Raw genomic sequence first — 43,771 nt, 5'->3', positions numbered from 1 at the left:
GCTACGACCCCGAGATCCACCGAGCCAGCAACAAGATCAAACAGGACCCGGACACGCCTCTGGCGGCATAGAGGTTGACTCAGGGAACTCACAGCTTCTCCTCCGACGCCTGGACGTACACCGCACCGCTGCCGCTCAGCTCCAGCTGGAACGCCTCGCCCGAGCCGCGGCCCACCATGTCCCGCCAGCCCAGCGCGGTCGACAGCTTGTTGCGGACGTCGCCGTGGTGGGCGACGTAGGCCTGCGGGTCGACGTGCACCGGGCGCTGCGGGCTGATCGGGAGCTCGATGACGCCGCCGTGCGCCATGACCGCGACGGCGCCGTGCCCCTTCAGGGTGGTCGTGAACAGCCCCTGGCCGCTCACCTGTCCGCGCACCATGCCCATGACGCCGCCCTGCGAGCCCAGGAACATCGTGCCCTGCTGCAGCGTGCCCTCGAAGGCCAGGAGGCGGTCCGCCTCGACGCAGAGCGTGTCGCCCGCGAGGCGGATCACCTGGACGTGGTGCCCGCCGTGCCCGAACAGGACCGTGCCGCTGCCCTCGACCGTCATCAGCGGCGTGTCCTCGTTCGCCACCCGGCGGCCGATCATCGACATGAGACCGCCCTGGCCCCCGGCCATGCTGGGCGTGAAGGACACCTCGCCCTTGTACGCGAGCATCGCGCCGCGCTGACTGAACAGCCGCTGCCCAGGCGCGACCGTCGCCTCGACCATCTTCGCGTTGATCTCACGGAAGGCCATGTCACACGTCTCCCGCGATCGTGTTGCGCTCGCTCGGCTGCACGTACACCAGCCCGTCCCCCTCGAACCGCATCTGGAAGGCCTCGCCGCCGCCCTCCCCGAGCAGCGTGCGGAACGTCACACCGGACTGGAAGGACTGCCGCAGTCTCCCCTGGTGCGCCACGTACGCCCCCGGGTCGACGGTCAGCGGGTACTGCGGGCTGACCCGCAGCACCACCGCGGGTCCGTCCGACATGATCGCCGCCTGGCCGTGGCCCTCGACGGTCGTCGTGAACAACCCGTTGCCCTGCGAGGCGCCGCGCAGGCCGGTGAACTCCGTGCCCGTGCGCAGCCCGCCGTCGGTCGCGAGCAGGTTGCTCGACTCCACGTAGAGCGTGTCGCCCTGCACGCCGACCAGGTTGATCTCGGACGCCCGGTCGGCGAACCAGCAGGTCCCCCGCCCCTTCACCTCCATCAACGTCATCTGCTCACCGGTCAGCCGGCGGGTCACCATGCCACGTATGCCCTCGCCGCCGCCGCTGAGCTTCTTGAAGGCCATCTCGCCGTCGTACGCGACCATCGAGCCGTTCTTCGCCTTGACGGCGTCTCCGGTCAGGTCGACGGCGAGCACCTTGCTGCTCTGAAGTCGGAACATCGCCACGTAGGGGAAGGTAGCCGCAGGCAGGGCATCACGGACAGGTCCTGTGGGTGGAGACCGACCCTGACGGGACCCCCAGGGCGGGGAGGCGACCCCGGTCGGGAGCCCCCGCGGCGGTTTGCCACAATGGGCGGGACGCTTGTGCGCGCGTTCACAAGCCGTCGGTCCAAAGCGACCGTTCTCGATCCGCAGACCGCCGCGTCTCTCCCACCGAAGGTGACCCGTGGACCTCAAGACCGCCACCGCCCTCCGCCGCCTCCGCCTGGTCTCGGCGCCCGAGGCGATCTCCTTCCTCCTCCTGCTCGTCTGCTCGGTGCTGAAGCGGACCACGGACTTCAACGCCGTGCCGGTGATGGGCGCGGTGCACGGCGCCCTGTTCGTCCTGTACGTGATCTTCTGGGCCGACGCCTGGAACCGGGCGAAGTGGCCGCTGCAGACCGCCGCGCTGTACTTCGTGCTGTCCGTGCTGCCCGCGGGCGGCTTCTTCGCCGAGCGCAGGCTGCGCCGTGAGGCCGAGGACGCGGTCATCGCGACCCGGGCACGCGGCGAAGGCGTGGTGAAGGCGTGATCGTCGCGTTCTCCGTGACGCCGCTCGGAGTCGGCGAGGACGTGGGGGAGTACGTCGCCGACGCCGTGCGGGTGGTGCGGGAGTCCGGACTGCCGCACCGCACGGACGCGATGTTCACCTCCGTGGAAGGCGAGTGGGACGAGGTCATGGACGTCGTCCGGCGGGCGGTCGCCGCCGTCGAGCGGCGCGCGCCGCGGGTGTCCCTCGTCCTCAAGGCGGACATCCGCCCCGGCGTGACGGACGGGCTCACCTCGAAGGTGGAGACCGTCGAGCGGCACCTGGCCGGGTAACACCGCGGCCGTGCACCAGAACCCCGGTCCACAGGGCCGGGGTTCCCGTCGTTCCCCACTCGCCTGGACCCTCCCAGTTCGACACCGTCCCAAAGATCCACTTTCGTGGTGCTATCGGTGCTTCGATCAGGCCTCAATCCATGGAGGGCGTTGTGCGGCCGGAGGGTTACGACTACGACTCCCACAGCCGCCTCGCCGGACCGCTCACCGAGCCGTCCGGTGAGGTGTACCGGGTGCAGTACGCCTCGCTCCTGTCCCGCGAGCCCCGCCGAATACGAGCCGTCCTGCTGATGGGCCTCGCCCCGGTGCTCACCGGCGCCCTGCTCGTCTACCTCGTCTGGCCCACCCACTGGGTCGAACGCGAGGGCGGCGACCGGTGGCTCATCGGCCTCGACGTCACCATGCTGATCGCGATCGGGCTGATCGAGCTGTTCATGCTCGTCAACGTCGCCTCGGTCGCCCACGCCACGATGGTCGCCCGCGACCCCGTGCCCGTCGTCCCCGAACCCGGCACGCGCGTGGCCTTCCTCACCACCTACGTCCCCGGCAAGGAACCCCTCTCCATGGTCCGTGCGACCCTGGAGGGCGCCCTGCGCCTCCGCCACACCGGCCACCTCGACGTCTGGCTCCTCGACGAGGGCGACGACGACCGGGCCAAGGCCCTGTGCGCGGAACTCGGCATCCGGCACTTCACCCGGCTCGGCGTCCCGGAGTGGAACCGCTCCACGGGCGTGCACAAGGCCCGCACCAAGCACGGCAACTACAACGCGTGGATCGCGATGCACGGCGACGCGTACGACTTCTTCGCGTCCGTCGACACCGACCACGTGCCGCTGCCCGGGTTCCTGGAGCGGATGCTGGGCTACTTCCGCGACCCGGACGTGGCCTTCGTCGTCGGCCCGCAGGTGTACGGCAACTACCACAACCCCGTCACCAAGGCCGCCGAGTCCCAGCAGTTCCTCTTCCACGCCCTGATCCAGCGCGCCGGCAACCGCTACCGCGCCCCGATGTTCGTCGGCACCAACAACGTCGTGCGGATCTCCACGATCAAACAGATCGGCGGCCTGTACGACTCCATCACCGAGGACATGGCGACCGGCTTCGAGATCCACCGCCACCGCAACCCGGCCACCGGGAACCACTGGCGCTCCGTCTACACCCCGGACGTGCTCGCCGTCGGCGAGGGCCCCGCCTCCTGGACCGACTTCTTCACCCAGCAGATGCGCTGGTCCCGGGGCACCTACGAGACGCTCCTGAAGCAGTACTGGAAGGCGCCCTTCACGATGCCCCCGGGCCGCCTGCTGTCCTACACGCTGATGCTCGTCTACTACCCCATGACGGCCGTCAACTGGCTGCTCGGCATCCTCAGTTGCGTGCTGTTCCTCTGGTTCGGCGCCTCCGGCACCCAGGTCTCGGCGTCGGTGTGGATGATGCTGTACAGCGACGCCGCCGCCCTCCAGATCGGCCTTTACCTGTGGAACCGCCGGCACAACGTCAGCCCCCACGAGCCGGAGGGCTCGGGAGGACTCGCCGGCATGGCGATGTCGGCCCTCTCCGCGCCGATCTACCTCAAGTCCCTCGGCGAGGCCCTGCTGCGCCGTCCCAGCCGGTTCGTCGTCACCCCCAAGGGCGGCGGAGCCAGCCCCGACCGTCCCGCCACCTTCCGGATCCACCTCTCCTGGGCGGCGCTGCTCGCCACGTCCCTGGCCGCCTCGGCCGCCCTGGACCACACGCACGCCGCGATGCGCACCTGGGCCGCCCTCGCCCTGGCCATCTCCCTGGCGCCGGTCGCGGTGTGGGCCGTCACGCGGCTGAAGGAGCAGCGCCCGAAGCCCGCACCGGCCCCCACACCCGCCGTCACGCCCGCACCCGCACCCGCACCCGTGCGCGTGCCCGAGAAGCCGCACACCAAGGAGCCGGCGCCCGCCCTCGCCACCGTGTCCCCGGCGGCGGCGCCGGCCTCCGGCACCACGACAGGAGGCACCTAGGCCATGGCCTACCAGCCCTCGCAGAAGACCAAGAAGACCGTCCTGGGCATCGGGGGCGTCGCGGTCCTGGCGAGCCTCAACGCCCCCGCCGCGCTGGACTTCGTCTCCGAGCAGTACCACGAGTACAAGATCGCCCAGCCCGGGTACAAGGCGAAGTACGGCTCCTGGGACCAGGTCGACATCCCCGAGGAGTACCGCACCAACGCCATCCACGCCGCCCTGCTGCACACCGGCAAGGTGCTGATCGTCGCCGGATCGGGCAACGAGCAGCGCAAGTTCGACAAGGGCGAGTTCGACACCGTCCTGTGGGACCCGGAGAAGAACACCTTCAAGAAGATCCCCACCCCCGAGGACTTCTTCTGCGCCGGGCACGCCCAGCTCCCCGACGGCCGCCTGCTGGTGGCCGGCGGCACCGCCCGCTACGAACTGCTCGACGGCGAGGTGACCCGGGCCGGCGGCGGCATGCGGGTGAAGAACGAGAGCCCCGACCGGGCGGTGTTCCTGAAGAAGGGCACCCGCTTCCGCTCCCCGGCGGGCGTCGAGTACGTCACGAAGTTCGACGTCACGGTCCCCAAGGCCAAGCGCAGCTTCAAGGTCACCTACAACAGCCGCGGAGTGATGCAGCCCTGGAGGACCAAGGTCACCGCCAGCGAGGCCCGGGTCTTCGTGGAGGCCGTGGACAAGGGCCCGCTGTCGGTCACCGAGAAGCAGGCGCAGTACGAGATCGTCGGCCTGAAGGGCAAGGCGGCCGACAACACCTACGGCCTCTCGGAGAAGATCACCCTGGAGAAGCAGGACTTCCAGGGCATCCGCGCCGCCTACGAGTTCGACCCCAAGGCAGAGAAGTACGTCCCGGTCGACCCGATGCGCAAGGCCCGCTGGTACCCCACGCTGGTCGGCCTCGACGACGGCCGGGTCCTGGCGGTGTCCGGCCTCGACGACGTCGGCATGATCGACCCGGGCGACAACGAGATCTACGACCCGGAGACCAAGAAGTGGTCACCGGGCCCGAAGCGGTACTTCCCGACCTACCCCGCCCTGTTCCTCACCAAGGGCGGCAAGCTGTTCTACTCCGCCTCCAACGCCGGTTACGGGCCCGCCGACCAGGGGCGCGTACCGGGGCTGTGGGACCTGGAGACGAACACCTTCCGCAAGGTGCCGGGCCTGAAGGACATGGACCAGACCGAGACCTCGGCCTCCGTGCTGCTGCCCCCGGCGCAGGACCAGAAGGTGATGATCCTCGGCGGAGGCGGCGTCGGCGAGTCGAAGAAGTCCACCCCGCGCACGGCCGTCGTCGACCTGAAGAAGGACAACCCGGCCTTCGAGACCGGCCCCGACCTGCCCCAGGGCACCCGCTACCTGAACAGCGTGATCATGCCGGACGACACCGTCTTCACGTCCAACGGCTCCAGGGACTACCGCGGGCGCAGCGCCAGCAACATCCTGCGGGCGCAGTTCTACGACCCGAAGGCCAACGCCTTCCGCGAGGCCGCCGCCCCGAAGGTGGGCCGCAACTACCACTCCGAGGCGCTGCTGCTGCCCGACGGCAGGATCGCCACCTTCGGCTCCGACCCGCTCTTCGACGACCAGCAGAACACCAAGCTGGGCCACTTCGAGCAGCGCATGGAGGTCTTCACCCCGCCGGTGCTGCACAAGAACGCCCGCAGCCGCCCCGCACTGAAGGACGGACCGCGGACGCTCGACGACGACCACAGCATCACGTTCCGCACCGACCATCCCGAGCGGGTGGCCAAGGCGCGGCTGATGCGGCCCAGCGCGGTCACGCACACCACGGACGTCGAGCAGCGCTCCGTCGAACTGGACATCACCAGGAAGGGTGACGCGGTGACGTTCGACGTGCCGCGCGACCCCGCGCTCGTGCCGCCCGGCTGGTACATGCTGTTCGTCACGGACGCCGAGGGCACCCCGTCGAAGGCGAAGTGGATCCACGTCCGGTGAGCCGTGGCCCGGTCAGCGCTTCGCGTTGCGCGCCAGCTCCAGGGCGTAGCGCGGCCACCAGCGCCCGGCGGCCGGGCCGCCCTCGCAGGTGCCGTCCGACTCGCCGGGCCGCTTGATCCACAGGTAGGCGTCGACGCCCGGTGCGCCGGTGGCGGTGGTGGGCGGGGTGCCGAGCGCCCGGCCGGGCGGGTTGCACCACACGCCCGGCAGGGGGCCCTTGCCGTTGCGGCTGGTGTCGACGACGTAGCGCTTGCCGCCCAGGGCCGCGGCGAGCCGGCCGCCGTAGCGCCGGGTCACCTCGTTCGTCTGGAAGTTGGAGACGTTGAGCGCGAAGCCGTCGGCCTGCTCGATCCCGGCCCGCTTCAGCGGCTCGACCAGCTTGTCCGGCTCCCGGATCCAGTCGGCGTTGCCCGCGTCCAGGTACACCTTGGTGTTCGGCTGCCGCTTCAGCCGGGCGATGGCCTCACCGAGCAGCTGCTCGCGTTCGGCGTGGTACTCGGCGGGCGTGCAGCCGTCCACCACGTGCGCGACCGCGTCGGGTTCCAGCACCACCAGGGCCTCGGCCTCGCCGAGGGCGTCGGCGAACTTGCCGATCCACTCCCGGTAGGCGTCGCCGTCGGCCGCCCCGCCCGCCGAGTGCTGACCGCAGTCGCGGTGCGGGATGTTGTAGGCGACGAACACCGCCGTCTTGCCCTCCCGGTTCGCGGCCGAGGCCGCCGCCCGCACCATCGGTCCCGGGTCGAGTTCGCCGGGCGGCCACAGCGCGACCGGCTGGTCGGCGATCCGCCGGATCAGGGTGGCGTCCTGGCTCCGGCCCTGCCGCTGCCAGAGCCGCGCCTGCCGGGCCGCCGGGCTCTGCTGGTCGACCCAGAAGGGCGAGCGGGTCGCGTAACCGGCCTTCGTGGTGTCGTCGGCGCCGGTGCCTGCGTCGCTGCGGGCGGAGGTGCAGCCCGCAGCGAGACCGAACACCGCGAGGGCCGCGAGGGCGTGGATCAGCCGGGTCATGCCGCTCCCAGGGAGGAAGATGACGTTGAGTGACGAACGTGAGCTCATCGTGACACAAAGGGATGATTCGGCATGGAAGGGACGCGGCCTGCTTCCCGGGTTCCCGTATGCCCCCGACCGAAGGGCGAGACGGGGCTGACCAGCATGTGACCGGCCGGTAAGGTCGGCTCCGTGCCGAAGCCGCTCAGTCTCTCCTTCGATCCGATCGCGCGCGCCGACGAACGCTGGAAGCAGCGCTGGGGAAACGTGCCGTCCATGGCCGCGATCACCTCGATCATGCGCGCCCAGCAGATCCTGCTCGCCGAGGTCGACGCCGTGGTCAAGCCGTACGGGCTGACGTTCGCGCGCTACGAGGCGCTGGTGCTGCTCACCTTCTCCAAGTCCGGCGAGCTGCCGATGTCCAGGATCGGCGAGCGGCTCATGGTGCATCCCACGTCCGTGACGAACACGGTCGACCGGCTGGTGAGGTCGGGGCTGGTGGCCAAGCGGCCCAACCCCAACGACGGGCGCGGCACCCTCGCCAGCATCACCGACAAGGGCCGTGAGGTGGTCGAGTCGGCCACCCGCGACCTGATGGCGATGGACTTCGGGCTCGGTGCCTACGACGCCGAGGAGTGCGCCGAGATCTTCGCCATGCTGCGGCCGCTGCGCATCGCCGCGGGGGACTTCGAGGAGGAGTGACCCGGGGCAAGATCTCCCGGAACGGGTCGTTACGCTCGACGGCATGAAGAAGAGCGTGCTGACCCGCTATCGCGTGATGGCCTACGTCACCGGCGTGCTGCTGGTCCTGCTGACCCTCGGCATGATCGGCAAGTACCTGCTCGACCTGAACGGCGCGGCGGACTTCACGCGCGTCGTCAGCATCGCGCACGGCTGGCTCTACGTGGTGTACCTGATCTTCGCCTTCGACCTGGGCTCCAAGGCGAAGTGGCCGGTGGCCAAGCAACTGTGGGTACTGCTGGCCGGGACCGTCCCGACGGCCGCGTTCTTCGTGGAGCGCAGGATCAGCCACGAGCTGGAGCCGCTGATCACGGACGGCTCTCCCGCACCCGCCAAGGCGTAACGACACCGCCGTACGGACGAACGTACGGCGGTCTGCCATCGACATTTACTTGGACGTCCTAGTAAATTCGAAGGTATGGACGCTGACGCCATAGAAGAAGGCCGCCGCCGCTGGCAGGCCCGCTACGACGCCGCGCGCAAGCGCGAGGCCGACTTCACCACGCTCTCCGGAGACGCCGTGGAGCCGGTGTACGGGCCACGGCCCGGTGACAGGTACGACGGGTTCGAGCGCATCGGCTGGCCGGGGGAGTACCCCTACACCCGCGGTCTGTACGCGACCGGCTACCGGGGGCGGACGTGGACCATCCGGCAGTTCGCCGGGTTCGGCAACGCCGAGCAGACCAACGAGCGCTACAAGATGATCCTCCGCAACGGCGGGGGCGGGCTCTCGGTCGCCTTCGACATGCCGACGCTCATGGGCCGCGACTCCGACGACCCCCGCTCGCTGGGCGAGGTCGGGCACTGCGGGGTCGCCATCGACTCCGCGGCCGACATGGAGGTCCTGTTCAAGGACATCCCGCTGGGGGACGTCACGACGTCCATGACCATCAGCGGCCCGGCCGTCCCCGTCTTCTGCATGTACCTGGTCGCCGCCGAACGGCAGGGCGTCGACCCGTCCGTGCTGAACGGCACGCTGCAGACGGACATCTTCAAGGAGTACATCGCGCAGAAGGAGTGGCTCTTCCAGCCCGAGCCGCATCTGCGGCTCATCGGCGACCTGATGGAGCACTGCGCCGCCGGCATCCCCGCCTACAAGCCGCTGTCCGTCTCCGGGTACCACATCCGCGAGGCCGGGGCGACGGCCGCGCAGGAGCTGGCGTACACCCTGGCCGACGGCTTCGGGTACGTGGAGCTGGGCCTGTCGCGCGGCCTGGACGTGGACGTCTTCGCGCCCGGCCTGTCCTTCTTCTTCGACGCGCACGTCGACTTCTTCGAGGAGATCGCCAAGTTCCGCGCCGCCCGCCGGATCTGGGCCCGCTGGATGCGCGACGTCTACGGAGCGCGGTCGGAGAAGGCCCAGTGGCTGCGGTTCCACACCCAGACCGCCGGTGTCTCGCTCACCGCGCAGCAGCCGTACAACAACGTCGTACGGACGGCCGTGGAGGCCCTGGCGGCCGTGCTCGGCGGGACGAACTCCCTGCACACCAACGCCCTCGACGAGACCCTCGCCCTGCCCAGCGAGCAGGCCGCGGAGATCGCGCTGCGCACGCAGCAGGTGCTGATGGAGGAGACCGGCGTCGCCAACGTCGCCGACCCGCTGGGCGGTGCCTGGTACGTCGAGCAGCTCACCGACCGGATCGAGGCCGACGCGGAGAAGATCTTCGAGCAGATCAAGGAGCGAGGGCTGCGGGCCCACCCCGACGGACGGCACCCGATCGGGCCGATGACCTCCGGCATCCTGCGGGGCATCGAGGACGGCTGGTTCACCGGGGAGATCGCGGAGTCGGCGTTCCGCTACCAGCAGTCGCTGGAGAAGGGCGACAAGAAGGTCGTCGGCGTGAACGTCCACACCGGGTCGGTCACCGGGGACCTGGAGATCCTGCGGGTCAGCCACGAGGTGGAGCGGGAGCAGGTGCGGGTGCTGGCCGACCGCAAGGCGGCCCGCGACGACGCCGCCGTGCGCAGCGCGCTGGAGGGCATGCTGGCCGCCGCCCGCAGCGGCGCCAACATGATCGGGCCGATGCTGGACGCCGTCCGCGCGGAGGCCACGCTGGGCGAGATCTGCGGGGTGCTGCGCGACGAGTGGGGCGTGTACACGGAGCCGGCCGGGTTCTGAGCCCCGCCGGGCGGGGGCGCGTGCTCCCGCCCGGCGCTCCCTCAGGTTCCGGCCGGATGCCCGGTGTCCTGCGTCAGTCCCCGCAGGAGGACCAGGGTGAAGCCGCGCACCCATTCCTCGTCCACCGGCTCCCCGCTGACCAGGGTGCGGTGGACCACCGCCCCCGCGACCATGTCGAAGATCAGGTCCACCGTGCGGGCCGCGGACGCGTCGTCCGGCTCCGGGGGGAGTTCGCCCCGGGCCTGGGCCCGGGCGCGGCCCTCCAGGACCAGGCGCTTCTGGCGGTCGACGACCGAGGTGCGGATGCGTTCCCGCAGGGCGTCGTCGCGGGTGGCCTCCGCCACCACCGCCATCAGGCCGCTGCGGGCCTCCGGCAGGGCCAGGATCGCGGCGAACTGCAGCACCACACCCTCGATGTCGGCGGCCAGGGAGCCGCGGTCGGGGAGTTCCAGGGCGTCGAAGAGTTCCGCCACCGCGTCGACGACCAGTTCGTTCTTGCCCGCCCAGCGGCGGTAGAGGGTGGTCTTCGCCACCCCCGCGCGGGTCGCGACGTCCCCCAGGGTGAGTTTGGACCAGCCCAGGTCCACCAGAGCCTCACGCGTCGCGGCCAGGATCGCGGCGTCCGCCGCGGCGCTGCGCGGACGCCCGGTGCGGCTGGCTGGGCTGCGGCTCTGCATGCCATGACCATAAACCGGCGGTTCCCGTGCGGCTCGTGAGAGAGATCACCGGGGGGCACTGTTCCCGCGGCCCCGCGTGGCATTACGCTACGACTCGTAGCGAAAGCGCGTGAGGGACGTTCACGTGCCGCCGCACACCGGCGCGGGGTGGGGACCCGGCGCCCGCAGGGACCCGACCGGCCCGGCTTTCACACCGTTTTTCACACGCGCACGCAGTACGGGGGAGGATAGGCGCATGCAGCCACGGAACATGTCCATGAGCGGAGTCGTCGACCTCGCCGCGGTGAAGGCGGCCCAGGAGGCCAAGGCCAAGGCGGAGCAGGCCCGCGCCCAAGCAGCCCGCGAGGGCGGGCCGGGGGCGATCTCCCCGGCCGATCTCGTCATCGACGTCGACGAGGCGGGGTTCGAGCGGGACGTCCTGCAGCGGTCCGCCGAAGTGCCCGTCGTCATCGACTTCTGGGCCGAGTGGTGTCAGCCCTGCAAGCAGCTGAGCCCGGTCCTGGAGCGGCTGGCCGTCGAGTACAACGGCCGCTTCCTGCTCGCCAAGATCGACGTCGACGCCAACCAGATGCTGATGCAGCAGTTCGGCATCCAGGGGATCCCGGCGGTCTTCGCGGTCGTCGCCGGACAGGCGCTGCCGCTCTTCCAGGGCGCCGCCGGCGAGGCGCAGATCCGTCAGACCCTGGACCAGCTGGTGCAGGTCGCCGAGCAGCGCTTCGGCCTGACCGGTCTCGCCGTCGACCCCGAGGCCGAGCCGGGCGGAGCCGCCCAGGCGGCCCCCGAGCGGCCCGCCGGCCCGTACGACGGACTGCTGGAGGCCGCCGTCCAGGCGCTGGACTCGGGCGACCTCGGCGGTGCCGTCCGGGCCTACAAGAACGTGCTGAGCGAGGACCCGGGCAACGAGGAGGCCAAACTCGGCCTCGCCCAGGCCGAGTTGCTCCAGCGCGTGCAGGGCGTCGACCCGCAGCGGGTGCGCAAGGAGGCGGCCGAGAAGCCGGCCGACGTCCAGGCGCAGATCGCCGCCGCGGACCTGGATCTGGTGGGCGGCCATGTCGAGGACGCCTTCGGCCGGTTGATCGAGACCGTGCAGCGCACGGTGGGTGACGACCGGGACGCCGTGCGGATGCGGCTGCTGGAGCTGTTCGAGGTCGTGGGACCCGAGGACCCGCGTGTGATGGCGGCCCGCAGGGCCCTGGCCCGCGCCCTGTTCTGACCAGTCGCTAAACACGCGGGCATGTGGTGCCCGCGTGAAGGATTTGCCGACAGTGCCTCACAGCGGCCGCGCTTTACCAAAACTTGGTAATCGCGGCCGCTGTTACTGCGAGTAAGTCGAGGGCGTTGATCTGTCGGATTCTGTCCAGCGATCAACAGCTTTGTACCTCCGCTCGACACCACCCTGAGTCGCCGGCCGAGACCGGCGGGTCGTTGTTCGGTTATCCGGCCGTTACTAGCGAGTAACGAACCCCCTTGTGCGGGCGGCGAGAATGCACCACGATCGGCCACGCTCGGTCCAATCCCGTACCCCGGCAGCCGGTTGGGTCGCGGGAGATCCTGGGTCCCCACCGAGCAGAGCCGGCGGCAGTGGCGCCGGCTCTTGGACAGGGGGGTCTTCGTCCACCCGGCGAAGCCTGTCCAGCAGGGTTGTGCGTGATGCGTGTCAGGCGCGACCAGTGGTTGTCGCTCGGGGGTGATCGCCGGTGATTCGGGCGCAGTTGCGCCGCCGAGTGCAGGCGCTCTCCTTCCCGAGGACGTAGCACTTCTCCCATCCCTGCCCGGCTGAGCCACGACTCGGGGCGAGCCAGGACAGGAGATGTACGTCCGAGAAGGAGGAAATATGGAGTCCCAGGTGCGTGGCGGGACCAGATGGAAGCGGTTCGCTGTGGTCATGGTGCCCAGCGTCGCCGCTGCGGCATGTGTGGGTGTCGGCCTCGCGCAGGGTGCGCTGGCCGCGTCGTTCAGTGTCTCCGGCCAGCAGTTCAAGGTGTCGGCCGGTCACCTGCACGGTGAGGGCTTCGCCCAGTACGGCGGGATCGACAGCGTCTACACCTCGACCGAGGGCAAGGAAAAGAAGCCGGTCCCGGTCGCCATCTCGTCGTTCGACAACGCGACGATCAGCAAGATGTGCCAGTCGGTCGCGACGCCGATCCCCCTCATAGGAAAGACGGTCTACCTCCGTCTCGAGGCGGGCAACGAGGCCAAGAAGCCGGTCAAGGCCGAGAACCTCTACATCGACGTCGCCCAGCTCGACGCCGACGCGGAGTTCAAGAACATCGACATCGGCGTCGCGGTCAAGGACAAGACCCGCGGCCCCGACGTGAAGAAGGGCGAGAACGTGCTGCCGGGCGGCTTCGCCCAGCAGGCGGAGTCGGCCGACCTCTACGGTGTCAAGCAGACGGCGTGGGCGACCACGGCGGGCACCTTCAAGCTCAGCGGCCTGTCGATGAAGCTCGGCATGGACAAGGGCATGGAGTGCTACTGACGGCCTCCGGCCCACGGGCACCCCAGGGGCGGCTCGACCGCCCTTGAGGGGCGGGGAAGCATCGGCTTCCCTGCCCCGCGGGTCCGGCCGAGAGCCGGGCCCCTCCACAGACTCAGACTTTCCGGCTTCTCCACACGCCTACGGCCGAGCCGGTACGTACCTCCACCGGACCGAGGGAGCTGTTTTCCATGAGTGCCGAGACTCCGGTCCAGAGCGCCGGAACCTTCACCCGGCTGCGCCGGCGATTCCGCGACTGGCGGGGCACCCGGCCGTTCTGGGCAGGCCTGTTCACCATCCTCGGCGGGGTGCCGATCGCCTACTTCCCCTACGCCACCCTGAAGCTGGGAACCATGTCGCTCACCATGGCGACCACCGCCGGTGCCGGCTCTCTCATCATCGGTCTCCTGCTGATCACGCTGGGACTGACCATGTGGTTCCAGCACGCGACCCGGGTCTTCGCCGGTGTCGCCTCGATCATCCTCGCCCTGGTGTCGCTGGTCGTCTCCAACATCGGAGGCTTCGTCATCGGCTTCCTGATGGCGATGCTCGGCGGCGCGCTCGCGATCTCGTGGGCACCGGGCCGGGCGGAGTCGGCCGGGGGAGGCCGGCAGCCCGCCGGACAGGGGCCGACGGACGAGGGCGTGGCGGAGCCCGCTACCGGCGAGGTCGCGGGAGAGCCGCAGCAGCCGCACTCCTCGTTCGAGACCGGCGACGGCGGACCGGCGGACGGCGTCCGGTCCGAGGCGCAGCCCGGGGGGTACCGTGTCGGCTGACGCCCGCGACCAGTTCACCGGGACCCAGGGCCGGCCCAGAACGGGTCCTCGCCACGCGGCCCCGAAGAAGCCGCTGTTCACCCGGTTCCAGATGCCGGCCGGCAAGGCGATAGCCATGGCGGCGATGCCCACCGCGGTCCTCATGGGCATGGGCTTCACCCCGACTCTGGCCCTGGCGGACGACCATCCGCCGGTGTCCAACAGCCTCAAGGCCGACGAGTACAAGGACTGCGTCGCGGCGCTGGAGGGCGACGAGAAGGACGCCTCGCCCTCGCCCTCGCCCTCCGCGAGCGGCGGCGACGAGGCAGAGAAGGACCAGGACGCCCCCGAGCCGACCCCCTCGGCGTCGGCCGGCGGCTCGGGCACGGATGCGGACAAGGCCCCGTCGAGTGCGTCAGGTTCGTCGGATTCAGGTTCCGACGACCCGGGCGGCAAGACCGAGCCGGCGCCGGCCCCTTCGGCCTCCGAGTCCGCGTCGGACGAGGACGAGGCCACGCCGAGCCCGTCGCCGTCCGAGAGCGGCGGCAACCTGCTGGAGGGCATCGGCGACGCGATCGGCGACATCTTCACGGGCGGCAAGTCCGGCGCGAGCCCGAGCCCCACGCCGTCCGCGACCGCTTCGCCGTCCGAGAGCACGGGCACGTCCGGGGACAAGAGCACGTCCGAGGCGTCCGGCACCGTCGAGGAGACCACCGACAAGGTCACCGACACGGCGAAGGACACGGTGAAGGACACCGTGAAGGACACGACCGACGCGGCGTCGAAGGCGGCCGAGGACACCGCCGAGTCCGTCGAGAAGGCGGCCGAGGACGCGGCGGACGAGGCCACCGCCTCCCCCAGCCCGTCCGAGAGCCCCTCCGTGGACCCCGAGGACTGCCCGGCCGCCACGGACGCCGAGGGCGGTGTCGACAACGAGATCCTCGTGCCCGACGACCCCTGGTACCTGGAAGCCAGCTCCCTGACCCTGAAGGGCGCCGACTACCAGGGCATCGTGGAGGTGAAGACGGCGAGCGGCGCCACCAAGAAGGTGCTCAAGTACGTCATCAGCGACGGCACCGACATCGGGGACCTCCACCAGCTCGTCAAGGACAAGCAGTCGGGCAAGACCCACCACGTCCAGGCGGCCAAGGGATCGACGTCCACGATCACCGACGGCAAGACGGTGATGTACACGGAGAAGATCTCCGGCAACCTGCTCGGGCTGATCCCGGTCACCTTCGACCCGGAGCACCCGCCGCCGCTGAACATCCCGCTCATCTACTTCACCAAGGTGAAGGTCACGCAGGCCGGCCAGTTCGGCGGCACGCTGACGGTGCCGGGGCTTAGTCAGTACGTCACGGACTGACGTTCCCGCCGGATCGATCGAGGGCGCCTCCTGGTCACAGGGGGCGCCCTCGGCGCTGCCGTACTGGGGGATCATGGATGATCGAGGCATGACCATCGTGGACGTACTGACGGAATTCGCCGAGTCCGGCGGAATCGGCGTTCTCAAACCGGGGGCGTCCCTCGCTGACGTGTCCGAGCGGCTGGGGCCGCCTCAGGACGGGGAGTACTTCCCCGGCCGGCGGCGGAAGAGGAGCGAGCCGCGCAACGTGCGCTACGGCGACGTACGTATCGAGGTCTGCTGCGACACGCTTGTGTCCGTGGCGCTGAGCACCGGGACGGGGACCGTCGATCTTCCGAGCGGCGTACCGGGCGAGACGAAGGAACTGCCCTCGACCGTGAACGCCGCGCAGCTTCGTGAGGCGTTCGCCGCGGCGGGTATAGGTGCCGAGGAAGGGCTCTGGCCCGAGCCGGCCGACCAGCTCACCCTGGTGGTGCCCCACCCCCCGGCGGACGTGCACTTCACCTTCCGCCGGACCGACGCCAACGGGTCCGGGGACAGTGGCACAATCCTGCACAGCGCGATCGCCCGGTACCCCCACCAGGTCTGCGGCTGACGCAGAGGGCGAGGGCCGGCCCGCATCGCGGACCGGCCCCCGTGAGTTCCGCGTCGGCGCCTACCCGACACCCTTCTGGCGGCTGATCTCCTTCAACGCGTCGATCAGGAACTTCAGTTTCGGCGCGAAGTTGGTCTTGCAGCCCCACCTCAGCGGCTTGGGCTTCTGACCCGACTCCAGGTTCTCGTTGTACCGCTGGTTCGCGGCGTCCTGGTTGAAGATGCGCATCGCGTCCGTCGACTTGGCGATCAGGTCCTCGCGCAGTCGGTCGTCATCGATGAGCGTCTGGACGACGGCGCGGATCTCGTCGGCGGTGGCCGGTCCCGCCTTGACGTCGATGGCGTAGCCCATGATGCCGCCCTTGACGTTGGTGGTCTGGAGCCCCACCTCGCGCCCGTTCTTCAGATTGACGTGAGCGCCGCGCTTGGTGCACCAGTCACCGTCGATCGGCGAGATGTGGTCGATGCCGCAGAACCGCTTCTTGCTCCCCGCCGCCTTGGCGGCGGCGAGCCCCTTGGCCTTGGACGCGCCGGCAGCGCCGCCGAACAGATCCGCGGCGTCCAGCACGCACTCGCCCAGCTGGCCCTTGCGGTACTTCTCGATGATGTCCTTCAGCCGGGCGAGGGTCTTCTTGCCCCACGCGGCCTTCTCGAAGAACTCGGAGATACCGCTGGCGACTCGGACGATCGCCTTGCCGACGGCGGGGAGTTTGCCCACGACCAGTACGAGGGACGCCACGTCGACGAAGGACCACAGGCAGCTTTCGACGTCGTCCTCACCGAAGCAGCGCTTGACGTTGTTGACGCCGAGCACCTCCAGCAGGATCTCGCCGCCGTTGGCCTTCACCCAGTCGATCACGCTCAGCGAGACGGCCGCCCGAGCGGCGCGGTAGTCGTCGACGCACTGCTGGCCGCACTGGGCCAGCAGGATCGCCTCGTCGTCGGCGCTGAGAGGCGGACCCGGATTCCCCTCGGGCACACCGGTATCACCCGCCTCCATCGCTGCCTGGCGCTGCTTTTCGAGCCGCTTGCGTTCCTCCTGTTCGGCGCGATCGGCAGCCTGGTCGGCTTCCTTCGCGGCGCCGTCGGCGTTCTTGGCGGCCGACTCGGCCGCGGTGGCGTCCTGCTCCGCCTTGGTAGCGGTGCTGCGGGCGCTCGCCGCGTCTTTCTCCGCCGCTGTGGCGGCCGAGCGGGCACTGCTGGCGTCCTTCTCCGCCTCGTCGGCCTCACGGTCCGCCGCTGCGGCCTCCGACTCCGCCTCGTTCGCGGCCATTCCGGCGTAGACGGCGTCCGTACCGGCCTGCTGGTCGTACTTCTGGGCGTTCGCGTCCGCCTTCTTCGCCGCTTCCGCGGCTGTGGCGGCCTCGGCTGCGGAGGCACGGGCGGCAGCCACCGAGGCAGCGGCCTTGGCCGCGTCGTCGGCTGCCGCTGCCGCGGCCTCGGCGGCCAGCTTGGCGTCGCCCTTCGCCTTCTCGGCGAGGGCCTTGGCCTCCTTGGCGGCCCTGGCCGCCTCGTCGGCCTTGGCCTTGGCGGCGGCGGCCTGGCGCTCCGCGATCGGCTTGGACGTCTGCCCCACGAGGACCGCGAACGCGGCCGAGACATCGGTCTCCTTGTACGGAGTGCCCGCGGCGATGGCCTGGTTGGCAGGCTTGATCACTTCGGCGGCCGAGTCGCGGGCGGCGGTGGCCGCCTCGCTCGCCGCGAAGGCGTGACCGGCCGTGGTGGCGGCCCAAGAGGCGGTCTTCGCGGCCTCGGACTTGGCAGCCGTGGCCTCCTTGCGTGCCGTGACCGCCGCGGCGGCGGCCTTCTTGCCCTCGGCTTCGGCGTCGGCGGCGTTCTTCTTGGCCGCCGCCGCGGCGTCGATCGCCTCGGCTGCGGCGGCGTGTGCCGTGGCGGCCGCGGCGCGCGTGGTCTCGTACGCGGACCACGCGTTGTCGGCCGCCGCGCGGGAACGCGACGCGGCGGCGTCGGCGCGCGTGGCGGCGGCCCGCGCCTTCACGGCGGCCTCACTCGCCTCATTGGCCGCGGCCCGCGCGTCACGTGCCTCGTCGGTCGCCTCGGTGGCGGCGGAACGGGCCTCCGTCGCGGCTTCACGAGCCTCGCCCGCGGCATCGGAACCCTTGGCCGCCTCGGCGGCGGCCTCCAAGGCCGCGGCCCTGGACTTGGCGGCGTCCCGCTTCCGTTCGGCCGCGACCGCCAGGTCGCGGGCCAGGTACGCCTGCGCCTCCGCCTCCTCGGCCTCCGCACGCTTGGCCGCTGCCGTGCTGCCCGCCGTTTCCGCGGTGCCGCGCGCCCGGGCAGCGGCATCCCGGTCCGCCTGCGCCCGCTGCTCGGCGTCCTTCGCCTTGGCCCGCTCGGCCGCCGCGTTGGCACGCTCCCGCTTGGCGTTGTCGCGTTCCTTCTCGGCCTTGGCCCGCTCCGCCGCCGCCGTCGCGGCGCCCTGCTTCGCCGTCTTCTCGGCCGCCTCCGCCGTCGCCTGCGCGTTCTTCGCCTTCGTGGCGTTGGCGGCGGCCTCCTTGGCCAGCGCGTCCGCGGACACCCGGGCCGCCTTCGCCTGGGCTGCGGCCTCCTGCGCGGCGATGCGCCGGAACTCGGTGTTGATGGCGTGCGCCTGGGTCTTGGAGAGCGCGAACAGCGCCTTGCTGTCGGCCACCGTCGCCTTGGCCGCGTTCACCGCGGTCTGGGTGGCCTTCGCGGCCGCCTGAGCGGCGGCGTAGGAGGCCTTGGCGACCTGCACCGACTGCTGCGCGTACAGCAGTCCCCGGCCGCGGGGGGTCTTGGCGGCGTCGGCGATGGCGTAGGCGTCGTTCTGCGCCGTGCCGGCCTGCTCGGAGGCCGTCTTGGCGGCGGCCACCGCCTTGTTGGCCAGGGTGAGCTGGTCCGCGGCCCGCTTCTGCGCGTTGGCCAGGTCCGTCTTGGCCTGGGTGAAGACCGCGGCCTTGGGCCGGTGGATGTTGTCCTTGGGCTGGCCCGCCCAGTACTTCTGCCACAGCAGGATCTGCTCGGCCAGCCACGCCTGCCCGATGGACTCGATCATCGCCTCGGTGGCCTTGCGGGCCTCGCCCGAAGCGGTCGCCTCGGCGGCCATGATGGTGGTCCGCGGCTTGGCCTGGGCGGCGTACTCCTGCTCCCACTCCTGATGGGCCGTCAGGACCACCGGGGTGAGGACCCGCCGGGCGTCGACGGGGTTGAAGCTGTCGCACCCGCCCCAGGCGACCTTGAGGGACTCGACCTCCATGCGGTACTCGGCGGAGCCCTCCTCCAGCGGCTTGGTGACGAATCCGCCATGGCGCAGGAAGGAGGCGACGTCGCTGGCGGTGGTCGAGTTGTAGGGGCCGCGGACGTCGGTCTCCCCGAACATGGAGCCGATCGCGAAGTCGTTCCAGTCGTCCTGGCCCTTGATCTCCGCGGCGATCTTCTTCGCCTGCTCGACCGAGGCCTTGGTGGGCACGCTGCGCCCGTCCTGCCCGAGCTTGCCGTACAGGTCGCGCTGCGGACCGAGCGTGAAGGCGACGACCGCCTTGTCGAACTCGGGAGCGTGGTACTCGGTGCCCGAGTCCCAACCCGTCTGCGCGTAGATCTTGTTGGACGTCTCCCAGCGCTCCTTGCGCTTGCGGGACTGGTCCAGGTAATCGATGACGCCGTCGTCATCCTTGGAACGGGCGTCGCCGAGTGTGCCGAGGCCCATCAGGTGCCCTTCCAGGGCCGCGGCCAGTTCGGCGTCGGTCCCGTTGAGGGCCTTGGCCGCCGCGCCCTTGAGTGCGGGGCCGCCGATGTGCAGTGCCGTACCGGCCACACACCGGTTCATCCTGTTGTCCACGCCGAGACTGATACGGAGCTTGCCGGCGTCCGGATCGTCGGCCGGCGGATCGTCCGCCCGGGCCGGTGCCGCGTACACCAGTCCCATCAGTACGGCTGAGGCCGCCACCAGTGCGGTGCCGCCTAACCCCCGTGAGCGCAGGGCTCTTCGCATGTCGTCGCCTGTCTGCCGGTCGAATGGTGAGCAGGAAGAGAGCAGGCGGACATGGCTGCGCGGCAGCCGTGGCGGATCGCTGACGGATGACACCCGTCGGAAGAGATGTGTGCGCTGGTCAGGCGCGTTCCCCCGTGCCCTCTCCCCGAGAGCGACACAAGATTTTCACATCTGATCGAATTTTGGTAGAGCGTGCCCGACGGTGAACGGCGCTGAGGGCGCCCCCTGTTGGCAGGGGACGCCCTCAGTGGTGTGGCCGAGGTCCTCCTCGGTCAGTTCGTGCCGCCCAGGTGGTGCACCCGCACCATGTTGGTCGTGCCGGGGACGCCGGGGGGCGAGCCGGCCGTGATGACCACGATGTCGCCCGCGTTGAAGCGGTTGAGCTTCACCAGTTCCTGCTCGACCAGCTCGACCATCTCGTCGGTGCTGTTCACGAACGGCACCACGTACGGCTCCACGCCCCAGCTGAGCGCCATCTGGTTGCGGGTGCCCTCGTCGGTGGTGAAGGCGATGATCGGCTGCTGCGCGCGGTAGCGGGACAGGCGGCGGGCGGTGTCGCCGGACTGCGTGAACGCCACCAGGCCCCGGCCGCCGAGGAAGTCGGCGATCTCGCAGGCCGCGCGGGCCACCGAACCGCCCTGCGTGCGCGGCTTCTTGCCCGGGACCAGCGGCTGCAGGCCCTTGGACATCAGCTCCTGCTCGGCGGCGGTGACGATCTTCGACATCGTCTTGACGGTCTCGACCGGGTAGGCGCCCACGCTCGACTCGGCGGACAGCATGACCGCGTCGGCCCCGTCCAGGATCGCGTTGGCCACGTCGGAGGCCTCGGCGCGCGTCGGACGGGAGTTGGTGATCATCGACTCCATCATCTGGGTCGCCACGATCACCGGCTTGGCGTTGCGCCGGCACAGCTCGATCAGGCGCTTCTGCACCATGGGGACCTTCTCGAGCGGGTACTCGACGGCGAGGTCACCGCGGGCGACCATCACACCGTCGAACGCCATCACGACGTCCTCCATGTTCTGCACCGCCTGCGGCTTCTCCACCTTGGCGATGACCGGGACGCGGCGGCCCTCCTCGTCCATCACGCGGTGCACGTCGTGGACGTCCTTGGCGTCCCGGACGAACGACAGCGCGACCAGGTCGCAGCCCATGCGGAGCGCGAAGCGGAGGTCCTCGATGTCCTTCTCGGACAGGGCGGGCACGTTGACGGCCGCGCCGGGCAGGTTGATGCCCTTGTGGTCGGAGATGACGCCGCCCTCGATGACGATCGTCTTCACCCGGTGGCCCTCGACCTCGGTGACCCTCAGTTCGACGTTGCCGTCGTTGATGAGGATCTGGTCGCCGTGGGAGACGTCCCCGGGCAGGCCCTTGTAGGTCGTCCCGCAGATCGTCTTGTCGCCCGGGACGTCCTCGGTGGTGATGGTGAACTCGTCACCCCGCACCAGCTCCACCGGACCCTCGGCGAAGGTCTCCAGGCGGATCTTGGGGCCCTGCAGGTCGGCGAGGACACCGATGGCCCGGCCGGTCTCCTTGGCGGCGGCCCGGACCCGGTCGTACCGGCCCTGGTGCTCGGCGTGCGAGCCGTGGCTGAAGTTGAAGCGGGCCACGTTCATGCCGGCTTCGATCAGCGCGACAAGCTGATCGTGGGAGTCGACCGCGGGGCCGAGAGTACAGACGATTTTCGAACGGCGCATGGGGGCGATCCTATCGGTTTGTTTCTCAGCGGAATATTCCGTCTGGCGGAAAATACAAAAGGGCGGCATGCCGCTCAGGTGTGATTCCCCGAATCGTTTACCAGCGCGTAGGTCTGTGTCGCGATCTCCAATTCCTCGTCGGTGGGCACCACGGCCACCGCCACCCGGGCACCCTCGGGCGAGATCAGCCGCGCCTCGCCGCCGCGCACCGCGTTGCGCTCGCCGTCCACCGCCAGGCCCAGTTCCTCCAGACCCGCCAGGGCGGCCTCGCGCACGGGCGCCGCGTTCTCCCCGACGCCGGCGGTGAAGGCGACCGCGTCCACCCGCCCGAGCACGGCGTAATAGGCGCCGATGTACTTCTTCAGGCGGTGAATGTAGATGTCGAACGCCAGCTCCGCCCGGGCGTCGCCCGCGTCCACGCGCCGGCGGATCTCCCTCATGTCGTTGTCGCCGCACAGGCCGATCAGACCGCTCCTCTTGTTGAGAAGAGTGTCGATCTCGTCGGCGGACATTCCACCAACACGCATCAAATGGAAGATGACGGCCGGGTCCATGTCTCCGGAGCGCGTACCCATCACGAGCCCCTCCAAAGGCGTCAGCCCCATGGAGGTGTCCACGCACCGCCCGCCCCGGACCGCCGAGGCGGAGGCCCCGTTGCCCAGGTGCAGCACGATCACGTTCACCTCGGAGGGGTCCTTGCCCAGCAGCTGTGCCGTCGCCCGGGAGACGTAGGCGTGCGAGGTGCCGTGGAAGCCGTAGCGGCGGATGCGGTGCTCGTCGGCCGTCCTCACGTCGATCGCGTAGCGGGCCGCCGACTCCGGCATCGTGGTGTGGAAGGCGGTGTCGAAGACGGCGACCTGCGGCAGGTCCGGCCGCAGCGCCCGCGCGGTGCGGATGCCGGTGAGGTTGGCCGGGTTGTGCAGCGGCGCCACCGGGATGAGCCGCTCGATCTCGGCGAGCACCCGGTCGTCGATCACCGTGGGCTCGGTGAAGGACTTGCCGCCGTGCACCACCCGGTGCCCGATCGCGGCCAGTTCGGGCGAGTCCAGGCCCAGGCCGTCCTTGGCCAGCTCCTCGGCGACGGCCTTCAGGGCGGCGTCGTGGTCGGCGATCGCCCCGTGCCGCTCCCGGCTCCCGCCGCCCGCCGGGGTGTGCTTCAGCCGCGAGGTCTGCTCGCCGATGCGCTCCACCAGGCCCACCGCCAGCCGGCTGCGCTCCCGCATGTCGAGCAACTGGTACTTCACCGACGACGAGCCGGAGTTGAGGACGAGGACACGGGACGGGCTCACTGGGCGGCTGCCTTCTCGCTCGGGGACGGGGCGGGGGACTGGGCCTGGATGGCGGTGATGGCGACGGTGTTGACGATGTCCTGGACGAGGGCGCCCCGGGACAGGTCGTTGACCGGCTTGCGCAGACCCTGCAGCACCGGCCCGACGGCGATCGCGCCGGCCGAGCGCTGCACGGCCTTGTAGGTGTTGTTGCCGGTGTTCAGGTCGGGGAAGATCAGCACGCTGGCCTGACCGGCGACCTCCGAGCCGGGCAGCTTGGTCGCCGCGACCGACGGCTCCACGGCGGCGTCGTACTGGATCGGGCCCTCGATCTTCAGGTCGGGCCGGCGCGAGCGGACCAGCTCGGTGGCCTCGCGCACCTTGTCCACGTCGGCGCCCGAGCCGGAGGTGCCGGTGGAGTACGACAGCATCGCGATGCGCGGCTCCACGCCGAACCGCTCGGCCGTGGTCGCCGACTGGATGGCGATGTCCGCGAGCTGCTCGGCGTCCGGGTCCGGGTTGACCGCGCAGTCGCCGTAGACCAGGACCTTGTCGGCCAGGCACATGAAGAACACCGACGAGACGATGTCCGCGTCCGGCTTCGTCTTGATGATCTCGAACGCCGGGCGGATGGTCGCGGCCGTGGAGTGCACCGAGCCCGACACCATGCCGTCCGCGAGGCCCTCCTGGACCATCAGCGTGCCGAAGTAGTTCACGTCCGAGACGACGTCGTACGCCAGCTCCACCGTCACGCCCCGGTGGGCGCGCAGGGCGGCGTACTTCTCGGCGAAGCCGTCCCGCAGGTCGGAGGTGGCCGGGTCGATCAGCTGGGACTCGCCGAGGTCGACGCCCAGGTCGGCGGCCTTCTTGCGGATCTGGTCGACCGGGCCGAGCAGGGTCAGCTCGCACACGCCCCGGCGCAGCAGCACCTCCGCCGCGTGCAGCACGCGCTCCTCGGTGCCCTCCGGCAGGACGACCCGGCGCAGGCCGGAGCGGGCCTGCTCCAGCAGCTTGTGCTCGAACATCATCGGCGTCACGCGGTCGCTGCTCGGCGCGGAGACCCGGCGCACGAGGTCGGCGGTGTCGGCGTACCGCTCGAACAGGCCGAGGGCCCGCTCCGCCTTGCGCGGGGTGGCCGCGTTGAGCTTGCCCTCCAGGGAGAACAGCTGCTCGGCGGTGGGGAAGCTGTTGCCGGCCACGGACAGCACCGGCGTGCCCGGGGCGAGGCGGGCGGCGAGGGTCAGGATGTCGTCGCCGGGCACCTCGTTCAGGGTGAGCAGCACCCCCGCTATCGGCGGGGTGCCGGCGCTGTGCGCGGCGAGCGCGCCCACCACCAGGTCGGCCCGGTCGCCCGGGGTGACCACGAGGCAGCCCGGGGTGAGGGCGCCGAGGAAGTTCGGCAGCATCGCACCGCCGAAGACGAAGCCGAGCACGTCGCGGGCGAGCCCCGAGTCGTCGCCGAGCACCACCCGCGCGCCCAGGGCGTGGCTGATCTGCGAGACGGTCGGCGCGGACAGGGCCGGCTCGTCGGGCAGCACGTAACTGGGCACCGGGAGCCGGGAGTCGAGCCGGCGGGCGATCTCGTCGCGGTCCTCGCGGGCGACCCGGTTGGTCACCATGGCCAGGACGTCGCAGCCGAGGGTGTCGTAGGCGCGGTAGGCGTTGCGCGTCTCGGCGAGCACCGGCTCCACGCTCTGCTTGCGGCCGCCGACGACCGGGATCACCGACGCGCCGAACTCGTTCGCCAGGCGGGCGTTGAGCGCCAGCTCGTCCGGGAGCTGGGTGCCGGCGTAGTCGGTGCCGAGGACCAGCACCACGTCGTAGTCCCGGGCGACCAGGTGGAAGCGGTCGACCAGGGTGGAGACCAGCTCGTCCGTGCCGGCCTCGGCCTGGAGGGCGGACGCCTCGTGGTAGTCCATGCCGTAGACCGTCGCCGGGTCCTGGGCGAGCCGGTACCGGGCGCGCAGCAGCTCGAAGAGGCGGTCGGGCCCGTCGTGGACGAGGGGCCGGAAGACGCCCACCCGGTCCACCTGCCGGGTGAGGAGCTCCATGACCCCCAGTTCGACGACCTGGCGGCCGTCGCCGCGGTCGATGCCGGTCACGTACACGCTGCGGGTCACGCGCGCTCTCCGTTTCGTCTCGTTCGTCTGGGACGTTTCGTCTCGTCGGCGGGGGACAGATATCGGGGCCGGGGGGCACAAAAATCGCCCACCGAGGTGAGCAGAACCCTCTTGACAATACCTCCGCCGCTAGATAAGGCGCCCGTCAGAACGGGGGGCGTCAAGGGAGGGCGGGGAGCGTGAAACAATCGGCAGAGGCTCACCGGTATCCACAGCGAGCAGGAGACACAGCACGATGCGTATCGGAGTTCTCACCGCAGGCGGCGACTGCCCCGGCTTGAACGCCGTGATCCGGTCGGTCGTGCACCGCGCGGTCGACAACTACGGCGACGAGGTCATCGGGTTCGAGGACGGCTACTCCGGCCTGCTGGACGGCCGCTACCGCTCCCTCGACCTGGAGTCCGTCAGCGGCATCCTGGCCCGCGGCGGCACCATACTCGGCTCCTCCCGGCTGGAGCGCGACCGGCTCCGCGAGGCCTGCGAGAACGCCCCCGACATGATCCACGAGTTCGGGATCGACGCGCTCATCCCGATCGGCGGCGAGGGCACGCTGACCGCCGCGCGCATGCTGAGCGACGCGGGCCTGCCCGTGGTGGGCGTGCCGAAGACGATCGACAACGACATCTCCTCCACGGACCGCACCTTCGGCTTCGACACCGCCGTCGGTGTCGCCACCGAGGCGATGGACCGCCTGAAGACCACCGCCGAGTCGCACCAGCGGGTCATGGTGGTCGAGGTCATGGGCCGGCACGCCGGGTGGATCGCGCTGGAGTCCGGCATGGCGGCCGGCGCGCACGGCATCTGCCTGCCGGAGCGGCCCTTCGACCCGGCCCGCCTCGTCAAGATGGTCGAGGAGCGCTTCGCCCGCGGCAAGAAGTTCGCGGTGGTCTGCGTCGCCGAGGGCGCCCACCCCGTCGACGGCTCCATGGACTACGGCAAGGGCGAGATCGACCAGTTCGGCCACGAGCGCTTCCAGGGCATCGGCACGGCCCTCGCCCACGAGCTGGAGCGGCGGCTCGGCAAGGAGGCCAAGCCGGTCATCCTGGGCCACGTCCAGCGCGGCGGTACGCCGACCGCCTACGACCGGGTGCTCGCCACGCGGTTCGGCTGGCACGCGGTGGAGGCCGCGCACCAGGGCCAGTTCGGCATGATGACCGCGCTGCGCGGGACGGACATCGTGATGGTGCCGCTCGCGGAGGCGGTGACCGAGCTGAAGACGGTCCCCAAGGACCGCATGGACGAGGCCGAGTCGGTCTTCTAACCCGCCCCCGGGCCGGCGCCGTCCTGGAGTCTGGCCCAGAAGTGCTCCACGATCCGCTCGAGGAACTCCTCGCCGGCGTCGCCCGCGTCCCCGCTGCCGCCGCCCCAGCTCAGCGTGGACGCCATGTGCCCCTGGTAGTCCTCGTGCAGGGCCTGCAGGGCGCCCTCCAGGTACGGCCGGTCCAGCGGCACCACCTTCGCGACCGGGCGGACGTAGGCCTGCCAGCGGGTGGTGACGGCGCTGCGCAGCAGGTCGCCGAGCTTGGCGTCGCGGCCCGTGACGGTGACGAAGCCGGGCAGGTCGAGCCCGAGCAGCTCGGCGAGGGCCGCCGCCTGGCGGTCGGTGCCGCGCCAGGTGCCGGTCTCCTCCATGCGCAGATACGTGTGCACGTCGTGCCCGACGGCCCGGGCCACGTCCTCCGGGGCGAGGCAGCGGGCGATGCGGTGCTCGCGCAGGGTCCGCGGTCTGCCGATGAGTTCGGCCGGGGAGCACCACAACACGCCCGCGAGGGCGGTGAGTTCGGCGTTGGACGGGGCGGTGATCCCGCGTTCCCAGGAGACGACGTGGCCCGGACCGACGTGGGGATGCCCGTAGGAGACCCGCATGCCGTAGGCGACGTGGTCGGGGGTCATGCCGAGGGCCGCGCGCAGACGGCGGGCGGCCGGGGCGTTGAAGGGCGGAGCCGTCGCGGTGGAGGGCTCGCTCGGACGGGGTGATGGTCGGTGCACGGGCCTCAAGCTAAGGGCGCCGGGCTGCGGCGACTACGGTCTGTTCGGCCAGGAACACGGATTGTAGGAAGCTACGGCTACCGGCGGGTTCGGACCGGGCCGGAGAGCGCCTGTCGGGTGGACGGGTGTGCGGGCCGGGGCGGCACCGGGTGCGTGATCACGGACCGGGCGGGGCGGTGCGCCGGGCGAACGGCAAGCTCAACGGGCATATTCGCCGGCGGCCCGGCGTGCCACGCCGGTGCCGCCCGCCGGCGGTGACGGCGGACGGGGGCCGCCGGGCGTCGCCCAGGCGGGCGGACATCGAAGGCGTGTACGTCAAGGGTGCCCCCCGATCGGGTGGAGGAAGGGGGCGAACTCGCGGCGCGATCCGTACGTTTCGCGGTGGACGAGGGCGTGCGGCCCGTCGCCCGTACCCCGCCATCCCCCGGTTGCCGTGCGCGACCGGCGGCTGAGGGGCCGTCACTGCCCCGTGACCCAGCGGTACTGCAGCTCCGGGCGCCCCACCGTGCCGTACTGCGGGCGGCGGGCGGCCCGGCCCGCGTCCACCAGGTGTTCCAGGTAACGGCGGGCCGTGATGCGGGAGATGCCGACGGTCTCCGCGACACCGGCGGCCGTGAGGCCCTCCGCGCTGTCGCGCAGGGCGACCGTCACCCGCTCCAGCGTCGGCGCGCTCAGCCCTTTGGGCAGCGCGGCCGGGCCCGGGGCGCGCAGGGTGGCGAGCGCCCGGTCCACCTCGTCCTGGCCGCTGGCCTCGCCGACCGCCGCGCGGAACTCGGCGTAGCGCACGAGGCGGTCGCGCAGGGTCGCGAAGGTGAACGGCTTCAGGACGTACTGCACGACGCCGAGCGAGACGCCCTCGCGCACCACGGCCAGGTCGCGGGCCGACGTCACCGCTATCACGTCGGCGTGGTGGCCGGCCGCCCGCAGGGAGCGGGCCAGTTGCAGGCCGTGCACGTCCGGCAGGTGCAGGTCGAGCAGCAGCAGGTCCACCGGGGTGCGCTCCAGGACCCGGCGGGCCTCCGCGCCCGTGTGCGCCTTGCCGACGGCGGCGAACCCCGGCACCCGCCCCACGTACAGGACGTGCGCGTCGGCGGCGACCGGGTCGTCCTCCACCACCAGGACGCGGATCACCTTCTCGCTGCCGGTCATGCGTCGCCTCCCGCGCTGTCGGCCCCCGGAACCGCGCACGCCGCGCCCCGGGCCGCCGGCCCCGGCTCGCGCAGCGGCAGCCGCACCTCGAACCGCGCCCCGCCCCCGTCCGCCCGCGTCACCGCCAGCGCGCCGCCGTGCCGCTGCGCGGCCTGCCGTACGAGCGCCAGGCCCAGGCCCCGGCCGCCCGGGCCCGCCGGCTTCGTCGAGAAGCCGCGCTGGAAGACCGCCTCGGCGTGCTCGGGGTCCACGCCCGGACCGGTGTCCGACACCCGCAGCACCAGCTCGGGCACACCGTCGCCGGCCCCGCTCTCCCCGGCCTCCCGGGTGTACGCCGCCACCCGCACCTGGGCCCGCACGCTGCCCTGTGCCGCGTCCACGGCGTTGTCGATCAGGTTGCCGAGGATGGTCACCAGGTCCCGGGCCGGCAGGGTCTCGGGCAGCAGGCCGTCGTCCAGGCTGCTGTCCTGCGACACCACCAGCTCCACGCCCCGCTCGTTCGCCTGGGCCGTCTTGCCCAGCAGCAGCGCCGCCAGCACCGGCTCGCTCACCGCCGCCACGACCTGGTCGGTCAGCGCCTGCGCCAGCTCCAGCTCGGCCGTCGCGAACTCCACCGCTTCCTCCGCCCGGCCCAGCTCGATCAGCGAGACCACCGTGTGCAGCCGGTTCGCCGCCTCGTGCGCCTGCGAGCGCAGTGCCTGGGTGAAACCCCGCTCGGAGTCCAACTCGCCCATCAGCGACTGCAGTTCGGTGACGTCGCGCAGGGTGACGACGGTACCGCGCCGTTCGCCGCCCGACACCGGGGAGGTGTTGACGACCAGCACCCGGGACGCCGCCAGATGGACCTCGTCCACCCGCGGCTCCGACGCCAGCAGGGCGCCCGTCAGCAGCGCGGGCAGCCCCAGCTCCGCCACCGACCTGCCCACCACGTCCCCCTCCACACCGAGCAGCTCCCGGCCGCCGTCGTTGATCAGCGCCACACGGTACTGCCCGTCCAGCATCAGCAACCCCTCGCGCACCGCGTGCAGGGCGGCCTGGTGGTAGTCGTGCATCCGGCTCAGCTCGGCCGCGTTCATCCCGTGGGTGTGGCGGCGCAGCCGGGCGTTGATGACGTAGGTGCCGACCGCGCCCAGGACCAGGGCGCCGGCCGCGACGCCCAGCAGGGCCGTGAGCTGGTCCTCGACGCGCTGGGTGATCTCCTCGACCCGGATGCCCGCGCTGACCAGGCCGACGACCTCGGAGCCGTCCCGGATCGGGGTGACCGCGCGGACCGACGGGCCGAGCGTGCCGGTGTAGGTCTCGGTGAAGGTCCCGCCCCGCAGCGCCTTCTCGGTGTGGCCCCGGAAGGTCTGGCCGATCTGCCGCGGGTCGGGGTGCGTCCAGCGGATGCCCCGCGGATCCATGATCGTGACGAAGTCGACCTCGGTGTCCCGCATCACCTTCAGCGCGTACGGCTGCAGCACGGCGGACGGATCGGAGGTGCGGATCGCCGCCGGCACGGACGGGGAGTCGGCCACCGAGCGGGCCACCGCGCTGGCCTGGCGGGCCGCGGCCTCCTCGGCCTGGCTGCGGTCGCTGACGTAGGTGAACAGCGCGTATCCGGCCACGACGACCGCTATCAGCACGGCCTGCATGGCGAAGAGCTGCCCCGCCAGACTGCGGGGACGGGGGACGGAGAAGCGCATGCCGTCAGTCTGCCTCGTGGCTGATTGTGAACTAAATGAACGGAAGGGTGACCGCGCTCACAGGGGACGACATAGTCACGGCATTCCCCATAACGCATCTCCGGGAGCCCCGCTCCCTGTTTCTCGGAGTTCCCCGGAGTCTTCCCGGACGTGAGCCGCACGCCGGTGATGCCGACGACGTCGTCAAGGAGGGCCGCCGTGACCAGCGCAGCCGATACGGCACCTGCCGCACCCAGGGCCAAGCGGGACCGCACGCACTATCTCTACATCGCGGTGATCATCGCGGTCGCCGCCGGAATCGCGGTGGGTCTGGCCGCGCCCGGCTTCGCCGTGGAGCTGAAGCCGATCGGTACCGGCTTCGTGAACCTGATCAAGATGATGATCTCGCCGATCATCTTCTGCACGATCGTCCTCGGCATCGGCTCGGTGCGCAAGGCCGCCAAGGTCGGTGCCGTCGGCGGTATCGCCCTGAGCTACTTCATGGTGATGTCGCTGGTCGCGCTGGGCATCGGCCTGGTCGTCGGCAACATCCTGGAGCCGGGCACGAGCCTGGCGGTGACCGACGCGGTCAAGGACGCCGGTCACGCCCAGGTCGACGCCGAGGCCAAGGACACCACCGAGTTCCTGCTCGGGATCATCCCGACCACGATCGTGTCCGCCTTCACCAACGAGTCGGTGCTGCAGACCCTGCTGGTCGCGCTGCTCGCCGGTTTCGCGCTGCAGGGCATGGGCGCGGCGGGCCAGCCGATCCTGCGCGGCATCGAGCACATCCAGCGGCTCGTCTTCCGCATCCTTGCCATGGTGATGTGGGCCGCCCCGATCGGCGCCTTCGGCGCCATCGCCGCCGTCACCGGCTCCGCCGGCCTGGACGCGCTCAAGAGCCTCGCGGTGCTGATGCTCGGCTTCTACGTCACCTGCTTCCTCTTCGTCTTCATCGTGCTCGGCGTGCTGCTGCGCGTGATCTCCGGCCTGAACATCCTCACGCTCTTCAAGTACCTGGGCCGCGAGTTCCTGCTGATCCTGTCCACGTCCTCCTCGGAGTCCGCGCTGCCGCGCCTCATCGCGAAGATGGAGCACCTGGGCGTCAGCAAGCCGGTGGTCGGCATCACCGTCCCGACCGGCTACTCCTTCAACCTCGACGGCACCATGATCTACATGACCATGGCCTCGCTGTTCATCGCCGACGCCATGGGCACCCCGATGTCCATCGGCGAGCAGATCCCGCTGCTGCTCTTCCTGCTGGTCGCCTCCAAGGGCGCCGCCGGTGTCACCGGCGCCGGTCTCGCGACGCTGGCCGGCGGTCTGCAGTCGCACAAGCCGGCCCTGGTGGACGGCATCGGCCTCATCGTCGGCATCGACCGCTTCATGAGCGAGGCCCGCGCCCTGACGAACTTCGCGGGCAACGCCGTCGCCACCGTCCTGATCGGCACCTGGACCAAGGAGATCGACAAGGGGCGGGTGAACGAGGTCCTCGCCGGCCGGCTCCCCTTCGACGAGAAGACCCTGCTGGACGACGGCCACGGCGAGCCGGAGGGCGAGCCCGCCGGGGCGGTCGAGCGGGGCGGCGAGAAGGAGCTGGCCAAGGCCTGAGCCGCGCCGCACGGTGAGACTCCGGGCGGCTGGGTGTCCCCCGTCGCTCAGCCGCCCGGTCCTTAACCTCACCCGTTCACGAGTTCAGCTTCGCCACCAGTGCGGTGGCTCTGGAGGCGGGCACGCCCGCCGCGGTCAGCACCGAGACCGCGGCGCAGCGGCCCGCCTCATGTGCTGTCAGCAGGCCGTCGTTCACCGCCTCCATCACCGCGAACAGCATCTGCTCGTGCACGTACGCCAGGGCCGGTGCGGGCAGTGGTGAGACGAAGACGTTCTCGTCCAGGCCGCGCTGCAGCAGCCCGACGCTCACCTCCCGCACCGGCGCGAGCCGCTCCCGGATGCCCTGCATGGTGACCGTGCGCTGGGCGAGCGCGATCAGCAGCCGGTAGCGGTCGGCGATCTCCCACACCGCCAGCACCGAGCGCGCCACGGCCTCCGCCGGGTCGTCCACGCCCTCGCGTCCCGCCGCGTCCGCCTCCGACAGCGCCTGGACGGCCTCGTCGACGAGCGTGCTGATCAGCGCGTCACGGCTCGGGAAGTGCCCGTACACGGTCCTGCGCACCACGCCCGCGGCGCGCGCGATCTGGTCCATGGACGCGTCCGGGTCCCGCAGCAGCTCGGCGAGGGCGACGTCGAGGATGCGGCGCCGGTTGGCTTCGGCGCGATGGCTGGTGCCCGTGGTCATGGACGTCATTGTGCCCCTCCTCCAGCGACTTGCACAGCACTGTGCAACGACGTACATTGCACAGCGTTGTGCAAATGCACACCCCTGTGCAAGTCTGGGAGGAAGGCGACCCCTCATGCGACTCGTGACGACCAAGCCGGCCGACAGGACGGACGGCCCCTACGCCCGGCGCTGGTGGGCCCTGCTCGTCCTGTGCCTGAGCCTGCTGATCATCGTGATGGCGAACACCGCCCTCACCGTGGCCGCGCCCGACATGACCGAGGACCTCGGCCTGTCCAGCGCGGACCTGCAGTGGGTCATCGACGGCTACACCGTCCCGTACGCGGCGCTGATGCTGCTGCTGGGCGCGATCGGCGACAAGTACAGCCGCCGGGGCGCGCTCGTCCTGGGACTGCTGGTGTTCGGCGGCGGCTCGGTCTTCGGGTTCCTCGCCGACAGCGCGGCGACGGTCGTCGCGGCCCGGGCCGTGATGGGCGCCGGCGCCGCGATGATCATGCCCGCCACGCTGTCCCTGCTCGCCGCGACCTTCCCGCGGGCCGAGCGCGCCAAGGCCATCACCCTGTGGACGGCCACCGCCGGACTCGCCATCGCGGCCGGTCCGCTGGTCGCCGGGGCGCTGCTGGAGCGGCACGGCTGGTCGTCGACGTTCCTCATCAACGTGCCGATCGCGGCCCTGGCCGTCGTCGGCGCCTTCGTCCTCGTGCCGCCGTCCAAAGCCGCGCACCACGGGCGCATCGACTACGGCGGCGGGCTGCTGTCGGTGGTGTGGATCGCCGCGCTGGTCTACACGATCATCGAGGGCCCGCACTTCGGCTGGGGCGCCGAGGCCGTCACGGCGGCGGCCGTCGCCGGGGCCGGGTTCGTGGCCTTCGTGCTGTGGGAGCTGCGCCACCCGCGTCCCGTGCTCGACGTCCGCCGCTTCGCCGACCGCGGCTTCGCGGGCTCCAACCTCGCCGTCGCGCTGTTCTTCCTGGCGGTGTTCGGCGCCTTCTACTACCTGACGCAGCACCTGCAGTTCGTCCTCGGCCACGACGCCCTGGGCACGGGAGCGCGGATGCTGCCGCTGGCCGGTGCCGTGTTCGCGGGCTCCGCCCTGACCGGTTACCTCACGCCCCGGGTCGGCATGAAGTGGACCGTCACAGCGGGCATGGTCGGCGGCACCGCGGCCCTCGCCCTGCTCACCCGGATCGACGCCGGGTCGTCGTACGGCGACCTCGTGGCGCCGCTGGTGGTGCTGGGGCTGGCCATCGGGCTGGCGCTGTCGCCCTGCACGGACGCGATCATGGGGGCGTTCCCGGAGTCCGAGCTGGGCGTCGGCGGGGCGGTGAACGACACCTCGCTGGAACTGGGCGGTTCGCTCGGCATCGCGGTCCTCGGCTCGCTGCTGGCCACCTCGTACTCCGGCCATCTCGCGGACGCGACCGCAGGCAGCGGGCTCCCCGCCTCCGCGCTGGACACCGCCCAGGACTCCGTCGGCGCCGGCTACGCCGTGGCCCGGGGGCTCGGGGACAAGGCACGGCAGCTGGCCGAGCAGGCCGGGCAGGCGGGCGATCCGCAGCAGGCGGAGCGGCTGCGCGCGCAGGCGGAGCAACTCGGCGGCGGCGCGCGGCGGATGGCCGACGCGGTGGGGTCGTCCTTCGCGGACGCGGTCGCCCACACCAGTCTGGTGGGGGCCGTGGTGCTGGGCGTCGGCACGCTGGCCGTGGCGCTGCTGCTGCCGGGCCGGACCAAGGCGGCGACCCGGCCGGCCGAGCCGGCCGAGGAGCGGGAGCGGGAGACCGCCGGGGTGCGCTGAGGTGTCGCCCTGGCGTCGGCGGTGTTGCCTTGGCGTCGGCGGTGTTGCCTTGACGTCGGCGTCAAGGGCTACGTTCGCGGGATGCGAATCGGCGAGCTGGCCGCACGCGCCGGGACCACCACGCGCACGCTGCGGTACTACGAGGCGCGCGGGCTGCTGCCCGCGCGCCGCACGGACAACAATCACCGGACCTACGACGAGTGCGATCTGCGGCTGCTGCGGCAGATCCGCACGCTGCAGGACTTCGGGTTCGGCCTGGAGGAGACGCGGCCCTTCGTGGAGTGCCTGCGCGCCGGGCACCCCCAAGGGGACACCTGCCCGGCGTCGCTCGCGGTCTACCGCCGCAAGCTGGACGAACTCGACGCGCTGCTGGAGCAGTTGAGCGGCGTGCGGGAGACGGTCGCGCGGCAGCTGGCACGGGCCGAACTGGCCGCCGAGGCGGCGACTCCGGGGGGTCCGGAGCCGGAGTGCGAGCTGGGAGGGCACACATGGTGACCGAGGTGACCGAGGTGACCGACGCGGACTTCGAGGCGGAGGTGATCGGCGCGGAGCTGCCGGTACTGGTGGAGTTCACCGCCGACTGGTGCCCGCCGTGCCGGCAGATGGCTCCGGTGCTGAAGGCCGTCGCCGCCGAGGTGGGCGACCGGCTGAAGGTGGTGCAGCTGGACGTCGACGCCAACCCGGCGACGACCAACGCCTACAAGGTGCTGTCGATGCCGACCTTCATGGTCTTCCGCGACGGCGAGCCCGTGAAGGCGATGGTCGGCGCGCGGGCCAGGCGGCGGCTGCTCGACGAGCTCGCCGAGGTGCTGTAGACGACAGGCCCGGAAACAGGGAAATCCCCCGAGTAATTGCACTCGGGGGATTTCCTTGCGTATATTCGTCTGTTCGTGACTTCACGTCGATTGATGTCACAAAGAAGCTCAGTGGGCACAGTATATCCGGGCGGGAGCGGAATTGTCAAACACCGAATTGCCGGACGATGAATTGCGGCAGGAACAGGAATTCGTCGACGGGTTGTACGCGCGCGTGGACGCGCTGCGCGGCGACGCCGAGACCTCCGTCACGGACGCGCTCGCGCAGGGCGACACCCCCATGCAGGCCAGACTGGAGCGGGACATCCTCGTCGCCGAGCGCTCCGGGCTGCTCGCCGCGCTGAACGCGGTCGACGGCTCCCTGTGCTTCGGCCGCATCGACCTCACCTCCGGCGTCACCCACCACATCGGCCGCATCGGCCTGCGCACCGACGACGCCGAGCGCACCCCCGTCCTGATCGACTGGCGCGCCGACGTCGCCCGCCCCTTCTACCTGGCCACCGGCCACACCCCGATGGGGCTCAGGCGCCGGCGGCACATCGCCACCGAGGGCCGCACGGTCACCCACCTGCACGACGAGATCCTCGACCTCGGCGACGAGAGGCGCACCGGCCACGAGGACCCCACGGGCGACGCCGTGCTGCTCGCCGCGCTCAACTCCGCGCGCACCGGCCGCATGGGCGACATCGTGCGGACCATCCAGGCCGACCAGGACCGCATCATCCGCGCCCCGCACCGCGGTGTGCTCGTGGTGGAGGGCGGCCCGGGCACCGGCAAGACCGCCGTCGCCCTGCACCGCGCCGCCTACCTGCTGTACGAGCACCGCGAGCTGCTCGCCAAGCGGGCGGTGCTGATCGTGGGGCCCAACCCGGCGTTCCTCGGCTACATCGGCGAGGTGCTGCCCTCCCTCGGCGAGACAGGCGTGCTCCTCGCGACCGTCGGCGAGCTGTACCCCGGCGTGAAGGCGACCGCCACGGACACGCCCGAGGCCGCCGCCGTCAAGGGCCGCGCCGACCTGGCCGAGGTGCTCGCCGAGGCCGTCCGCAGCCGGCAGGCGCTGCCCGACCCGGTCATCGCCATCGAGCACGACCGCGAGGTCCTCATGCTCGACGACGGCCTGGTGAACGTCGCCCGGGAGCGCACCCGCGCCGCCGGGCTGCCGCACAACGCGGCCCGCGAGCACTTCGAGGGGCACATCCTCAACGCGCTCACCGACCTGTACGCCGAGCGGATCGGCACCGACCCCTTCGACGGGTCCAGCCTCCTCGACCCCAGCGACATCACCCAGATCCGCGACGACCTCGCCGAGAACCCCGAGGTGTGGGCCGCGATCGACCAGCTGTGGCCGGTGCTGACCCCGCAGCGGCTCGTCGCGGACTTCCTCGCCGCGCCCGAGGAGTTCCTGTCCGAGGCGGACGCCGACGCCGTACGCCGCCCCGTCACACGGCGCTGGACCGTCGCGGACGTGCCGCTGCTCGACGAGGCCGCCGAACTCCTCGGCGAGGACGACCGGTCGGCCCGGGAGCGCGCCGAGCGCGAGCGCGAGCGGCAGATCGCCTACGCGCAGGGCGTGCTGGACGTGTCGTACGCGTCCCGGACCTACGAGTTCGAGGACAAGGAGGAGGACGACCCCGAGAGCTCCGAGGTGCTGTCCGCGCACGACATCATCGACGCGGAGCGGTTCGCCGAGCGGCACGAGGAGGACGACCACCGCAGCGCCGCCGAACGCGCCGCCGCCGACCGCGGCTGGGCGTTCGGGCACATCATCGTCGACGAGGCGCAGGAACTGTCGCCGATGGCGTGGCGGCTGCTGATGCGGCGCAGCCCGACCCGCTCGATGACGCTGGTCGGCGACCCGGCGCAGACCGCGGAGGCGGCCGGGGTCGGCTCCTGGGCGGACATCCTCTCCCCGTACGTCGAGGACCGCTGGGAGCACACCCGGCTCGGCGTCAACTACCGCACCCCGGCCGAGATCATGGACGTGGCGGCGGCCGTGGTCCGTGCCGAGCACCCGGACTTCGAGCCGCCGAGCTCGGTGCGCTCCACCGGCGTACGGCCCTGGGCGCGCGCCACCGACGACCTCCCGGGCGCCGTCGCCAAGGCGGTCGGCGAGCTCACCCCGCAGGAGGGACGGCTCGCGGTGATCGCGCCCCGCGACCTCCACCGGGGCATCGCCGCCCGGCTGGACGGCGTCACGGCGGGCGCCGAACCCGACCTCACGCGGTCGGTCGTCCTGCTCGACCCGCGGCAGGCCAAGGGCCTGGAGTTCGACTCCGTCCTGGTCGTCGAGCCCGGCCGCTACGGCACCAGCGACCTGTACGTGGCCCTGACCCGGGCCACCCAGCGGCTGGGCGTGGTGCACACCGGGGAGCTGCCGAAGGCCCTGGCGGAGTCCTTCGCGTAACGCCCGCCCCGCCGCGTGGACCGGACCCGCTGTGACGGAAGCCGAGCCTCCGTCACAGCGGGGTCACGGGCCGTCTAGGCCGGGCGCAGCCAGACCGTGGCCAGCGGCGGCAGGGTCAGGCGGATGCTCGCCGGACGGCCGTGCCAGGGCTGGGCCTCGGGCTTGACCGGGTCGGGGTTGGTGACGCCGCTGCCCCCGTAGCGGGCCGCGTCGGTGTTGACCGCCTCGTGCCAGGCGGGGACGTCCTCGGGCACGCCCAGGCGGTAGTCCTCGCGCACCACCGGGGCGAAGTGGGAGACCGCCAGCACGGGCCGGCCCTCGGGGTCCAGCCGCAGGAACGCGAGGACGTTGTCGTCGGCGGCGTCCCCGACGATCCACTCGAAGCCGGCCGGGTCCGTGTCCAGGCGCCACAGCGCGGGCGTGGCGCGGTAGACCGTGTTGAGGTCGCGGACCAGGTCGCGCACGCCCCGGTGGTCGGCCTGAGCCCCGTAGCCCGGGTCCAGCAGCCACCAGTCCGGGCCGTGCGCCTCGGACCACTCGGCGCCCTGCGCGAACTCCTGCCCCATGAAGAGCAGTTGCTTGCCCGGATGGGCCCACATATAGCCCAGGTAGGAGCGGACCGAGGCGCGCTGCTGCCACCAGTCACCCGGCATCTTCGACACCAGGGATCCCTTGCCGTGCACGACCTCGTCGTGGGAGATCGGCAGGACGTAGTTCTCGCTGTAGGCGTACACCATCGAGAACGTCATCTCGTGGTGGTGGTACTTGCGGTGCACCGGCTCGTGGCTCATGTACTGCAGCGAGTCGTGCATCCAGCCCATGTTCCACTTCAGCCCGAACCCGAGCCCGCCGAAGCCGCTGGGGCCCTTGTGGTGGGTGGCCCGCGTGACGCCGTCCCACGCGGTGGACTCCTCGGCGACCGTGACCACGCCGGGCACCCTGCGGTACACCGTCGCGTTCATCTCCTGCAGGAACGCCACCGCGTCCAGGTTCTCCCGGCCGCCGTGCTCGTTGGGCGTCCACTGGCCCGGCTCGCGCGAGTAGTCCAGGTACAGCATCGAGGCGACCGCGTCCACGCGCAGCCCGTCGATGTGGAACTCCTCGCACCAGTACACGGCGTTCGCCACGAGGAAGTTGCGCACCTCGTTACGCCCGAAGTCGAACTCCAGCGTGCCCCAGTCGGGGTGCGCGGCCCGCAGCGGGTCCGCGTGCTCGTACAGGGGACGGCCGTCGAACTCGGCGAGCGCCCAGTCGTCGCGAGGGAAGTGCGCCGGCACCCAGTCCATGAGGACGCCGATGCCGGCCTGGTGCAGCTTGTCGACCAGGTACCGGAAGTCGTCCGGGGTGCCCAGCCGGGCCGTCGGCGCGTAGAAGCCGGTGACCTGGTAGCCCCAGGAGCCGCCGAAGGGGTGCTCCGCGACCGGCATCAGCTCCACGTGCGTGAAGCCCAGGTTCTTCACGTACCCGGGAAGCTGCTCGGCGAGCTGACGGTATGTCAGACCCGGGCGCCAGGACGGCAGATGCACCTCGTACACCGAGAACGGCGCCTCGTGCGCCGGGGCCTCGGCGCGCCGGGCCAGCCACTCGGCGTCGCCCCACTCGTAGTGCGAGGAGGTGATGACCGACGAGGTCGCGGGCGGCACCTCGGTGCGGCGGGCCATCGGGTCGGCGCGCATCGTCTTCGAACCGTCCGGGCGGGTGATCTCGAACTTGTACAGCTCGCCCTCGCCGACGTCCGGCAGGAACAGCTCCCACACGCCGGACGAGCCCAGCGACCGCATGGCGTGCCCGGCGCCGTCCCAGAAGTTGAAGGTGCCGGCCACCCGCACGCCGCGCGCGTTCGGCGCCCACACCGCGAAGCGGGTGCCGGTCACGCCCTGGTGGGTCGTCGGGTGGGCGCCCAGCGCCGTCCACAGCTCCTCGTGCCGGCCCTCGCCGATGAGGTGCAGGTCCAGGTCGCCCAGGGTGGGCAGGAAGCGGTAGGGGTCCTCGGTGTCCAGGACCGTCCCCTCGTACTCCACGAGCAGCCGGTACACCGGGACCTCCGCCAGTGGCAGCAGCCCGGAGAAGAACCCCTCCCCGTCGGCGTGCAGCTCCGCCCGCAACTCCCCGGAGACCACGGTCACCGACAGGGCGTACGGCCGGAACGCCCGGAAGGCGACCCCGCCGGGCACCGGGTGGGCGCCGAGCACGGAGTGCGGGGCGTGGTGCGTGCCGCGCAGCAGCCGCTCGCGGTCCACCGCGTCGACGGCGGGCGAGACGGCGATCTCCATCTCCGGCGGCACGACCTGGACCGGGGCGGCCGGCTTCGCGGCGCTCGTGGTGGCCGGGGCCTCGGCGGCCGGCGCCTTCCCGGCGGGTGCCTTCCTGGCCGGTGTCTTCGTGGCGGCGGTCTTCTTGACCGCGGCCTTCTTGGCGGTCGCCGCCTTCTTCGCCGTGGCCTTCACGGCTGTCGCCTTCGTGGCTGTGGCCTTCTTCGCGGTCGCCTTCTTCGCCGCGGGCGCCGCGGCCGCCGGTGCGGCCGGGGCCGTCTCGGCCGGCGCGGCAGCCGTCGTCCCGGGGGCGGTCTTCTTGACGGCGGCCTTCTTCGCCACCGCCTTGCCGGCCGGTGCCTTCTTGGCGGCCGTCTTCTTCGCCGCCGCCTTCTTGGCCGCGGTCTTCCCGGCGGCCGCCGTCTTCACGACGGCCTTCTTCGCCGCGGCCGTCCCCTTCTTGGCCGCTGCCTGTTTCGGCACCGCCGTCTTCTTCGCGGCGCTCTTCGCTTGCGCGGCCGTGGGCTGCTCGGGGATCTTCTCCCCGGCCGTCCCCTTGGGACGCGAACCGCTGGACTCAGGACGGGGGGTCACGGGCGGTGCCTCCTGGGCGAGGGTGGGTCAGTCAGGTCAGGTGGCCGGACGTGGCGAGCCGCTCTACGGCGGCCAGCGGCACCGGCAGCCAGTCGGGGCGGTGCCGCGCCTCGTACACCACCTCGTAGATCGCCTTGTCGGTCTCGTAGGCGCGCAGCAGCACCGGGTCGGTGCGCGGATCGCGGCCGGAGGCCTCCGCGTAGCCGGAGCAGAACGCGGAACGGCACGTCTCGGCCCAGTCCGGCTGCGGCGGGTCGGCCGAGCGCGCCGCGTAGTCGAAGGACCGCAGCATGCCGGCGACGTCCCGCACGACCGGCTGCGGCATGCGCCGCTCGGCCAGCGGGCGGGCCGGCTCGCCCTCGAAGTCGATCAGCCACCACTCGCCGGACGGCGAGCGCAGGCACTGCCCGAGGTGCAGGTCCCCGTGCACGCGCTGGGCGGTCCAGGTGCGGCCCTCGGAGGCCAGGTCGCCCAGCGCCGTGAACGCCGAGCGCAGGCCGCCGGCGTACGGCCTGAGCGCCGGTACGGCGTGGACGGCCGCCTCCAGCCGCTCGATCATGCCGTCGACCATCTGCCCGAGCTGCGCCTGCCCGAACGTGACCGTCGGCAGCGCCCGGGCCAGCGCGGTGTGCACCTCGGCCGTGGCCCGGCCCAGCGCCCGCGCCTCGGCGCCGAAGTCCTCGCCCTTGGCCAGCTCGCGCAGCGCCAGCTCCCAGCCGTCGGAGGCGCCCTGCAGGAACGGCTGGAGCACCCCCAGCACGTACGGCTGGCCGTCCAGGTCCGCGGACCCGGACGAGACGACCGGGTCCGCCCCGGGATCGATGTCGGCGACCATCCAGGCCGTCGGCGCGGGCACCCGGGGGCAGCCCTCGCGAGCCAGCGCCAGCGGCAGCTCCAGGTCCGGGTTGTTCCCGGGCACGATCCGCCGCAGCAGCTTCAGGATGAACGTATCTCCGTAGACGATCGAGGAGTTGGACTGCTCCGCGGTCACCACCCGCGGGACCAGTCCGGAGCGGATGTCCTGGGCGGGGTCCCGGTCGAAACGCAGCCGGCCGATCCGGGCCCGGGTGCGCAGCGCCTCCAGGAGCAGCTCGGCGGGCCGGGTGTCGTGCAGGGCGTCGTAGACCGTCCGTCCGGCGAGCGGGCCCTGGGTCACGTGTCCGATGAGCGCGGGCGCCAGCCGAGGCGGCAGCGCCTCGCGCACGCCTATCAGCAGCTGGTAGCAGTCGCCGGGGTGGCCGGGCACCCCGTGGCCCGCCATCAGTGGCTGGTGGGCGCGGACGAGCAGGTGGTACAGGCCGAGCTTGGCCGAGGGCGGGAGCAGCTCCGTGGCCTCGACCAGGGTGAACCCGGTGACCGGTCGTCCCTTGCCCGCGAACCAGCGCTGCCGCGGCAGCCACTCCCGCAGCAGCGGATCGAGGGAGGCGAGAAGGCCGGGCGGGGTGGTGACGGTGCGTGTGACGGCTTGCGGCATGGCGTCGCGTCCTTTCACCCATTCTGTGTGCGCCTCCGGTGCCTGCGGCCGTTCCGAGGCGCCCCTCCGGCTCACGCGGGTGGCGGGGTGTTACTGATGCGTGCCCCGGGCGGGGCAGGGGAAACGCCCCGCCACGGGGGTTTGCGGCCTGCCCCGCGGATCAGGCCGCGTCAGAGCCGGCCGGACCTCATACGGCGTCCTTGCGGAGCCTGAACCAGTAGAAGCCGTGGCCCCCCAGCGTCAGCAGGTACGGCAGTTCACCGATCGCCGGGAAGCGCACCCCGCCGAACAGCTCCACCGGGTGCCGGCCCTCGAAGGCGCTCAGATCCAGCTCCGTGGGCTGTGCGAAGCGTGAGAAGTTGTTCACGCACAGCACCAGGTCGTCCTCGTACTCCCGCAGGAACGCCAGCACCGCCGGGTTCGTCGACGGCAGCTCGTTGTACGAGCCCAGGCCGAACGCGGGGTTCTGCTTGCGGATCTCGATCATGCGGCGGGTCCAGTGCAGCAGCGACGACGGCGACGCCATGGACGCCTCGACGTTGGTGACCTGGTAGCCGTAGACCGGGTCCATGATCGTGGGCAGGAACAGCCGCCCCGGATCGGACGAGGAGAAGCCCGCGTTGCGGTCGGGCGTCCACTGCATCGGCGTGCGCACCGCGTCGCGGTCGCCGAGCCAGATGTTGTCGCCCATGCCGATCTCGTCGCCGTAGTACAGGATCGGCGAGCCCGGCAGGGACAGCAGCAGGGCCGTGAACAGCTCGATCTGGTTGCGGTCGTTGTCCAGCAGCGGGGCGAGCCTGCGGCGGATGCCGATGTTGGCGCGCATGCGGGGGTCCTTGGCGTACTCCGCCCACATGTAGTCGCGCTCTTCGTCGGTGACCATCTCGAGGGTCAGCTCGTCGTGGTTGCGCAGGAAGATGCCCCACTGGCAGCCCGAGGGAATGGCCGGGGTCTTGGCCAGGATCTCGGAGACGGGGTAGCGGGACTCCCGCCGTACGGCCATGAAGATGCGCGGCATCACCGGGAAGTGGAACGCCATGTGGCACTCGTCGCCGCCGCTCGGGTAGTCGCCGAAGTAGTCGACGACGTCCTCGGGCCACTGGTTGGCCTCGGCGAGCAGCACCGTGTCCGGGTACTGGGCGTCGATCTCCTTGCGCACCCGCTTCAGGAAGGCGTGCGTGGCCGGCAGGTTCTCGCAGTTGGTGCCCTCCTGCTGGTACAGGTACGGCACCGCGTCCAGCCGGAACCCGTCGATGCCCAGGTCGAGCCAGAACTTCAGCGCGGAGATCATCTCCTCCTGCACGGCCGGGTTCTCGTAGTTGAGGTCCGGCTGGTGCGAGAAGAAGCGGTGCCAGTAGTACTGCTTGCGGACGGGGTCGTAGGTCCAGTTGGAGGCCTCGGTGTCGACGAAGATGATCCGCGCGTCCTGGAACTGCTTGTCGTCGTCGGCCCACACGTAGTAGTCGCCGTAGGGGCCGTCGGGATCCTTGCGCGACTCCTGGAACCACGGGTGCTGGTCGCTGGTGTGGTTCATGACGAAGTCGATGATCACGCGCATGCCCCGCTGGTGGGCGGCGTCGACGAACTCCACGAAGTCGGCCAGGTCGCCGAACTCCGGCAGCACGGCCGTGTAGTCGGAGACGTCGTAGCCGCCGTCGCGCAGGGGAGACTTGAAGAACGGCGGCAGCCACAGGCAGTCCACGCCGAGCCACTGCAGGTAGTCGAGTTTGGCGGTCAGGCCCTTCAGGTCACCGACGCCGTCTCCGTTGCTGTCCTGGAACGAGCGGACGAGCACCTCGTAGAAGACGGCGCGCTTGAACCAGTCGGGGTCGCGGTCCCTGGCGGGGGTGTCCTCGAAGGTGTCCGGAACGGGTTCGTTGACGATCATGTTGTGGGTGACCCTCCGATCTGCGGGTTGGACGGTCGCAGAACCGAGAACACGTGCGCGGGACGACGGCCCGGTTCGAGGCGCACATAGTTGGCCCTGCCCCAGTGATAGGTCTCGCCGGTGAGCTCGTCGCGCACCGGCACCGACTCGTGCCAGTCCAGGCCGAGTTGCGGCATGTCCAACGAGACCGTGGCCTCCTGGGTGTGGTGGGGGTCGAGGTTGGCGACCACCAGAACCGTGTTCGAACCCTTCCTCTTCGAGTACACGAGCACCGCTTCCTTGTCCGCGTGGTGGAAGTGGAGGTCGCGCAGCTGCTGGAGCGCGGGGTTCTCCCGCCGGACGGTGTTGAGCCTGGTGAGCAGCGGGGCGATCGTGCGGCCCTCGCGCTCCGCCGCCTCCCAGTCACGGGGCCTGAGCTGGTACTTCTCGGAGTCGAGGTATTCCTCGCTGCCTTCGCGGAGCGGGGTGTTCTCGCACAGTTCGTAGCCGGAGTAGATGCC

The 43,771-nt window shown here is 71.3% G+C and carries 34 protein-coding genes; 18 read left to right on the top strand and 16 right to left on the bottom strand.

Annotation, left to right across the window (positions count from 1 at the left end; genetic code table 11):
* Nucleotides 1-88 precede the first annotated feature (88 nt).
* Nucleotides 89-739, bottom strand: coding sequence for an AIM24 family protein (locus ABZY20_RS35975; protein WP_356447543.1), 651 nt, complete (start codon nucleotides 737-739; stop codon nucleotides 89-91).
* A gap of 1 nt (nucleotide 740) precedes the next feature.
* The gene (locus tag ABZY20_RS35970) at nucleotides 741-1,373 is read right to left on the bottom strand and encodes an AIM24 family protein (protein ID WP_356447546.1); all 633 of its coding nucleotides are present in this window, start codon (nucleotides 1,371-1,373) and stop codon (nucleotides 741-743) included.
* A gap of 226 nt (nucleotides 1,374-1,599) precedes the next feature.
* On the opposite strand from ABZY20_RS35970, the gene ABZY20_RS35965 reads away from it, so the two are divergent.
* The 4 genes from ABZY20_RS35965 (at nucleotide 1,600) to ABZY20_RS35950 (ending at nucleotide 6,181) form a co-directional block, all read left to right on the top strand.
* Nucleotides 1,600-1,944: a DUF3817 domain-containing protein gene (locus tag ABZY20_RS35965; RefSeq protein ID WP_356447541.1), complete on the top strand. Its 345-nt coding sequence runs from the start codon at nucleotides 1,600-1,602 to the stop codon at nucleotides 1,942-1,944.
* A complete protein-coding gene (locus ABZY20_RS35960; protein ID WP_356447539.1) occupies nucleotides 1,941-2,234 on the top strand; it encodes an MTH1187 family thiamine-binding protein in 294 nt (97 codons plus the stop codon). The genes ABZY20_RS35965 and ABZY20_RS35960 overlap by 4 nt, the downstream gene beginning before the upstream one ends.
* A gap of 140 nt (nucleotides 2,235-2,374) precedes the next feature.
* Nucleotides 2,375-4,222 (top strand): cellulose synthase catalytic subunit, encoded by a 1,848-nt coding sequence (locus ABZY20_RS35955; RefSeq protein ID WP_356447537.1) that lies wholly within the window; start codon nucleotides 2,375-2,377, stop codon nucleotides 4,220-4,222.
* A 3-nt stretch (nucleotides 4,223-4,225) separates the two neighbouring features.
* Nucleotides 4,226-6,181 (top strand): kelch motif-containing protein, encoded by a 1,956-nt coding sequence (locus tag ABZY20_RS35950; protein WP_356447535.1) that lies wholly within the window; start codon nucleotides 4,226-4,228, stop codon nucleotides 6,179-6,181.
* Nucleotides 6,182-6,193: 12 nt separating this feature from the next.
* On the opposite strand, the gene ABZY20_RS35945 is transcribed toward ABZY20_RS35950, so the two are convergent.
* The gene (locus ABZY20_RS35945) at nucleotides 6,194-7,186 is read right to left on the bottom strand and encodes a glycoside hydrolase family 6 protein (RefSeq protein WP_356447533.1); all 993 of its coding nucleotides are present in this window, start codon (nucleotides 7,184-7,186) and stop codon (nucleotides 6,194-6,196) included.
* A gap of 171 nt (nucleotides 7,187-7,357) precedes the next feature.
* On the opposite strand from ABZY20_RS35945, the gene ABZY20_RS35940 reads away from it, so the two are divergent.
* The 3 genes from ABZY20_RS35940 to ABZY20_RS35930 all read left to right on the top strand — a co-directional run bounded on the left by ABZY20_RS35940 (nucleotide 7,358) and on the right by ABZY20_RS35930 (nucleotide 10,025).
* Nucleotides 7,358-7,867, top strand: a complete 510-nt coding sequence (locus ABZY20_RS35940) for a MarR family transcriptional regulator (protein WP_356447531.1) — start codon at nucleotides 7,358-7,360, stop codon at nucleotides 7,865-7,867.
* A gap of 43 nt (nucleotides 7,868-7,910) precedes the next feature.
* The gene (locus tag ABZY20_RS35935) at nucleotides 7,911-8,249 is read left to right on the top strand and encodes a DUF3817 domain-containing protein (RefSeq protein WP_356447530.1); all 339 of its coding nucleotides are present in this window, start codon (nucleotides 7,911-7,913) and stop codon (nucleotides 8,247-8,249) included.
* Between the two features lie 75 nt (nucleotides 8,250-8,324).
* Nucleotides 8,325-10,025, top strand: coding sequence for a methylmalonyl-CoA mutase family protein (locus ABZY20_RS35930; protein ID WP_356447528.1), 1,701 nt, complete (start codon nucleotides 8,325-8,327; stop codon nucleotides 10,023-10,025).
* A 41-nt stretch (nucleotides 10,026-10,066) separates the two neighbouring features.
* Here ABZY20_RS35930 and ABZY20_RS35925 read toward each other — a convergent pair whose 3' ends face one another.
* Nucleotides 10,067-10,702 (bottom strand): TetR/AcrR family transcriptional regulator, encoded by a 636-nt coding sequence (locus ABZY20_RS35925; protein ID WP_356447526.1) that lies wholly within the window; start codon nucleotides 10,700-10,702, stop codon nucleotides 10,067-10,069.
* 235 nt (nucleotides 10,703-10,937) lie between these two features.
* On the opposite strand from ABZY20_RS35925, the gene ABZY20_RS35920 reads away from it, so the two are divergent.
* From ABZY20_RS35920 to ABZY20_RS35900, 5 genes are all read left to right on the top strand, one after another.
* Entirely contained in the window at nucleotides 10,938-11,915 is a 978-nt protein-coding gene (locus ABZY20_RS35920; protein WP_356447524.1) for a tetratricopeptide repeat protein, read from the top strand.
* A 621-nt stretch (nucleotides 11,916-12,536) separates the two neighbouring features.
* Nucleotides 12,537-13,181: a DUF6230 family protein gene (locus ABZY20_RS35915; protein ID WP_356447522.1), complete on the top strand. Its 645-nt coding sequence runs from the start codon at nucleotides 12,537-12,539 to the stop codon at nucleotides 13,179-13,181.
* Between the two features lie 188 nt (nucleotides 13,182-13,369).
* On the top strand, nucleotides 13,370-13,954 hold the full coding sequence (locus ABZY20_RS35910) for a DUF6114 domain-containing protein (protein WP_356447520.1): 585 nt from the start codon (nucleotides 13,370-13,372) through the stop codon (nucleotides 13,952-13,954).
* Nucleotides 13,955-14,045: 91 nt separating this feature from the next.
* Nucleotides 14,046-15,299, top strand: coding sequence for a hypothetical protein (locus ABZY20_RS35905; protein ID WP_356447545.1), 1,254 nt, complete (start codon nucleotides 14,046-14,048; stop codon nucleotides 15,297-15,299).
* Nucleotides 15,300-15,387: 88 nt separating this feature from the next.
* The gene (locus tag ABZY20_RS35900; protein WP_356447518.1) at nucleotides 15,388-15,894 is read left to right on the top strand and encodes a hypothetical protein; all 507 of its coding nucleotides are present in this window, start codon (nucleotides 15,388-15,390) and stop codon (nucleotides 15,892-15,894) included.
* Between the two features lie 60 nt (nucleotides 15,895-15,954).
* Here the strand turns inward: ABZY20_RS35900 and ABZY20_RS35895 are convergent, their stop codons facing one another.
* The 4 genes from ABZY20_RS35895 to pta all read right to left on the bottom strand — a co-directional run bounded on the left by ABZY20_RS35895 (nucleotide 15,955) and on the right by pta (nucleotide 24,951).
* Nucleotides 15,955-19,821, bottom strand: a complete 3,867-nt coding sequence (locus ABZY20_RS35895) for a hypothetical protein (protein WP_356447517.1) — start codon at nucleotides 19,819-19,821, stop codon at nucleotides 15,955-15,957.
* Between the two features lie 317 nt (nucleotides 19,822-20,138).
* The gene (gene pyk, locus ABZY20_RS35890; protein ID WP_356447515.1) at nucleotides 20,139-21,563 is read right to left on the bottom strand and encodes a pyruvate kinase; all 1,425 of its coding nucleotides are present in this window, start codon (nucleotides 21,561-21,563) and stop codon (nucleotides 20,139-20,141) included.
* A gap of 74 nt (nucleotides 21,564-21,637) precedes the next feature.
* The gene (locus ABZY20_RS35885; protein WP_356447513.1) at nucleotides 21,638-22,852 is read right to left on the bottom strand and encodes an acetate kinase; all 1,215 of its coding nucleotides are present in this window, start codon (nucleotides 22,850-22,852) and stop codon (nucleotides 21,638-21,640) included.
* The gene (gene pta, locus ABZY20_RS35880; protein WP_356447511.1) at nucleotides 22,849-24,951 is read right to left on the bottom strand and encodes a phosphate acetyltransferase; all 2,103 of its coding nucleotides are present in this window, start codon (nucleotides 24,949-24,951) and stop codon (nucleotides 22,849-22,851) included. The genes ABZY20_RS35885 and pta overlap by 4 nt, the downstream gene beginning before the upstream one ends.
* 235 nt (nucleotides 24,952-25,186) lie before the next feature.
* Between pta and ABZY20_RS35875 the strand changes: the two genes are divergently transcribed.
* A complete protein-coding gene (locus tag ABZY20_RS35875) occupies nucleotides 25,187-26,212 on the top strand; it encodes an ATP-dependent 6-phosphofructokinase (protein WP_356447509.1) in 1,026 nt (341 codons plus the stop codon).
* Here the strand turns inward: ABZY20_RS35875 and ABZY20_RS35870 are convergent.
* The 3 genes from ABZY20_RS35870 to ABZY20_RS35860 all read right to left on the bottom strand — a co-directional run bounded on the left by ABZY20_RS35870 (nucleotide 26,209) and on the right by ABZY20_RS35860 (nucleotide 29,774).
* Nucleotides 26,209-26,940 (bottom strand): helix-turn-helix transcriptional regulator, encoded by a 732-nt coding sequence (locus ABZY20_RS35870; RefSeq protein WP_356447508.1) that lies wholly within the window; start codon nucleotides 26,938-26,940, stop codon nucleotides 26,209-26,211. The genes ABZY20_RS35875 and ABZY20_RS35870 overlap by 4 nt on opposite strands.
* A gap of 459 nt (nucleotides 26,941-27,399) precedes the next feature.
* Entirely contained in the window at nucleotides 27,400-28,089 is a 690-nt protein-coding gene (locus ABZY20_RS35865) for a response regulator (RefSeq protein ID WP_356447507.1), read from the bottom strand.
* Complete coding sequence (locus ABZY20_RS35860) at nucleotides 28,086-29,774, bottom strand: sensor histidine kinase (protein ID WP_356447505.1); 1,689 nt, start codon at nucleotides 29,772-29,774, stop codon at nucleotides 28,086-28,088. The genes ABZY20_RS35865 and ABZY20_RS35860 overlap by 4 nt, the downstream gene beginning before the upstream one ends.
* Nucleotides 29,775-29,972: 198 nt before the next feature.
* Here ABZY20_RS35860 and ABZY20_RS35855 point away from each other — a divergent pair, with 198 nt between their 5' ends.
* Nucleotides 29,973-31,364, top strand: a complete 1,392-nt coding sequence (locus ABZY20_RS35855; protein ID WP_356447503.1) for a cation:dicarboxylase symporter family transporter — start codon at nucleotides 29,973-29,975, stop codon at nucleotides 31,362-31,364.
* A gap of 76 nt (nucleotides 31,365-31,440) precedes the next feature.
* On the opposite strand, the gene ABZY20_RS35850 is transcribed toward ABZY20_RS35855, so the two are convergent.
* Nucleotides 31,441-32,058 (bottom strand): TetR/AcrR family transcriptional regulator, encoded by a 618-nt coding sequence (locus ABZY20_RS35850; protein WP_356447501.1) that lies wholly within the window; start codon nucleotides 32,056-32,058, stop codon nucleotides 31,441-31,443.
* Between the two features lie 106 nt (nucleotides 32,059-32,164).
* Between ABZY20_RS35850 and ABZY20_RS35845 the strand changes: the two genes are divergently transcribed.
* From ABZY20_RS35845 to ABZY20_RS35830, 4 genes are all read left to right on the top strand, one after another.
* Nucleotides 32,165-33,844, top strand: coding sequence for an MFS transporter (locus ABZY20_RS35845; protein ID WP_356447499.1), 1,680 nt, complete (start codon nucleotides 32,165-32,167; stop codon nucleotides 33,842-33,844).
* 81 nt (nucleotides 33,845-33,925) lie between these two features.
* Nucleotides 33,926-34,339, top strand: coding sequence for a MerR family transcriptional regulator (locus ABZY20_RS35840; RefSeq protein WP_356447497.1), 414 nt, complete (start codon nucleotides 33,926-33,928; stop codon nucleotides 34,337-34,339).
* Nucleotides 34,333-34,659 (top strand): thioredoxin domain-containing protein, encoded by a 327-nt coding sequence (locus ABZY20_RS35835; protein WP_356447495.1) that lies wholly within the window; start codon nucleotides 34,333-34,335, stop codon nucleotides 34,657-34,659. Before ABZY20_RS35840 ends, ABZY20_RS35835 begins: the two co-directional genes overlap by 7 nt.
* A gap of 142 nt (nucleotides 34,660-34,801) precedes the next feature.
* Nucleotides 34,802-37,063: an ATP-dependent DNA helicase gene (locus ABZY20_RS35830; protein ID WP_356447493.1), complete on the top strand. Its 2,262-nt coding sequence runs from the start codon at nucleotides 34,802-34,804 to the stop codon at nucleotides 37,061-37,063.
* Nucleotides 37,064-37,137: 74 nt separating this feature from the next.
* Here the strand turns inward: ABZY20_RS35830 and glgB are convergent, their stop codons facing one another.
* The 4 genes from glgB to ABZY20_RS35810 all read right to left on the bottom strand — a co-directional run.
* On the bottom strand, nucleotides 37,138-39,909 hold the full coding sequence (glgB, locus tag ABZY20_RS35825) for a 1,4-alpha-glucan branching enzyme (protein WP_356447491.1): 2,772 nt from the start codon (nucleotides 39,907-39,909) through the stop codon (nucleotides 37,138-37,140).
* Between the two features lie 31 nt (nucleotides 39,910-39,940).
* Nucleotides 39,941-41,383 (bottom strand): maltokinase, encoded by a 1,443-nt coding sequence (locus ABZY20_RS35820; protein ID WP_356447489.1) that lies wholly within the window; start codon nucleotides 41,381-41,383, stop codon nucleotides 39,941-39,943.
* A gap of 187 nt (nucleotides 41,384-41,570) precedes the next feature.
* Nucleotides 41,571-43,271: a maltose alpha-D-glucosyltransferase gene (gene treS, locus ABZY20_RS35815; RefSeq protein ID WP_356447487.1), complete on the bottom strand. Its 1,701-nt coding sequence runs from the start codon at nucleotides 43,269-43,271 to the stop codon at nucleotides 41,571-41,573.
* Nucleotides 43,268-43,771: DUF3459 domain-containing protein (locus ABZY20_RS35810; RefSeq protein ID WP_356447485.1), on the bottom strand; the 504-nt coding region annotated here is incomplete at its 5' end. The genes treS and ABZY20_RS35810, both read right to left, overlap by 4 nt.

This window comes from Streptomyces sp. NPDC006624 (genome assembly GCF_040611555.1).
Classification (GTDB): domain Bacteria; phylum Actinomycetota; class Actinomycetes; order Streptomycetales; family Streptomycetaceae; genus Streptomyces.
The sequence above is the reverse complement of the archived record's forward strand: the minus strand, read 5'-3'. Positions and strand labels throughout refer to the sequence as shown.

Bases quoted from the DNA above. Each gene is read 5' to 3' on its own strand.
- ABZY20_RS35910 (WP_356447520.1), top strand. From the start codon at position 13,370: ATGAGTGCCGAGACTCCGGTCCAGAGCGCCGGAACCTTCACCCGGCTG.
- ABZY20_RS35850 (WP_356447501.1), bottom strand. From the start codon at position 32,058: ATGACGTCCATGACCACGGGCACCAGCCATCGCGCCGAAGCCAACCGG.
- treS (WP_356447487.1), bottom strand. From the start codon at position 43,271: ATGATCGTCAACGAACCCGTTCCGGACACCTTCGAGGACACCCCCGCC.
- ABZY20_RS35840 (WP_356447497.1), top strand. From the start codon at position 33,926: ATGCGAATCGGCGAGCTGGCCGCACGCGCCGGGACCACCACGCGCACG.
- ABZY20_RS35865 (WP_356447507.1), bottom strand. From the start codon at position 28,089: ATGACCGGCAGCGAGAAGGTGATCCGCGTCCTGGTGGTGGAGGACGAC.
- ABZY20_RS35970 (WP_356447546.1), bottom strand. From the start codon at position 1,373: ATGTTCCGACTTCAGAGCAGCAAGGTGCTCGCCGTCGACCTGACCGGA.
- ABZY20_RS35835 (WP_356447495.1), top strand. From the start codon at position 34,333: ATGGTGACCGAGGTGACCGAGGTGACCGACGCGGACTTCGAGGCGGAG.
- ABZY20_RS35935 (WP_356447530.1), top strand. From the start codon at position 7,911: ATGAAGAAGAGCGTGCTGACCCGCTATCGCGTGATGGCCTACGTCACC.
- ABZY20_RS35875 (WP_356447509.1), top strand. From the start codon at position 25,187: ATGCGTATCGGAGTTCTCACCGCAGGCGGCGACTGCCCCGGCTTGAAC.
- ABZY20_RS35955 (WP_356447537.1), top strand. From the start codon at position 2,375: ATGGAGGGCGTTGTGCGGCCGGAGGGTTACGACTACGACTCCCACAGC.
- ABZY20_RS35845 (WP_356447499.1), top strand. From the start codon at position 32,165: ATGCGACTCGTGACGACCAAGCCGGCCGACAGGACGGACGGCCCCTAC.
- ABZY20_RS35975 (WP_356447543.1), bottom strand. From the start codon at position 739: ATGGCCTTCCGTGAGATCAACGCGAAGATGGTCGAGGCGACGGTCGCG.
- ABZY20_RS35920 (WP_356447524.1), top strand. From the start codon at position 10,938: ATGCAGCCACGGAACATGTCCATGAGCGGAGTCGTCGACCTCGCCGCG.
- ABZY20_RS35925 (WP_356447526.1), bottom strand. From the start codon at position 10,702: ATGCAGAGCCGCAGCCCAGCCAGCCGCACCGGGCGTCCGCGCAGCGCC.
- ABZY20_RS35945 (WP_356447533.1), bottom strand. From the start codon at position 7,186: ATGACCCGGCTGATCCACGCCCTCGCGGCCCTCGCGGTGTTCGGTCTC.
- ABZY20_RS35820 (WP_356447489.1), bottom strand. From the start codon at position 41,383: ATGCCGCAAGCCGTCACACGCACCGTCACCACCCCGCCCGGCCTTCTC.
- ABZY20_RS35950 (WP_356447535.1), top strand. From the start codon at position 4,226: ATGGCCTACCAGCCCTCGCAGAAGACCAAGAAGACCGTCCTGGGCATC.
- pyk (WP_356447515.1), bottom strand. From the start codon at position 21,563: ATGCGCCGTTCGAAAATCGTCTGTACTCTCGGCCCCGCGGTCGACTCC.
- ABZY20_RS35930 (WP_356447528.1), top strand. From the start codon at position 8,325: ATGGACGCTGACGCCATAGAAGAAGGCCGCCGCCGCTGGCAGGCCCGC.
- ABZY20_RS35905 (WP_356447545.1), top strand. From the start codon at position 14,046: ATGCCGGCCGGCAAGGCGATAGCCATGGCGGCGATGCCCACCGCGGTC.
- ABZY20_RS35900 (WP_356447518.1), top strand. From the start codon at position 15,388: ATGACCATCGTGGACGTACTGACGGAATTCGCCGAGTCCGGCGGAATC.
- ABZY20_RS35915 (WP_356447522.1), top strand. From the start codon at position 12,537: ATGGAGTCCCAGGTGCGTGGCGGGACCAGATGGAAGCGGTTCGCTGTG.
- ABZY20_RS35860 (WP_356447505.1), bottom strand. From the start codon at position 29,774: ATGCGCTTCTCCGTCCCCCGTCCCCGCAGTCTGGCGGGGCAGCTCTTC.